Annotated in this window: 47 protein-coding genes, 1 tRNA gene and 14 pseudogenes (1 of these 62 running past the window's edge); 28 read left to right on the forward strand and 34 right to left on the reverse strand. The window is 67.1% G+C overall.

The annotated features are described in order from the left end of the window. Positions 1–121 precede the first annotated feature (121 nt). The 19 genes and pseudogenes from F1642_RS16385 (at position 122) to F1642_RS05890 (ending at position 7,982) form a co-directional block, all read left to right on the forward strand. Positions 122–352 (forward strand): IucA/IucC family protein, encoded by a 231-nt coding sequence (locus tag F1642_RS16385; RefSeq protein WP_370582819.1) that lies wholly within the window; start codon positions 122–124, stop codon positions 350–352. Beyond that, positions 270–485 (forward strand): annotated as a pseudogene (locus tag F1642_RS16390) (IucA/IucC family protein); the annotation flags it as partial. The gene F1642_RS16385 and the pseudogene F1642_RS16390, both read left to right, overlap by 83 nt. 40 nt (positions 486–525) lie before the next feature. Continuing rightward, the gene (locus F1642_RS15510) at positions 526–870 is read left to right on the forward strand and encodes a hypothetical protein (RefSeq protein ID WP_255522182.1); all 345 of its coding nucleotides are present in this window, start codon (positions 526–528) and stop codon (positions 868–870) included. 32 nt (positions 871–902) lie between these two features. Next, positions 903–1,517 carry a hypothetical protein gene (locus F1642_RS05840; RefSeq protein ID WP_370582809.1) on the forward strand — a complete coding sequence of 205 codons (615 nt, stop codon included), beginning with the start codon at positions 903–905 and terminating at the stop codon, positions 1,515–1,517. A gap of 2 nt (positions 1,518–1,519) precedes the next feature. Further along, positions 1,520–2,158 (forward strand): hypothetical protein, encoded by a 639-nt coding sequence (locus F1642_RS05845; RefSeq protein ID WP_194885759.1) that lies wholly within the window; start codon positions 1,520–1,522, stop codon positions 2,156–2,158. Next, positions 2,134–2,502 carry a hypothetical protein gene (locus F1642_RS05850; protein ID WP_194885760.1) on the forward strand — a complete coding sequence of 123 codons (369 nt, stop codon included), beginning with the start codon at positions 2,134–2,136 and terminating at the stop codon, positions 2,500–2,502. Before F1642_RS05845 ends, F1642_RS05850 begins: the two co-directional genes overlap by 25 nt. Then, positions 2,499–2,624, forward strand: a complete 126-nt coding sequence (locus F1642_RS15515) for a hypothetical protein (protein ID WP_255522183.1) — start codon at positions 2,499–2,501, stop codon at positions 2,622–2,624. The genes F1642_RS05850 and F1642_RS15515 overlap by 4 nt, the downstream gene beginning before the upstream one ends. Before the next feature lie 118 nt (positions 2,625–2,742). After that, a pseudogene (locus F1642_RS16395) lies at positions 2,743–3,039 on the forward strand (DUF6005 family protein); the annotation flags it as partial. 31 nt (positions 3,040–3,070) lie between these two features. After that, positions 3,071–3,619, forward strand: a complete 549-nt coding sequence (locus F1642_RS15520) for a DUF6005 family protein (protein WP_194885761.1) — start codon at positions 3,071–3,073, stop codon at positions 3,617–3,619. Beyond that, positions 3,603–3,734 (forward strand): hypothetical protein, encoded by a 132-nt coding sequence (locus F1642_RS15525; RefSeq protein WP_255522184.1) that lies wholly within the window; start codon positions 3,603–3,605, stop codon positions 3,732–3,734. Before F1642_RS15520 ends, F1642_RS15525 begins: the two co-directional genes overlap by 17 nt. After that, positions 3,731–3,970 (forward strand): hypothetical protein, encoded by a 240-nt coding sequence (locus F1642_RS05860; protein ID WP_194885762.1) that lies wholly within the window; start codon positions 3,731–3,733, stop codon positions 3,968–3,970. Before F1642_RS15525 ends, F1642_RS05860 begins: the two co-directional genes overlap by 4 nt. Then, positions 3,898–4,530, forward strand: coding sequence for a sugar phosphate isomerase/epimerase (locus F1642_RS05865; protein ID WP_194885763.1), 633 nt, complete (start codon positions 3,898–3,900; stop codon positions 4,528–4,530). Before F1642_RS05860 ends, F1642_RS05865 begins: the two co-directional genes overlap by 73 nt. Positions 4,531–4,615: 85 nt before the next feature. Beyond that, positions 4,616–5,105: pseudogene (locus tag F1642_RS05870) on the forward strand (SspB family protein). A 182-nt stretch (positions 5,106–5,287) separates the two neighbouring features. Further along, positions 5,288–5,446, forward strand: coding sequence for a dihydrodipicolinate synthase family protein (locus F1642_RS15530; RefSeq protein WP_370582820.1), 159 nt, complete (start codon positions 5,288–5,290; stop codon positions 5,444–5,446). A 62-nt stretch (positions 5,447–5,508) separates the two neighbouring features. Beyond that, positions 5,509–5,718: a hypothetical protein gene (locus tag F1642_RS15535; protein ID WP_370582821.1), complete on the forward strand. Its 210-nt coding sequence runs from the start codon at positions 5,509–5,511 to the stop codon at positions 5,716–5,718. 127 nt (positions 5,719–5,845) lie between these two features. Continuing rightward, a complete protein-coding gene (locus F1642_RS15540) occupies positions 5,846–6,004 on the forward strand; it encodes a hypothetical protein (RefSeq protein WP_255522186.1) in 159 nt (52 codons plus the stop codon). 95 nt (positions 6,005–6,099) lie between these two features. After that, positions 6,100–7,496, forward strand: a pseudogene (gene fumC, locus F1642_RS05880) (class II fumarate hydratase). Between the two features lie 13 nt (positions 7,497–7,509). Then, positions 7,510–7,746 carry a DUF4169 family protein gene (locus tag F1642_RS05885; RefSeq protein ID WP_255522188.1) on the forward strand — a complete coding sequence of 79 codons (237 nt, stop codon included), beginning with the start codon at positions 7,510–7,512 and terminating at the stop codon, positions 7,744–7,746. Further along, complete coding sequence (locus F1642_RS05890; protein WP_194885764.1) at positions 7,743–7,982, forward strand: ribbon-helix-helix domain-containing protein; 240 nt, start codon at positions 7,743–7,745, stop codon at positions 7,980–7,982. Before F1642_RS05885 ends, F1642_RS05890 begins: the two co-directional genes overlap by 4 nt. 12 nt (positions 7,983–7,994) lie before the next feature. Here the strand turns inward: F1642_RS05890 and F1642_RS05895 are convergent, their stop codons facing one another. The 3 genes from F1642_RS05895 to F1642_RS05905 form a co-directional block, all read right to left on the reverse strand. After that, the gene (locus F1642_RS05895; RefSeq protein WP_194885765.1) at positions 7,995–9,638 is read right to left on the reverse strand and encodes a long-chain fatty acid--CoA ligase; all 1,644 of its coding nucleotides are present in this window, start codon (positions 9,636–9,638) and stop codon (positions 7,995–7,997) included. 78 nt (positions 9,639–9,716) lie between these two features. Beyond that, entirely contained in the window at positions 9,717–10,100 is a 384-nt protein-coding gene (locus tag F1642_RS05900) for a PaaI family thioesterase (RefSeq protein WP_045998834.1), read from the reverse strand. A gap of 54 nt (positions 10,101–10,154) precedes the next feature. Further along, on the reverse strand, positions 10,155–11,021 hold the full coding sequence (locus F1642_RS05905) for an NAD(P)-dependent oxidoreductase (protein WP_045998833.1): 867 nt from the start codon (positions 11,019–11,021) through the stop codon (positions 10,155–10,157). A 137-nt stretch (positions 11,022–11,158) separates the two neighbouring features. Between F1642_RS05905 and F1642_RS05910 the strand changes: the two genes are divergently transcribed. Then, a complete protein-coding gene (locus tag F1642_RS05910) occupies positions 11,159–13,576 on the forward strand; it encodes a penicillin acylase family protein (RefSeq protein ID WP_194885766.1) in 2,418 nt (805 codons plus the stop codon). Between the two features lie 54 nt (positions 13,577–13,630). Here F1642_RS05910 and lpdA read toward each other — a convergent pair whose 3' ends face one another. From lpdA to queA, 3 genes are all read right to left on the reverse strand, one after another. After that, positions 13,631–15,022 (reverse strand): dihydrolipoyl dehydrogenase, encoded by a 1,392-nt coding sequence (gene lpdA / locus F1642_RS05915; RefSeq protein WP_194885767.1) that lies wholly within the window; start codon positions 15,020–15,022, stop codon positions 13,631–13,633. Positions 15,023–15,088: 66 nt separating this feature from the next. After that, the gene (locus F1642_RS05920) at positions 15,089–16,345 is read right to left on the reverse strand and encodes an MFS transporter (protein ID WP_045998830.1); all 1,257 of its coding nucleotides are present in this window, start codon (positions 16,343–16,345) and stop codon (positions 15,089–15,091) included. 85 nt (positions 16,346–16,430) lie between these two features. Then, on the reverse strand, positions 16,431–17,477 hold the full coding sequence (queA, locus tag F1642_RS05925; protein ID WP_194885768.1) for a tRNA preQ1(34) S-adenosylmethionine ribosyltransferase-isomerase QueA: 1,047 nt from the start codon (positions 17,475–17,477) through the stop codon (positions 16,431–16,433). Between the two features lie 118 nt (positions 17,478–17,595). Between queA and F1642_RS05930 the strand changes: the two genes are divergently transcribed. Then, entirely contained in the window at positions 17,596–17,889 is a 294-nt protein-coding gene (locus tag F1642_RS05930; RefSeq protein ID WP_045998828.1) for a bacterioferritin-associated ferredoxin, read from the forward strand. Further along, positions 17,837–18,322 carry a bacterioferritin gene (gene bfr / locus F1642_RS05935; protein ID WP_045998827.1) on the forward strand — a complete coding sequence of 162 codons (486 nt, stop codon included), beginning with the start codon at positions 17,837–17,839 and terminating at the stop codon, positions 18,320–18,322. Before F1642_RS05930 ends, bfr begins: the two co-directional genes overlap by 53 nt. A 4-nt stretch (positions 18,323–18,326) precedes the next feature. Here bfr and F1642_RS05940 read toward each other — a convergent pair whose 3' ends face one another. After that, positions 18,327–19,001: an HAD-IA family hydrolase gene (locus F1642_RS05940; protein WP_045999555.1), complete on the reverse strand. Its 675-nt coding sequence runs from the start codon at positions 18,999–19,001 to the stop codon at positions 18,327–18,329. Between the two features lie 117 nt (positions 19,002–19,118). Here F1642_RS05940 and glmU point away from each other — a divergent pair, with 117 nt between their 5' ends. Together glmU and glmS are read left to right on the forward strand one after the other, a co-directional pair. Further along, positions 19,119–20,462, forward strand: coding sequence for a bifunctional UDP-N-acetylglucosamine diphosphorylase/glucosamine-1-phosphate N-acetyltransferase GlmU (glmU, locus tag F1642_RS05945; protein WP_194885769.1), 1,344 nt, complete (start codon positions 19,119–19,121; stop codon positions 20,460–20,462). Beyond that, positions 20,462–22,279, forward strand: coding sequence for a glutamine--fructose-6-phosphate transaminase (isomerizing) (gene glmS / locus F1642_RS05950; RefSeq protein ID WP_194885770.1), 1,818 nt, complete (start codon positions 20,462–20,464; stop codon positions 22,277–22,279). Before glmU ends, glmS begins: the two co-directional genes overlap by 1 nt. Before the next feature lie 27 nt (positions 22,280–22,306). Here glmS and trmB read toward each other — a convergent pair whose 3' ends face one another. The 23 genes and pseudogenes from trmB to F1642_RS06065 all read right to left on the reverse strand — a co-directional run bounded on the left by trmB (position 22,307) and on the right by F1642_RS06065 (position 44,267). Then, positions 22,307–23,020: a tRNA (guanosine(46)-N7)-methyltransferase TrmB gene (gene trmB / locus F1642_RS05955; protein WP_194885771.1), complete on the reverse strand. Its 714-nt coding sequence runs from the start codon at positions 23,018–23,020 to the stop codon at positions 22,307–22,309. Between the two features lie 194 nt (positions 23,021–23,214). After that, positions 23,215–24,891, reverse strand: a complete 1,677-nt coding sequence (locus F1642_RS05960) for a ribonuclease J (protein ID WP_045998824.1) — start codon at positions 24,889–24,891, stop codon at positions 23,215–23,217. Beyond that, positions 24,884–25,664, reverse strand: a pseudogene (locus F1642_RS05965) (type III pantothenate kinase). Before F1642_RS05965 ends, F1642_RS05960 begins: the two are co-directional and overlap by 8 nt. A gap of 4 nt (positions 25,665–25,668) precedes the next feature. Next, entirely contained in the window at positions 25,669–26,403 is a 735-nt protein-coding gene (locus F1642_RS05970; protein ID WP_246071261.1) for a biotin--[acetyl-CoA-carboxylase] ligase, read from the reverse strand. Positions 26,404–26,428: 25 nt separating this feature from the next. Further along, the gene (nuoN, locus tag F1642_RS05975; protein WP_194885772.1) at positions 26,429–27,889 is read right to left on the reverse strand and encodes an NADH-quinone oxidoreductase subunit NuoN; all 1,461 of its coding nucleotides are present in this window, start codon (positions 27,887–27,889) and stop codon (positions 26,429–26,431) included. A gap of 10 nt (positions 27,890–27,899) precedes the next feature. Next, a pseudogene (locus tag F1642_RS05980) lies at positions 27,900–29,454 on the reverse strand (NADH-quinone oxidoreductase subunit M). 1 nt (position 29,455) lies between these two features. Beyond that, a complete protein-coding gene (nuoL, locus tag F1642_RS05985) occupies positions 29,456–31,594 on the reverse strand; it encodes an NADH-quinone oxidoreductase subunit L (protein ID WP_194885773.1) in 2,139 nt (712 codons plus the stop codon). 4 nt (positions 31,595–31,598) lie between these two features. Next, positions 31,599–31,905: pseudogene (gene nuoK, locus F1642_RS05990) on the reverse strand (NADH-quinone oxidoreductase subunit NuoK). A 58-nt stretch (positions 31,906–31,963) separates the two neighbouring features. Further along, positions 31,964–32,566 carry an NADH-quinone oxidoreductase subunit J gene (locus tag F1642_RS05995; RefSeq protein ID WP_045998819.1) on the reverse strand — a complete coding sequence of 201 codons (603 nt, stop codon included), beginning with the start codon at positions 32,564–32,566 and terminating at the stop codon, positions 31,964–31,966. Next, entirely contained in the window at positions 32,563–32,976 is a 414-nt protein-coding gene (locus F1642_RS06000) for a carboxymuconolactone decarboxylase family protein (RefSeq protein ID WP_045998818.1), read from the reverse strand. Before F1642_RS06000 ends, F1642_RS05995 begins: the two co-directional genes overlap by 4 nt. Further along, complete coding sequence (gene nuoI / locus F1642_RS06005; RefSeq protein WP_194885774.1) at positions 32,973–33,464, reverse strand: NADH-quinone oxidoreductase subunit NuoI; 492 nt, start codon at positions 33,462–33,464, stop codon at positions 32,973–32,975. Before nuoI ends, F1642_RS06000 begins: the two co-directional genes overlap by 4 nt. A 3-nt stretch (positions 33,465–33,467) precedes the next feature. Continuing rightward, positions 33,468–34,499, reverse strand: a complete 1,032-nt coding sequence (nuoH, locus tag F1642_RS06010; protein WP_045998816.1) for an NADH-quinone oxidoreductase subunit NuoH — start codon at positions 34,497–34,499, stop codon at positions 33,468–33,470. Positions 34,500–34,517: 18 nt separating this feature from the next. Next, entirely contained in the window at positions 34,518–35,234 is a 717-nt protein-coding gene (locus tag F1642_RS06015; RefSeq protein WP_240542436.1) for a hypothetical protein, read from the reverse strand. Between the two features lie 35 nt (positions 35,235–35,269). Then, a pseudogene (gene nuoG, locus F1642_RS06020) lies at positions 35,270–37,284 on the reverse strand (NADH-quinone oxidoreductase subunit NuoG). Between the two features lie 10 nt (positions 37,285–37,294). Further along, complete coding sequence (locus tag F1642_RS06025; protein ID WP_370582822.1) at positions 37,295–37,801, reverse strand: DUF5333 domain-containing protein; 507 nt, start codon at positions 37,799–37,801, stop codon at positions 37,295–37,297. A gap of 3 nt (positions 37,802–37,804) precedes the next feature. After that, positions 37,805–39,097, reverse strand: a pseudogene (nuoF, locus tag F1642_RS06030) (NADH-quinone oxidoreductase subunit NuoF); the annotation flags it as partial. A gap of 24 nt (positions 39,098–39,121) precedes the next feature. After that, positions 39,122–39,250 (reverse strand): DUF5337 family protein, encoded by a 129-nt coding sequence (locus tag F1642_RS16400; protein ID WP_370582823.1) that lies wholly within the window; start codon positions 39,248–39,250, stop codon positions 39,122–39,124. 692 nt (positions 39,251–39,942) lie between these two features. Next, positions 39,943–40,821, reverse strand: a complete 879-nt coding sequence (gene nuoE, locus F1642_RS06040; protein WP_194885775.1) for an NADH-quinone oxidoreductase subunit NuoE — start codon at positions 40,819–40,821, stop codon at positions 39,943–39,945. Further along, a pseudogene (locus F1642_RS06045) lies at positions 40,821–42,062 on the reverse strand (NADH-quinone oxidoreductase subunit D). Before F1642_RS06045 ends, nuoE begins: the two are co-directional and overlap by 1 nt. Next, a pseudogene (locus F1642_RS06050) lies at positions 42,059–42,681 on the reverse strand (NADH-quinone oxidoreductase subunit C). The pseudogenes F1642_RS06045 and F1642_RS06050 overlap by 4 nt, the downstream one beginning before the upstream one ends. Before the next feature lie 2 nt (positions 42,682–42,683). Continuing rightward, on the reverse strand, positions 42,684–43,208 hold the full coding sequence (locus tag F1642_RS06055; protein ID WP_176695081.1) for an NADH-quinone oxidoreductase subunit B family protein: 525 nt from the start codon (positions 43,206–43,208) through the stop codon (positions 42,684–42,686). Then, positions 43,208–43,525 (reverse strand): NADH-quinone oxidoreductase subunit A, encoded by a 318-nt coding sequence (gene ndhC, locus F1642_RS06060; protein ID WP_206692694.1) that lies wholly within the window; start codon positions 43,523–43,525, stop codon positions 43,208–43,210. The genes F1642_RS06055 and ndhC overlap by 1 nt, the downstream gene beginning before the upstream one ends. 190 nt (positions 43,526–43,715) lie before the next feature. After that, positions 43,716–44,267, reverse strand: a complete 552-nt coding sequence (locus tag F1642_RS06065; protein WP_148912076.1) for an SH3 domain-containing protein — start codon at positions 44,265–44,267, stop codon at positions 43,716–43,718. A 153-nt stretch (positions 44,268–44,420) separates the two neighbouring features. Here F1642_RS06065 and F1642_RS06070 point away from each other — a divergent pair, with 153 nt between their 5' ends. Together F1642_RS06070 and F1642_RS06075 are read left to right on the forward strand one after the other, a co-directional pair. Continuing rightward, positions 44,421–45,425, forward strand: a complete 1,005-nt coding sequence (locus tag F1642_RS06070) for a D-glycerate dehydrogenase (RefSeq protein ID WP_148912166.1) — start codon at positions 44,421–44,423, stop codon at positions 45,423–45,425. Further along, on the forward strand, positions 45,425–46,567 hold the full coding sequence (locus F1642_RS06075; RefSeq protein WP_194885776.1) for an MFS transporter: 1,143 nt from the start codon (positions 45,425–45,427) through the stop codon (positions 46,565–46,567). Before F1642_RS06070 ends, F1642_RS06075 begins: the two co-directional genes overlap by 1 nt. A 7-nt stretch (positions 46,568–46,574) precedes the next feature. Here F1642_RS06075 and panB read toward each other — a convergent pair. Both panB and panC read right to left on the reverse strand, forming a co-directional pair. Continuing rightward, a pseudogene (panB, locus tag F1642_RS06080) lies at positions 46,575–47,385 on the reverse strand (3-methyl-2-oxobutanoate hydroxymethyltransferase). Positions 47,386–47,423: 38 nt separating this feature from the next. After that, positions 47,424–48,269 (reverse strand): pantoate--beta-alanine ligase, encoded by an 846-nt coding sequence (panC, locus tag F1642_RS06085; RefSeq protein WP_194885777.1) that lies wholly within the window; start codon positions 48,267–48,269, stop codon positions 47,424–47,426. Positions 48,270–48,421: 152 nt separating this feature from the next. On the opposite strand from panC, the pseudogene F1642_RS06090 reads away from it, so the two are divergent. Then, positions 48,422–50,915: pseudogene (locus F1642_RS06090) on the forward strand (FAD-dependent oxidoreductase). A gap of 294 nt (positions 50,916–51,209) precedes the next feature. On the opposite strand, the gene F1642_RS06095 reads toward F1642_RS06090, so the two are convergent. Together F1642_RS06095 and uvrA are read right to left on the reverse strand one after the other, a co-directional pair. Further along, positions 51,210–51,284 (reverse strand) — tRNA-Gly (locus F1642_RS06095). A gap of 125 nt (positions 51,285–51,409) precedes the next feature. Further along, positions 51,410–54,277: an excinuclease ABC subunit UvrA gene (gene uvrA / locus F1642_RS06100; RefSeq protein ID WP_148912071.1), complete on the reverse strand. Its 2,868-nt coding sequence runs from the start codon at positions 54,275–54,277 to the stop codon at positions 51,410–51,412. A gap of 221 nt (positions 54,278–54,498) precedes the next feature. Here uvrA and F1642_RS06105 point away from each other — a divergent pair. Further along, positions 54,499–57,671, forward strand: a pseudogene (locus tag F1642_RS06105) (pyruvate carboxylase) (it continues 262 nt past the right edge of the window).

Below are 57,671 nucleotides of genomic sequence, written 5' to 3' on the forward strand. Positions count from 1 at the left end.
CGCGCTGGCCAAGGCCGCCACGATCCCGCGGCGCTGATGACCGCCCATGCGGCGCAGCGCGCATTTCCTGCGCGCGCGGGGCCGGTTCGCGACAACCGCCTGTCGCTGAAAAGGCCCGGCGCTGGAGGCGAGCCTGATCGAGGGGCATCCCTATCATCCCGGCTTCAAGACCCGCGCCGGGTTTTCGGACGCGACAATGCGCCTTCGGCCCCGAAGGCGGCAGGACCATCGTGCCGGTCTGGCTGTCGGTCGACCCGCAATCGTGACGCGTGCAGGAACGGACCCGCGCAGGGCTGGGCGCCGCCGGGGGCCATCCCGGTCCATCGTGGCAGTGGCGGTGCCTGCAACGTGACCCGGCGGTGCAGGCGCTGATGGCGCGCGGGCCTTGCATGCGCTGCCGGCGGAGGGGCCGGATGCAGGCCACGGCGTCGCTGCGCACATTGGCCGCCTGCGACGGGGGCGATCACCTGAAGCTATCGCTTGGCGTGGGGGTGACTCCTCGGTCCGCGACCTGGTGCGTGGTCGGTGGCGGTAGCGCCGGCCATCTCGGACTGGCTGGGGCGCGTGGTGGCGTCCGATCGGCACCTGGCCGGGCTGACGATCCTGCCGGAACATGGCGCGGCCATCGTCGCACGCGAGCTGCTGGGCGGCAGGCTGGCCGCGATCCGGCGCAGCCCCCCGCCCCCAGGTGCCATGCCCCTGTCCGCCCCTGTCGCTGACACAGCCGGACGGGCGCGCACTGATAGCCCCTGGCTGGCCGCGCATGGCACCCACGCCTGGACCGCGCGGCTGTTGACGATCCTGCAACCCGTCTGGCGCATGATGACCCATCACGGGATCGCGCTGAGGCGCATGGCCAGAACCTGCTGATCACTCATGACGGCGGCTGGCCGACCGGGCTGGTGGCCCGCGATTTCAGCGAAAGCCTGGAATACCTGCCGGACCGGCTGAGCCTGCCCGCCCCGGACCTTGCGGCCATCGAACCGGCGATGGCGGGGGCACCGGACGGCACCTATCACCGCATGGGCCGGGCCACCGACCTGCGCGATCTGGTGGCCGACTGTCTGGTTACCCACGTGCTGTCGGATCTGGCGGATCTGCTGCACCGCACCGGCCATCTGCCGAAGCGATCTTCTGGCGGCTGGCCCGCGCCGCCCTGCCCCATGCCCCCAGCCTGCGCACCGACGCCGCGACGGTTCCGGCGGAAAGCCTGGCCCGCGGGGCTGCTGGGCCGCACCGAAACCCACGCTGCGCCGAATCCGCTGAAGGAGCCCGCCATGACCTGCCTGTTCCACCTGAACGACACGCTGATCGATCCGTTCGGCCCGGACGCCCCCGACCTGCTGGCCGGCCGCGACCCCGACCGCACGCGCATCGCACTGTTGATGACTGACCGCGCCGCCTGCCTGACGCAGATCCTGCGCCTGCGGGATGCGGGCGCGTCCTGTCATCCGATCCACCGGAAACGCCACCCGATCAGGCGCGCGATCTGGCAAGGCGGGCGGGCTGCGACCTGATGATGACCGATGAGGGTCTGCAGGGGTTGGGACAGGACGCGCCGCATGCGCCGGGTGGGGTGCTGATCCAGACCAGTTCGGGCACCACCGGCGCACCCAAGATCATCGCCCGCAGCTGGGCCGCCATCCAGACAGAGATCGACGCCTATCTGTACGCCTTTCCGCAGGCGGCCGGGATGACGCCGGTGATCGCGGCCCCGATCACCCATTCCTATGGCCTGATCGCCGGGGTGCTGGTCGGACAGGCGCGGGGACATGCTCCGGTGGTGCTGGACCACGCCAACCCGCGCGCCATCCTGCGCCAGCTGGCCCCAGTTCCGCGATCCGCTGATCTATGCCGCACCGCCGCTGCTGCATGTGCTGGCGCGGTTGGCCGGGGCGCAGGAACTGCACGCGGTGATGTCGTCGGGACGGTGCTGCGCAGCCGTGGTTCGACGCGATCCGCGGAGCGGCGCGCCACTTGTTTCAGCAGTACGGCTGTTCCGAGGCGGGATGCCTGGCCATCGCCCAGAACCCCGACCGGCCCGAGGATATGGGCCTGCCCCTGCCGCATGTCCGCCTTCAGGCTGGGCGGGACGCACCCGGCCCCGTCTCCGTCCATGCCGCAGGCGCAACGGTGCAGACCGGCGATCTGGGCGTGATCGACGCCCGCGGCCACCTGATCTTTGCCGGGCGCCAGGCCGAGGTGATCGATGTCGCGGGCCTGAACGTCTATCCCGCCCAGATCGAGGCCGCGGCCCTGAGCCTGCCGGGCATCACCGACGCGGTGGCATTCGCCGTCCCGGACCCTGTCGCGCATCAGCGCCCGGCACTTGCCTATTCCGGCGACATCGCCGAGGCGCGGCTGGACGCCCATCTGGCGGCCCTGCTGTCGCCGCGCCAGCGGCCGGTGCGTCTGGTCCGCCTGCCCGCCCTGCCGCGTGGCGCGAACGGCAAAATCGCCCGCCGCGCCCTTGCCGAAACCCTGTCGGAGGCCCCCGCATGACCGATTCCCGCCCCATCCCCGCCCCGCAGGACATGCAGGACCGCATCCGCGCGATCCTGGCCGGTCCTATGGCCTGCCCGCGCATGGGCGGCCTTTGGTCCCGACGCGCGTCTTGGCCATGACCTGGGCCTGGATTCGGTCGCCCTGATGACGCTGATGCTGCACCTGGACGAGGCGGGCATCACCATGGCCGAGGATACGTTCGACCGCGCCCCCGGAATGACCGTGCAGGCGCTGTCGATGGCGCTGGCGGGCGTGACCCCCGCACCCGATGAACCTGTCGACATCAAGGTCCATTGCGTCGTCAGCTGCCTGTGTCAGGCGTTGAAGGACCACGGCGGGATCGACCACCGCCCGCTGTATCTGGGACTGTGGGACGGGCAGGTGATCGTCGACGACAGGATGCGCCTGTCCTATCACGCGCCGGGGATCGATCACGGCTTCTATCTGCATTGGGCGGCGCGCCTGTTCGGACTGCAGGTGACGCGCTGGCATGAGGATGCCGCGCCGGGCGCACGGAACCTGGACCGCCTGCACGCCCTGCTGGCCGATTGGCGGCCCGGCCGTTATGTCATGCCGATGGTCGACATGGCACTGCTGCCCGCAACGCGACAACAAGTTCGCCCAGGCCAGCTTTCCCCACTACGCCCTGCTGGAGCCCACGGCGGACCCCGACACCTGGCTGATGCGCGACCCGGATTTCCGGTGGGAGGGGCCGCTGCCCGCCCGCGACCTGCGGGCGGCATTCCTGGCACCCACCGTGGCCGGGGGCTTCGCCTTCGACTATGCGGGCGCGCATCCCGCGGACGACGCGACCATCGCCGCGATGCACCACGCGACCTTCGACGCGCAGGCCGTGCCGCTGATCGACGCAATCCGCCGCATCGTGCAGGCCCATGTCGCCGACCTGCCGCGCGCCGACCTGGAACCCGCGCTGCGCGAGTTGCCGGTCATCGCGATCCGCAAATACGCCTATGAGCACGCGCTGGCGATCTTCGGCGACATCGAGGGCGCCGATCACGACGCGTTCGAGGAATGCTGCGACCGGATCGCGGCGCTGCATGGCGGGCTGAACGCGGCCCATCTGCGCGCGGTGGCCTTTGCCCCGCGGCGGTGACGGCGACGATCTGCTGCAGGTGCTGGCCGATCTGGACCGGCTGACCCTGCTGGAACGGGGCATCAAGGCCACCGTGGGCCAGTGGTTCGACCGCTGGCAGGGGGCGCGCGCATGAGGATCAATGCCTGTTCCGTGGCCTTCCGCCACCTGGACGTGACCGCCCGCGACCTGGCCCGCTATGTCGCCCGCGAAGGGTTCGACGGGCTGGAGATCTGGGCCCCGCATGCCCGCACGTTGGCCGTCGAATGGCGTGAGCTGCCGCAGCGTCCTCCGGTGCGATGCTGGCGGGCTATCTGCCCCTGGGCACTGCCGGTTTCAGCCGCGCCGACGCGGCCGACCTGCTGGACCTGACCCGGACCTGGGGCGCGCCACGGCTGCGGCTGTTCGCGGGGGGCGTGGGGCGCGATCAGGCGGGGGCGGACCAGCGCCGCGCGATCCTGCGCGACCTGGGCACGATGGCCGACATGGCCCATGACCGCGGCCTGCGCATCGCGGTCGAGACGCATCCGCAGACCCTGGCCGACAGCCTGCCCGCGACCTTGGACCTGCTGGATGCGCTGGACCATCCCGCGGTCGGCGTGAACTTCGACGTGCTGCATGTGTGGGAGTCGGGCGCCGACCCCGTATCTGCATTCGCCGCACTGCGTGAACATGTCGATCACCTGCACCTGAAATCCGTGACCGCGCGCGACCGCCTGTCGGTCTTTCACCCGGACAACGTCCACGATCCGCGCGGCAGCCGTGACGGCATGTGCCCGCTGCTGACTGGTGCCGTCGATTATGCGGCGTTCCTGCGCGTGGTGCCGGCGGGGATGGGTGCGTCGCTGGAATGGTTCGGCTCAAAGCCCGCGGCGACCATGGCGGCCGATCTGCGCGCGTTGCGGCGGGACCTGCTGGACCGCGCGGCGTGAGGGGACGCGGAATCCACCTCCGCCCCCCTTTTCATCCCCCGGTCATATCCCTATGCTTGCCGCCAAGAAAAGGTAGGGTGACGTCATGGCGCGATCGGGACTGGATTACGGCGGAATGATGCATCGCGCGATGCAGGGGCTGATCGCCGAGGTGCTGCGCCAGGTCGCCCGCGACGGTCTGCCCGGAGAGCATCATTTCTTCATCACCTTTGACACGCGCGACGACGGTGTCGAGATGGCGGACTGGCTGCGCGAACGCTATCCCGAAGAGATGACCATCGTCATCCAGCACTGGTTCGACAACCTGACGATCCAGCCTGACCCATTTCAACCATCACGCTGAACTTCGGCAACCAGCCGGAGCTGCTGAAGATCCCGTTCGATGCGCTTGCGCACCTTCGTGGACCCGTCCCGTCGAATTCGGCCTGCGCTTCGAGACGCAGGACAGCGACGACGACGAGGATGAGGACGCCGAGGCCGACGCCGAATACCAACTGGACGCCGAGGATGACGGCGACGACACGCCCCCGTCGGGCGGCGCCGATGTCGTGCGCCTGGACCGCTGGCGGAAATAGCGCCATGACCATGCGCGGCCTGTCGGCCTTTCCGATCACGCCGACCGACGCCGCGGGCCGTCCCCTGCCCGCCGACCTGCGCCGCCTGATCCTGCGCCTTGCGCGGGCGGGCGTGGACAGCATCGGCGTGCTGGGATCGAACGGGCGGCTATGCCTATCTGGAGGCCGACCAGCGCCGGAAGGTGCTGGAGACCGCGCTGGACGCCGCCGGCGGCAGGGTGCCGGTGATCGCGGGCGTGGGCGCGCTGCGCAGCGACACCTCGGCCGCGCTGGCGCGTCATGCGGCAGATGCGGGGGGCGACGGGCCTGCTGTTGGCGCCGATGTCCTACACCCCCCCTGACCGAGGATGAGGTCTTTGGGCATTTCGAAACCGTCGCAGGGGCGTCGGACCTGCCGATCTGCATCTACAACAATCCATCGACCACGCATTTCACCTTTTCGCCCGCGCTGATCGCCCGGCTGGCGTCGCTGCCGACCGTCACGGCAGTCAAGATGCCGCTGCCCGCGGGCGGGGACTTCGCAGGCCAGATCGCGGCCCTGCGCGCCGATCTACCGCCCGATTTTGCCATCGGCCTACAGCGGCGACTGGGGCTGTCCCGACGCGCCTTCTGAACCATGCCGACGGCTGGTTCCAGCGTGGCGGCAGGCCTGTGGCCCGACCAGACGCTGACCCTGGCCTGCGCCCGCCCGTGCGGGCGACCGGCCCGAAACGGCCCGCTGGCAGGCCCGGTTCCAGCCGATGTGGGACCTGTTCCAGGCCCATGGCAGCTTGCGGGTCGTTCATGCCTGCGCCCGGCTGATGGACCTGACCGACGCGCAGCCGCCCCGACCGATCCTGCCCCTGCCCGACGCATTGACCCCGTGCCTGCGCGCGGCGATGCATGCGCTGGACGACTGAGCGCGCTGTTTGCGCCAGCATACCGTTGCATACGAATTGCGCCCGATGGCCCGGACCGCTACAAACCCGCCACGAAACCGTGAGGGAGCGACCCGATGACCAAGACCCGCACCGAAACCGACAGCTTCGGCCCGCTGGAGGTTGACGCCTCGAAATACTGGGGCGCGCAGACGCAGCGTTCGATCATCAACTTCCCCGATTGGCTGGGAACGCCAGCCGGTGCCGATCATCGCGCCCTGGGCGCGATCAAGCTGGCCGCCGCGCGGGTGAACCGCGCCTCGGGCGACCTGCCCGCCGATCTGGCCGATGCGATGGAGCAGGCCGCGACCGAGGTGTTCCAGGGCAAGTTCGACGACAACTTCCCGCTGGTCCGTCTGGCAGACCGGGTCCGGCACCCAGTCGAACATGAACGCCAACGAGGTGATCTCGAACCGCGCGATCGAGATTATGGGCGGAGAGATGGGGTCCAAGAAACCCGTCCACCCGAACGACCATTGCAACATGGGCCAGTCGTCGAACGACACCTTTCCGACCGCGATGCATGTGGGCATCGCCATGCTGGCGCGCGACACGCTGCTGCCGGGTCTGGAGAAGCTGGCCGCCGCGCTGGAGGCCAAGTCGGCCGAGTTCAAGGACATCATCAAGATCGGCCGTACCCACACCCAGGATGCGACGCCGCTGACCCTGGGTCAGGAATTCGGTGGCTATGCCCATCAGGTCCGCAAGGGGATCGAGCGGGTCAAGCCTGCCTGCCCGACATCTATGAGCTGGCCCAGGGCGGCACGGCCGTCGGCACCGGCCTGAACACCAAGAAGGGCTGGGACACGGCGATTGCCGCGGAAATCGCCAAGATCACCGACCTGCCCTTCGTCACCGCGCCGAACAAGTTCGAGGCGCTGGCCGCCCATGACGCGATGGTCATGTTCTCAGGCGCGCTGAAGACGGTGGCCGGATCGCTGTTCAAGATCGCCAACGACATGCGCCCTGCTGGGGTCGGGGCCGCGTTCGGGTCTGGGCGAACTGATCCTGCCCGAGAACGAGCCGGGATCGTCGATCATGCCGGGCAAGGTGAACCCGACCCAGGCCGAGGCGCTGACCATGGTCTGCGCGCATGTGATGGCAACGACGCCGCCGTGGGCTTTGCCGGGTCGCAGGGGCATTTCGAGCTGAACGTCTACAACCCGATGATGTCCTACAACGTGCTGCAATCCATGCAGCTTCTGGGCGATGCGGCCTCCAGCTTCACCGACAACATGGTCGTGGGCACACAGGCCAACGTGAAGCGCATCGACCAGCTGATGCGCGAAATCGCTGATGCTGGTGACGGCGCCTGGCGCCCACAATCGGCTATGACAACGCCACCAAGGTCGCCAAGACCGCGCACAAGAACGGCACGACGCTGCGCGAGGAGGCCATCGCCCTGGGCTTCGTCGACGGAGAGACCTTCGACCGCGTCGTCCGCCCCGAGGACATGATCAGCCCCAAGGGCTGACCCTCTTGACCCAATGCCGGAGGGCGCGCCACAGTGGCGCGCCCTTCGTCGTTTCACGGACCGCCATGACCCGCATCATCAACCTGCGCCAAGCCCGCAAGGCCCGCGACGCGACGCGAAGCGTGCCAAGGGCGACGCGAACGCCGCCCTGCACGGAGAGGCCAAGCCGCTGCGCGACGCGCGCCAGGCCGAACGCGACCGCGCGGCCCGCGTGCTGGACGCGCATCGGCGCGACACGCCCGACGAATGATCGACCTGCCCGCCATGACACCGCCGCTGAAGCGGTCGGTGACCATCGACGGGCACCGCACGTCGGTGTCGCTGGAAGATGCGTTCTGGAAGGCGCTGGCGACTCAGGCCGCAGCGCGCGACCTGACCCGCGCCGCCCTGATCGGACAGATCGACCATGCCCGCCCGCCGCAGATCGGGCCTGGCCACGGCCCTGCGCCTTATGTGCTGTCCACCCTGCAGGCGCAGGATCCCTGACCCGACCTTGGGTCAGTCAGCCGCCTGGCCCCGCAGGTCGGGCAGGACGTGGTCGCGGAACTGCTCCCGCAGGGTCAGCTTGCTGATCTTGCCGGTCGCCGTCAGGGGCATCTCGTCGACAAAGACGACGTCGTCAGGCAGCTGCCAGCTGGCCAGATGCGCGCCCAGATGGGATCGCATCTCCTCCAGCCCAGGTCGGGCGGCCCCCTTGGGCTTGATCACCAGCAGCGGGCGTTCATCCCATTTCGGATGGGGCAGCGCGATGACCGCGCATTGCGCCACGTCCGGATGGGCGACCGCCAGGTTCTCGACGTCGATCGAACTGATCCATTCGCCACCCGACTTGATCAGGTCCTTGGCCCGGTCGCGAAGCGTCAGGATGCCGTCGGCGCTGATCGAGGCGATGTCGCCTGTCCCGAACCAGCCGTCTGCGTCGATCGCGCGCGCCGTCGCACCGGCATTGTCGTGATAACCGGCGGCCACGGTGTTGCCGCGCACGAACAGCTCTCCCATGGCTTGGCCGTCATGGGGCTGGCGCGTGCCCGCGTCGTCCACGATCTTCATCTCGACACCGAACACCCGCCGCCCCTGCGCCTGCTTCAGCGCCATGCGCCGGTCGAACGGCAGATCGCGCTGCGCCGGCGTCAGCGACCCCTGGCTGCCCAGCGGAGAGGTCTCGGTCATGCCCCAGGCGTGGTTCACGTCGATGCCCAGACGTTCAAAGCCCTCGGTCAGGCTGCGGGGCATTGCGCTGCCGCCGACGACGATGTGGCGCAGGGCTGCGGGCTTGGCCCCGCGGGACTGGATCTCGGCGAACAGTCCCTGCCAGATGGTGGGCACGCCCCAGGCGCTTTCGACGCCCTCGGTCTGGCACAGGTCCCACAGGCTGGCTCCGTCCAGCGCCGGGCCGGGCATGATCAGGCTGGCCCCGATCAGCGGGGCCGTGAAGGGCAGACCCCAGGCGTTGACGTGAAACAGCGGCACCACTGGCAGGATGCGCGGCTGCGGTCCCAGGTCCGGGCCCAGCACCGCCGCCGTGGCCAGCGCGTGCAGCATGTTCGAGCGGTGCGAATACAGGACGCCCTTGGGATCGCCCGTCGTCCCGGACGTATAGCACAGGCCCGATGCGGTCGTTTCCGGAAAATCCGGCCAGACCCGGTCGGTCGGCTGCCCCGCCAGCAGGTCATCATAGCACAGCGCATCCAGCGTCGTCTGCGGCATGTGCGCCGCGTCGGTCATGACGACATAGCGCATGGGCGGCAGGCGGTCCTGCAGCTTTTCCAGCAGCGGCACGAAGCTCAGGTCGGTGAACAGCAGCCGGTCGCCCGCGTGATGCGCGATGAAGACCATCTGGTCGGCCGACAGCCGCGGGTTGATCGTGTGGCAGACCGCTCCGATGGACGGCACGGCATGATAGATCTCCAGATGGCGATAGCCGTTCCAGGCCAGCGTCGCGACCCGGTCGCCGGGCGCCACGCCCAAACCCTCCAGCGCGAAGGACAGCTGGACCGCGCGGGCACGGGTCTGGGCCCAGCTCTGTCGGTGCAGGTCTCCCTCGACCCGGCGCGACACGATCCGCGCTTCGGGAAAGCTCTCGGCGGCAAAATCCAGAAGCCCGCTTTGCAGCAGCGGGCGGTGCATCATCAGACCGTCCATGACGTCTCCTCCATCATGGCGCCATGATGACGCGATTGCCGGGCGTTTCAACCCGCCCGGCGCGATGGTGCCGCAGGGTCAGCGGGCACTGACATGGGTCGAGGTCAGGTCCAGCAGCACCGCCCCGTCCGCATCGGTGACCTGCGTGCGCACGGTCGAGATGCGCCGCCCGCGCCGCATCCAGGATGCCAGCGCGGTCAGAACCCCGTCGCGGCGGTTGGTCAGCAGCTGGGCGTTCAGCGTGATGGCCACGGGAAAGTTGTCCATGCCCTCCTGCGGCTGCTCTCCGCCCAGGACCAGGTTCGTCGCGACCACGTCCGCGAACCAGACCAGCGCGCCCGCATGGATGGTCCCGAACGGGTTCAGGATGCCCGCAGTCACGGTCATCTCCCCGGTGGCTTCCTGCTCGTTCACGCCGGTGATCTCGAACTCGATCTGTCCGGCAAGGCTGTGATCCGCCATCCCCCAAGTCCCTTCGTTAGAGGCGGGCATCCCGCCTTTTGTCGTTCCCCGGCCCTAGCGGGTCAGCCGAGCGATCAGGGACGAGGTGTCCCACCGGCCGCCGCCCATCGCCTGCACGTCCTTGTAGAACTGGTCGACCAGTGCCGTGACCGGCAGCGCCGCGCCCAGCTGGTCCCCTGCCTGCAGGCAGATCGCCAGATCCTTCCGCATCCAGTCGACGGCGAACCCGTGTTCGAATTCGCCGCGATGCATGGTCGCATGACGGTTGACCATCTGCCAACTGCCGGCCGCACCCTGACTGATCACCTCGACGACATCGGCCACGTCCAGCCCAGCCTTCTGCGCGAATGCCAGCGATTCCGACAGCGCCTGAACCAACCCCGCGATCGCGATCTGGTTGCACATCTTGGTCATCTGTCCCGCGCCCACATCGCCCATCCTGCGACAGATCTTGGCATAGGCGTCGATGACCGGCGCGGCGCGATCGAAATCCGCGACCGTGCCCCCGCACATGATCGACAGCTGGCCGTTCTCGGCCCCCGCCTGACCGCCGGATACGGGTGCATCGACATAGCCGATGCCCGCCTCTGCCGCCGCCTGCGCCAGCTCCTCCGTCACCTTGGCCGACACCGTCGTATGATCGACGAAGACCGCACCCTGCGCCATGCCCGCAAATGCCCCATCGGGCCCCAGGCATACCTGGCGCAGGTCGTCGTCATTGCCCACGCAGCACATCACCAGATCCGCGCCCTGCGCCGCCTCGCGCGGGGTCGCCGCAGAGGCGCCGCCGTGCCGGCCGACCCAGGCCTCGGCCTTGGCCGGGCTGCGGTTGAACACCGTCACCTGATGCCCCGCCGCGGCCAGATGCCCGGCCATCGGAAAGCCCATCACGCCCAGTCCCAGAAACGCCGTCTTGGCCATGCAAATCTCCCTCGGGTCGCTGCCCGTCGCGCGGGGGTGCGTTGAAATGCCCGCGCGCCTGTCCTATGCAACACACCACCATCCATGCGCGGCAGGGTCAACCCGTGCCGCGCCCCCGGCCAAGGACCTGCCCGCACATGCTGACCTTGTTTCGCTGGCTTCTGCGGCTGACCATCGCGCTGATCGTCCTGGCGGTCCTGTCCGCCGTGCTGGTCTGGTATTTCGCCGTGCGGTCCCTGCCCGACTATACCGCCAGCTATCCGGTGACGGGCATCACCGCCCCGGTCGAGATCGTGCGCTCGACCGAGAATGTGCCGCACATCTTCGGCAAGACCGACGCGGACGTATTCTTTGCCCTGGGCCTGGCCCATGCGCAGGACCGGCTGTTCCAGATGACCCTGCTGCGCCGCGCGGCGCAGGGCCGGCTGGCCGAGGTCCATGGCCCTCGCGCCCTGCCCGCCGACGACCTGATCCGCAGGCTGGGCCTGCAGCGCGCAGCCCAGGCTTCGCTGGAGGTGCAGGACGACGACACGCTTGCGGCGCTGCAGGCCTATGCCGACGGGGTGAACCAGTGGATCCGCATCGTCAACGACGGTGCGATGGGGCGCGGCGCGCCCGAATTCTTCCTGTTCCCGGATGTCATCACCTTCTGGCAGCCCGCCGATTCGCTGGCGATCCTGAAGCTGATGGCGGCGGCCGGCACCGATTCCGCGGGAGAGGAGATCCTGCGCGCCCGGCTGGCCCTGGCCTGGCCCGAACGCGGCATGCAGATCGTCGACCGGGCCGGCATACCTGCCGCCCTGCCCGACTATGCGGGGCTGTTTCCCGGTGCCCGCCTCGGTGCGCCCGAACGGCGCCTGGACCCTCAGGCGGATTACGACCCGCTTGGCTTCCTGCGCCCCGAACAGGCGCTTGGCGGCAATGCCTTCGGCGCCGAGGCGCAGCGGACGGCCGCGGGGGCCGCGCTGCTGGCCAACGACCTGCATGCGGGGCTGACGGTGCCGTCGCTGTACTATCTGGCACGGTTGGAGCTGGACGGCGGCGGGGTGATCGGGGCCACGGTGCCCGGCATGCCGCTGGTCCTGTCGGGGCGCAACCCGACGCTGTCCTGGGCGCTGACGCCGCTGGACCTGGACGTGGCCGACATCGCCATCGAGGAGGTCCAGCCCGGCAACACCGACCGCTATCGCGGCACGCAGGGCTGGACGGAGTTCCAGACCCGGACCGAGGTGATCCGCGTTCTGGACGCGCCCCCCCAGACCATCACCCTGCGGGAGACGCAGAACGGTCCCGTCGTTCCCGGCCTGGACCCGGGGCTGCGCGACGTGACGCCCATCGGGCATGTCCCGTCGCTGCGCTGGACGGGGCTGTCGCAGCGCGACCGCACGATGTCCGCGCTGATGGCGCTGATGCGGGCCGGTGACGCCGATCAGGCGACCCGCGCCCTGGCCGACGTGGTCGCCCCGGCGCTGGACGTTACCTTGGCGCAGGGAGAGACCGTCACCCGGCTGGCCGCAGGCGCGGCACCCCAGCGGGCCGACGACCATCCGACCAAGGGGGCGTTGCCCTCGCCCGGCTGGCTGACCGAAACCGCATGGCAGGGCACCGTGTCGCTGGCGACCCAGGCGCGCCGCCCGCAGGACGGGCTCGCCCTCGCGACGGAGGAGCCGGAGGCCGACGGGCTGCGCCATGACCGGCTGTCCGGGTTGCTGGGCGGGCGCGAGGTGCATTCCCGCGACAGCTTCATCGCCGCACAGCTGGACGTCGTCAGCCCTGCGGCTCGCGCCCTGCTGCCGCTGGTGGGGGCGAACCTGTGGTTCACCGGCGATCCGGCGGCGCCCGGCACCCCGGAACGCCAGCGTCAGGACGCCTTGACCCTGCTGGCCGAATGGGACGGCGCCATGAACGAGCACCTGCCTGAACCCCTGATCTATGCCGCCTGGATGGGCGCGCTGCAGGACCGCCTGGTCCGGGACGAGCTGGGGCCGCTGGCCGACGACCTGATCCGCCTTCAGCCGCATTTCATCGACGCGGTGTTCCGCGACCGCGACGGCGCCGCCGCTTGGTGCGACGTGGTCCAAAGCGCCGCGACCGAGGATTGCGCGACCATCGCCCGCCAGTCGCTGGACCGCGCCATCCTGGACCTGACCGCCGAATACGGTCCCGACGTGACCAGCTGGCGGTGGGGCGACGCGCATCAGGCGCGTCACGTGCATCCGGGCTTGGGCGCCCTGCCCGCGCTTGGCTGGATCATGAACATCACCCAGTCGATCTCGGGCGGAGAGTTCACCGTGGCCCGCTCCGGCATGATCGGCACCGGCGACGACCCCTATCAGGCGATCGGCGGGGCCGGCTATCGCAGCGTGATCGACCTGGCGGACCCGGACAGTTCGGTGTTCATCACCTCGACCGGACAGTCGGGTCATCCGCTGTCGCGCCATTACGACGACCTGGCAGGCCTGTGGCGGCGAGGCGAATACATCGGCATGTCGCTGGACCCCGACCTGGCCCGCGCCGCGGCCGCGGGCATCACCACGCTGACACCGGCCGACTGACGAAAAAAAAGGGGGGCAAAACCGCCCCCCTTCGTTCCCGTGTTCCAGCCGCGATCAGAAGTGGATGGCCCGCCCGTATGCGTCCAGCACGGATTCGTGCATCATCTCGGACAAGGTGGGATGCGGGAAGACCGTCTCCATCAGGTCCTGTTCGGTCGTCTCAAGCTGGCGCCCGATGACATAGCCCTGGATCAGTTCGGTCACCTCGGCTCCGACCATGTGCGCGCCCAGCAGCTCGCCCGTCTTGGCGTCGAAGATGGTCTTGATCATGCCTTCCGGTTCCCCAAGCGCGATGGCCTTGCCGTTGCCGACGAATGGGAAGCGGCCGACCTTGATGTCCAGCCCCTGCTCCTTGGCCTTGGCCTCGGTCAGGCCCACCGATGCGACCTGGGGGTGGCAATAGGTGCAGCCCGCGATGCTGCCTGGCTTGATCGCATGGGGGTGCTTGCCCGCGATCAGCTCGGCCACCATCACGCCCTCATGGCTGGCCTTGTGCGCCAGCCAAGGCGCGCCGGCCAGATCGCCGATGGCATAGACGCCCTCGACCCCGGTGCGGCAGTATTCGTCCGTGATGACATGGGTGCGATCGACCTTGACCCCGGCCTCTTCCAGGCCCAGCCCCTCGGTATTGCCGACGATGCCCACGGCGGAAATCACCGTGTCGAACTCCTGCGTCTCGACCTTGCCGCCGACCTCGATATGGGCGGTGACGGTCGAGCCCTTGCGGTCCAGCTTCTTGACCGCGGCCTTTTCCATGATCGTCATGCCCTGCTTGACGAACTGCTTCTTGGCAAAGGCGCTGATCTCGGCATCCTCGACGGGCAGGACGCGGTCCATGACCTCGACCACGGTGGTCCTGGCGCCCAGCGTGTTGAAGAAGCTGGCGAATTCGATGCCGATGGCGCCTGACCCGATGACCAGCAGCTTCTTGGGCATATGCGGCGGGACCAGCGCGTGCTTGTAGTTCCAGACCAGCTTGCCGTCCGGCTCCAGCCCCGGCAGCTCGCGCGCCCGCGCGCCGGTGGCCAGCACGATGGATTTCGCGGTCACCTCCTCGGTGCCCTTGTCGGTCTTGACGGTGACCTTCCCCTTGCCGGCCAGCTTGGCCTCGCCCATGATCACCGTCACCTTGTTCTTCTTGAACAGGTGGCCGATGCCGCCGGACAGCTGCTTGGCAACGCCGCGCGACCGCTTCACGACCGCGTCCAGGTCATAGCCCAGCCCCTCGGCCTTCAGCCCGAATTCCTTGGCCCGGTGCATCAGGTGATAGACCTCTGCGGAGCGCAGCATGGCCTTGGTCGGGATGCAGCCCCAGTTCAGGCAGATGCCGCCCAGATGCTCGCGTTCGATGCAGGCCACCTTCAGGCCCAGCTGCGCGCCCCGGATCGCGGCCACATAGCCGCCCGGCCCTGCGCCGATCACCACCAAGTCGAAATTCTGGGCCATCGGGTCCCCCGCTGATGAATTATAGTTCAGCGTTAAACCATTTGCCCCAAGGCGGCAAGCGGGCGGTCAGGTCGCAGGCTGGGGCGACGGGTCGTCCGACTGCGCCTCCTCCAGCACCGCATCGACCGCCAGGGGGGTCGCGTTGGGCGTGATGACCGCAAAGCTGCCCTGTTCGTCCGGGGTCAGGGCGCGACGCTGCGTGGTGCGCCATCCTGCATAGGCCGTCAGCAGCGCCAGCAGGACGCCCATGTAGACCCAGTACCCGTCGGGCCCGATGATCCCCATCATCCAGCCGGTGATGATCGGCCCGCCCATGCTGCCGATGCCATAGATGAACAGAAGGCCCGCCGATGCCGACGCCATGTCGGACTGGTCCAGATAGTCGTTGGTATAGGCCAAGAGCAGCGCATAGACCGGGTTCGCGACCCCGCCCATGATCGCCCCAGCGATGACCAGGCCAAGGGTTCCGGGCTGCGCCGCGACGGTCACCAGACCGCACAGCCCGCCGATGGCGGACATACCCAGGACCAGCTTGCGCCGGTCATAGCGGTCCGAGATCCAGCCGATCGGATATTGCAGGACCAGGCCCCCCGCATAGATCGCAGCCACAAACAGGCTGATCTGCGCCACCGACAGCCCGATCTGGGCGCCCCAGACCGACGACATGCCCGACAGGACCGAGAACACGCCCCCGATCAGGAAGATCCCCACGCAGCCCAGCGGCGATGCCTTGTACAGCTTTGCAAAGGACATTCGCTTGATCGTCTGGAACTGAGGCGCGGGTTGGGCCGACAGCAGGATCGGCGTGAAGGCCAGCGACACCAGCACCGACGGGATGATGAACAACAGATAGCCCGCCGGGCTGCTGACGTTCAGCAGGGCCTGCGCGATCACGATGCCCAGCAACTGCACGATCATGTAGAGCGACAGCGCCTGGCCGCGGTTCTCGTTCGTGGAGCCGGCGTTCAGCCAGCTTTCCGCCGTGACATAGACCCCGCAGAAGCAGAACCCGATTAGGAACCGCAGGACCGTCCAGCTGATCCAGTGCGGCTCGACCGCGAACAGGACCAGCACGGCGCTGATCAGCGACCCCAGGGCGGCAAAGACGCGGACATGGCCGACGTTCTTGATCAGGTCCGGCACGGTCAGGCTGCCCAGCAGGAACCCGCCGTAATAGCTGGCCATGACGATGGACATCTGGAAGGTCGGAATGCCCTCGATCCCGCCGCGGATGCCCAGCAGGGTGCCCTGCATGCCGTTGCCGACCATCAGCAGAAGGATGCCAAGCAGCAGCGGCCATGTGGTGCGCAACACCGAAATCATCGCGGGTCTCGTCTTGTTCAGGGGCGTGGGGGCGGAATGCCCGACCTATGCCCGACGGGGCCCCGATGCCAGCAGGAAACCGACCTCAGGGGATCAGCAGCGACGCGTCGCCATAGCTGAAGAAACGATAGCCCCGTTCGACCGCATGTCCATAGATTTCCCGGATTTTCTCGGACCCCATCAGGGCCGAAACAAGCATCAGCAGCGTGGATTTGGGCAGGTGAAAGTTCGTCATCAGCCCGTCGGTCACCCGGAATTGATAACCAGGATAGATGAAGATGTCGGTCGTGCCCCGGAACGGCGCGATCTGCCCGACCCGGGGGGCGGCCGATTCGATCAGGCGCAGGGCCGTGGTGCCCACCGGGATCACCCGGCGGCCCTCGGCCTTGGCGCGGTTGATCGCCTCGGCGGCCTCGGGGGACACCTCTCCCCATTCGGCGTGCATCCGGTGGGTGGTGACGTCGTCGACCTTGACCGGAAGGAACGTCCCCGCCCCCACGTGCAGGGTCACATGCACGAACTGAACGCCCTGCGCCGCCAGCGTCTCCAGCAGGGGGGCGTCGAAGTGCAGGCTGGCCGTGGGGGCCGCGACCGCGCCCTGCCGCGCGGCCCAGACCGTCTGATAGTCGTCGCGGTCCTGGTCGTCCGGCGCCCGCAGCGCCGCGATATAGGGCGGCAAGGGCATCGCCCCCACCTGCTGCAGCGCTGCGTCGAACGCATCACCCGTGGCGTCGAAGACCAAGCGCAGGCCGGTCGCGGTCATCTCGGCCACGGTGGCCGAGAGGGCGTCGCCGAACCGGATCACCTCGCCCACGCGAAGCTTGCGCAGCGGCTTGGCCAGCGCCTGCCAGCCCTCGGCGGCGGGTTCCAGCAGCGTGACCTCGATCCGCGCCACGGCCTCGCCCTGCGGGGTCTGGCGGGCGCGGGTGCCGGTCAGGCGGGCGGGAATGACCTTGGTGTCGTTCAGCACCAGCAGGTCGCCGGGGCGCAGGATCTGCGGCAGATCGCCCACATGGCGATCGGTGATGCCCCCCCCTTCCGCCAGCAGCAGACGTGCGGAACTGCGCGGCTTGGCGGGCCGCGTGGCGATCAGGTCGGCGGGCAGGTCGAAATCGAAATCGGACAGCTTCATGGCACGGGGTTTTGCGGCCCGCCCGCGCCCGCGTCAAGCAGCCGTGATGCCAAAGCGAAAACGTCGGACTTTACAAGCCCGACAGAATTGGTAAGTCTCCGCCCGACAGGAGCCCGCCATGATCGTCTGCCACTGCGCCATGATCTCGGATCACGACATCCGCGCCGCCATCGACTGGATGCGCGCGGCGGATGCCCAGACCATCATCACGCCGGGCAAGATCTATCACGCCCTAGGCAAGCGCGCCGATTGCGGGGGCTGCATGCCGCTGTTTCTGGACACCATGCGCGCGTGCGATAAGCTGGGCGTCGCACCGCCGATTTTGCGGGCCAGAACCGACAGCAAGAAGGATGCCACCCATGAAGGGCGACGCAAAGGTCATCGAGTATCTCAACGCCGCACTGCGCTCTGAGCTGACGGCGGTCAGTCAGTACTGGCTGCATTATCGTCTGCAGGAGGATTGGGGCTTCGGCAAGATCGCCGCCAAGTCGCGCGCCGAATCCATCGAGGAGATGAACCACGCCGACAAGCTGATCCAGCGGATCATCTTTCTGGAGGGTCATCCCAACCTGCAGCGTCTGGACCCGCTGCGAATCGGACAGAACCTGCGCGAGACGCTGGACAGCGATCTGGCCGCGGAACATGACGCGCGCACGCTGTACATCGAGGCGCGCGACCATTGCGACGCCGTCGGCGACTATCCCAGCAAGATGCTGTTCGAGGAGCTGATCCAGGACGAGGAAGGCCATATCGACTTCCTGGAGACGCAGATCCACCTTTTCGAGACGATCGGCGCCCAGAACTATGGCCAGCTGAACGCCAAGTCCGCCGACGAGGCCGAATAGGCCCTCAGCCCAGCCAGTCGCGGGCGATGGCGGGCAGCTGGTCGAAATGCGCCAGCAGAACCTCGGGCGCCAGGCGAGAGATCGCCTCGCCCTCGGGACCGAAGCTGACCAATGCGACGCGCACCCCGGCAGCCGCGGCCGTCTTGCGGTCGGTCTCGGTATCGCCCACCAGGAAGGACTGCGCGACGGTGCCGCCCGCGCCCTCGACGGCGGCCTGATAGGGGCGCGGGTCGGGCTTGCGCACCGGCAGCGTGTCCGCGCCTATCATCGCGCCGAACCGGTCCCGAATGCCCAGTTCGCGCAGCAGCGTCTCGGCCAGGGCCTCTGGCTTGTTGGTGCAGACGGCCAGGCGGTGCCCGTCGGCGGCCAGACGGTCCAGCGCCGCCTCGACCCCCGGATACAGCCGCGTGTGCACGGCGATCGCCGCACCGTAATGGGACAGCAGGCTGTCGAAATCCTCATCCTCGGCACCGGGGGGCAGCAGCGTGTCGCTCGACATCCGGCCATAGCCCGCCCGCAGCATCGCCCGCCCGCCATGAAACGCGATCAGCGCATCCGCGACCGGGTCCAGCAGGTCGCCCAGGCCCCGCGCGCGAAAGCACGCATTCGCCGCCGCGACCAGATCGCCCGACGTATCCGCCAGCGTTCCGTCCAGATCGAAGACCACCGTACCCGCCATGCGCCATCCCCCGTGGAAATGTTCGGAAAACAAAGGTGACCGCGCCGGGCCTTTCCAGCGCGTCCCGCCCCGATTAGAACGCTATGAAGAAAAAGCAAACAGGCGATGAGGGCGGTGATGTCGGAAGCTGGATTGGCGGTCGTGGTTCTGGCGGCGGGACAGGGCAGCCGGATGCAATCGGACCTGCCCAAGGTCCTGCACCGTCTTGGCGGGGTGCCGCTGGTCGGGCATGCGCTGCGCGCGGCGCGCAACCTTCAGCCGGAACAGATCGTGGTCGTGACGGGCCACGGCGCGGACGCCGTCGCCCGGGCGGTGGCCAAGCTGGATCCCGAGGCCGCGACCGTGCTGCAGGCCGAACAGCTGGGCACCGGGCACGCCGTGCGGCAGGCCCTGCCCAGCCTGGAAGGATTTGAGGGGCGGGTGATCATCCTGTATGGCGACACCCCCTTCATCGCCCAGGACACGCTGGACGAACTGGCAGCCCACCCCGCCGATCTGGTCGTCCTGGGCTTCGAGGCGGACGATCCCGGCCGCTATGGGCGGCTGGTCGTCACCGACCGCGGGCTGGAGCGTATCGTCGAGTACAAGGACGCCGACGCTGCGACCCGCGAGATCGTGCTGTGCAATTCCGGCGTCATGGCGCTGCAGGCCGATCTGTTGCGCCGCCTGATCGTGGGACTGGGCAACGACAATGCCGCGGGCGAGTACTATCTGACCGACCTGGTGGCCCTGACCCGCGCCGAGGGGCGCCGCGCCGACGTCGTGATCTGCGACGAGGCCGAGACGCTTGGCATCAACACCCGCGCCGAACTGGCCGCAGCCGAGGCCGCCTTCCAGGCCCGTGCCCGTGCGGCCCTGATGGAGGATGGGGTGACCCTGACCGATCCGGGCAGCATCTTTTTGGCGCTGGACACGGTCATCGGGCGCGACGCGGTGATCGGGCCGAACGTCGTCTTCGGCCCCGGCGTGACGGTGGAATCGGGCGCCGAGATCCTGCCCTTTTGCCATCTGGAGGGTTGCCATGTCAGTGAAGGGGCCACCGTCGGACCCTTTGCCCGTCTGCGCCCCGGCGCCGAACTGGGCACGGATGTCCATGTCGGCAACTTCGTCGAGATCAAGAACGCCGTCCTGGACGAGGGCGTAAAGGTCGGCCACCTGACCTATCTGGGCGACGCCCATGTGGGCGAGCACACGAATATCGGCGCTGGTACCATCACCTGCAATTACGACGGCGTCTCCAAGCATCGGACCACGATCGGCCCGCGCGCCTTCATCGGCAGCGACACGATGCTGGTGGCCCCCGTCCATGTCGGCGCGGATGCCATGACCGGATCGGGCAGCACCATCACCGAGGACATCCCCGACGGCGCCCTGGCCATCGGCCGGGCCCGCCAGGTCACGAAACCGGGCCTGGCGACCCGCCTGATGGCGGCGCTGCGGCTGAAGAAGGAGGCGCGCTGATGTGCGGCATCATCGGAATCCTGGGCAACCACGAGGTTTCCCCGCAGCTGGTCGATGCGCTGAAGCGGCTGGAATACCGCGGCTATGACAGCGCCGGCGTGGCGACCGTGGACGCGACCGGACAGCTGTCGCGCCGGCGCGCGGTGGGCAAGCTGGTCAACCTGTCGGACCTGCTGGTCCATCGGCCGCTGACGGGGCATGCGGGTATCGGACACACGCGATGGGCCACCCATGGCGCCGCGACCGAGGTCAACGCCCATCCCCATCAGTCCGGCCCCGTCGCCGTCGTCCATAACGGCATCATCGAGAATTTCCGCGAACTGCGCGCCGAACTGGCCGATCGGGGTATCATGCCCGAATCGCAGACGGACACCGAAACCGTCGCGCTGCTGACCGCGCACCACCTGGATCAGGGCCTGTCGCCGGTGGAGGCCGCCCGTGCCACGCTGGCCCGCCTGCAGGGAGCCTTTGCGCTGGCCTTTCTGTTCCAGGATCAGCCCGACCTGCTGATCGCGGCCCGCAAGGGCAGCCCGCTGGCCGTGGGCCATGGCGACAAGGAGATGTATCTTGGTTCGGACGCGGTGGCGTTGGCGCCCTTCACGGACCGCATCACCTATCTGGAGGATGGCGACCACGCCGTTCTGACGCGCGCGGGCGTGCAGATCTGGGACGCGGAGGGCCACCAGGTCCACCGCGCCACCGCCCGCATCGATGTCGGCGCGACCGTCATCGACCGTGCCGGGCACCGTCACTTCATGGCCAAGGAAATCGCCGAACAGCCGGTGGTGATAGGCGACGTGCTGAACCATTACGTCAAGGGCGACCGCATCGTCCTGCCGGACGGCCTGGATTTCGCGGACCTGGACCGGGTGACCCTGGTCGGCTGCGGCACCGCGCATCTGGCGGGGCATGTGGCGAAATACTGGTTCGAACAGCTGGCGGGCCTGCCCTGCGACATCGATGTCGCATCCGAATTCCGCTATCGCGAACCGCCCTTGTCGGATCGCAGCCTGTTCATCGCCGTCAGCCAGTCCGGAGAGACGGCGGATACGCTGGCCGCCCTGCATTATGCCCGCGGCAAGGTCGCGCGGACCGTGGGGCTGGTGAACGTGGGCACGTCGGCCATCGCGCGCGACGCCGACATGGCGCTGCCGACCCTGGCGGGGATCGAGGTCAGCGTGGCATCGTCCAAGGCCTTCACCTGCCAGCTGGCCGTGCTGGCCGTGCTGGCGCTGAAGGCGGCGCATGACCGTGGTCGGCTCGACGATGCCGCCCTGACGGCCCATCTGCGCGACCTGCGCGCCATCCCCGCGCTGCTGGCGCAGGCGCTGGCCCTGTCGGACGACTGCCGGATGCAGGCCGACTGGCTGGCGCAGGCCCGCGACGTCCTCTACCTGGGACGGGGTGCATTGTACCCCGTCGCGCTGGAAGGCGCGCTCAAGCTCAAGGAGCTGAGCTATATCCACGCCGAGGGCTATGCCTCCGGAGAGCTGAAGCACGGCCCCATCGCGCTGATCGACGGCGACGTGCCGGTGGTGGTGCTGGCGCCGCATGACGCGCTGTTCGACAAGACCATCTCGAACATGCAGGAGGTGATGGCCCGTCATGGTCAGGTGCTGCTGATTTCGGACGCGGCGGGGATTGCGGCGGCGGGCGACGGCATCACGGCCAGCCTGGCCCTGCCCACCGGCGGCGGTGTGTTCCAGCCGATCCTCTATGCCGTGCCGATGCAGTACCTTGCCTATCACACGGCGGTCGCCAAGGGCACCGATGTCGATCAGCCCCGCAACCTGGCAAAATCCGTCACCGTGGAATGAGAAAGGCCCGCTTCGGCGGGCCTTTCCTTACAGACGGCGAAAGGTCACGTAATGGGGCGGACGCCCCTCGCGCAGGGCCTTCTGCTCGTAACGGGTGCTGATCCAGTCGTCCCATGCGACAGCGGTGTCGTCGAGCGTCTCGAACCCGGCGAGCGGTACCTCCTCGCGGGTCTGACGGATATAGTCCGGGATGTCGCTGGCGACGCGAAAGATCCCGCCGGGGCGCATCACGCGGGCCAGGGGGCGCAGGTGTTCGGGCGTCACGAACCGCCGCCGATGGTGGCGCGCCTTGGGCCAGGGATCCGGATACATCAGGAAGGCGCGCTCGACGCTGGCATCGGGCAGCACATCCATCAGGTCGCGCGCATCGCCCGGGTGGACGCTGACATTCGTCACGCCCGCCGCCCGGATCTTGCCCAGCAGCATCGCGACGCCGTTGATAAACGGCTCGCATCCGATGATGTTGATGTCGGGATAGGTGGCGGCCATGTGGACCATGTGCTCGCCACCGCCAAAGCCCACCTCAAGCCAGACGGGACGGTCGTTGCCGAAGATCGCAGCAGGGTCGACCGGGGTGCGTTCCGGGTTGTCCTGCAGGGTGATGCCGCGGGGCCGCAGCTCGCCCAGGTCCTCGGACAGATAGCCCTTCTGGCTCTGCCGCAGGGTCTTGCCGTGCCGCCGTCCATAGAAGTTGCGGCGGGGCGGGTTCGGATCAAAGCCGGATTCGGATGTGTCGCTCATGACGCCGGGCATTGCCGCAAGCGCGGCGCGGTTTCAAGCCCCCTGTGCGCCTTTGCGTCCCGCGGTGGCCGGGGGGCTTCGCACCCCCCGGACCCCCTGCGGGATAATCGAGCCTTCGCCTCCGCTCCGTGGGACATCGGGGGGTCCGGGGGGCTGGCCCCCCGGCCCGTCGCGGGACGCAAGCCTGGTTCCGGTCAGTCGGCCATCAGGCGGCTGATGCTGACGGTGACCTCGGGCTTCTTGCCGATCTCCTCCATCGCGACCTGGCGGGTGATCTTGCGAATCGCCTCGTCCATCTTGCCGTCGTCGCGCACGGTGCGTGCATCGGCACGCTCTAGGAACTCGGACAGCTCGGCCTCGATCTGGCGCGCCAGCTCGCCGCCCGAACGGGTCCGCTCGGACAGGCCCATCAGTTCGACCCAGGCATCGGGCAGGACATTGTCGTCCTCGTCCACGATCACACTGACCATCGCGTGCCCGTTCAGCGCCATGCGGATGCGGTCGCGCACGACCCCGTCCATCGCGCCGATCAGCAGGTTACCATCCAGATAAAGGCGCCCCGTTTCGACCTGATCGCAGACCTTGGGGCGATCGCCCGTCAGGTCCAGCATCGTGCCGTTGGTCACGATCTCGGCGGTCATGCCCTTGGCACGGGCCAGCATCACATGCTCGCGCAGGTGCAGGTGCTCGCCATGCATGGGGATCACGACCTTGGGCCGCAGCAGGTCGTGCATCGCCTCGATGTCGGGCCGGTTCGCGTGACCCGAGACGTGGTAGAGCCCGTCATCGGCGTCCCAGACCTCGACTCCGGCCTCGCTCAGCGCATTCATGATGCGGCCGACCGACTTCTCGTTGCCGGGAATGGTCTTGGAGCTGAAGAGGAAGCTGTCGCCTTCCTTCAGGGACAGGCCCAGATAGCGGCCGCGCGACAGCTGCGCGCTGGCGGCGCGACGTTCTCCCTGGCTGCCGGTGACCAGCAGCAGGACCTTGTTGCGCGGCAGCTTGGCGGCCTCCTCGGGCCCGATCGTCTCGGGGAAATCCTTCAGGATGCCACTGTCGAAGCCCACGCTGACCATGCGCCGCATCGCGCGGCCCAACAGGCATACCTTGCGCCCCGAAGCGCGCGCCGCATCGGCCAGCGTCTTCAGACGGGCGATATTGCTGGCAAAGGTGGTGGCCACGACCAGGTTCGGCTGCGCCATGACCCATTCCAGGATCGGGGTCGCCAGAACCGCCTCGGACCGACCGGGATGGGTCGAAAAGATGTTCGTGCTGTCACAGGCCAGGACCTTGACGCCCTTGCCCTCGGCGGCGATCTGCGACAGGCCGACCGGGTCGAAGGCGTCGCCCACGACCGGGGTCACGTCCATCTTGAAGTCGCCCGTATGCACGACGCGACCCGCAGGCGTGTCAATGATCAGCGCGCTGCTTTCCGGGATCGAGTGGCTGATCGGCACGAACTGCACCCCGAAGGGGCCTACATTGGTCACGGCAGGGCGCGCTTCGGTGATGTTGACCACCTCGGTCGGCAGGCCGTGCTCCTCCATCTTCAGGCGCACCAGCGTCCCGGTGAAGCGGCGTGCATAGATCGGCACGTCCAGCCGCTTCCACAGATGCGCGATGGCACCGATATGGTCCTCGTGGCCGTGGGTGACGAAGATCGCCTCCAGCCGGTGGCGGTTCTTCTCCAGCCAGGTCAGGTCGGGCATGATCAGGTCGATCCCCGGGCTGCCCTCCATGTCGCCGAAGGTGACGCCCAGGTCCACCAGGATCAGCCGCTCCTTGCCGGGCAGGCCGTATCCATAGACATAGGCGTTCATGCCAATTTCGCCCGCTCCGCCGAGCGGCAGATAGATCAGGCGTTCAGCCATTTCCCATCTCCTTGTTAAAGTCGTGAATGAGCCGAAGCCCGTGCATCGTCAAATCGTCTTCAATCGCATCGAACAGGTCGAACCCCTGATCGAACAATGGCGCAAAGCCCGCCAGTGGCTATCACTTTCATGGGTCGGTCGCGCTCGGCGCGGATCTTGTCCACGATACCGTCGACCAGCCCCACATATCCCCAGAACACGCCTGACTGGATACATGCAACCGTATTCGTGCCGATCACCGTCGCGGGCATCGTCACATCGACATGCGGCAAAGACGCCGCCCCCATGTGCAGCGCCTCCAGCGACAGGTTCACACCCGGCGCGATGACGCCCCCGATATAGGCGCCGTCGATGTCGACCACGTCGAATGTGGTGGCCGTGCCGAAATCGACCACGATCAGGTCCGGGCCGTGCCGGTCATAGGCGCCGACCGTGTTCACCAGCCGGTCGGGCCCCACGGTCGTCCCCGCATCGACCCGCGGCGGCACCGGCAGCAGGCAGTCGGGCTTGCCCACCACCAGGGGCCGCGTGTCGAAATAGCGGTTGCACAGCACCCGCAGATTGAAGACCACCCGCGGCGCCGTGGCGCTGATGATGCAGGCGTCGATCTGCAGCTCGAACCGCTGCACCGCGATCAGCGTGGACAGCCAGACATAGTACTCGTCCGCCGTCCGCCGATGATCCGTGCGGATCCGCCAGTGGGACAGGAACCGCGTCCCGTCCCAGATCGAGAAGACAGTGTTCGTGTTGCCGGTATCGATGCACAGCAGCATGGATCTAGCCCCCGAAATGGATGTCTGCGGCGGAAATCGCCTGGCGTCCGCGCGGACCCGTCAGGATCAGGGCGCCGGTTTCGTCGACACCGTCGAAGCGCCCGGTGATCTCGGCGGTGCCGGTGCGGGCGGTGATCGTCTCTCCCAGCCTTGCGGCGCGGGCCAGCCAGGCCGCACGGATCGGCGCAAAGCCATAGGCCGCCATCTGCCGCATGCCTTCGTCGAAACGGACGGCCAGCGCGTCCAGCAGATCGTCGGGCGTCATGGTCAGGCCGGTCTCTCCGGCCAGGCTGACCGGACGCAGCGCGCCGGCCTCGACCTCGGACGGCTCCGGGGCCTCCGCCAGATTGACGCCGATGCCGATCGCCAGGACCGCGACCTGTCCCCCTGCCCCGCTGCTCTCCAGCAAGATGCCGGACAGCTTGCCGCCGTTCAGCAGGACGTCGTTGGGCCATTTCAGGGACAGGTTCAGCGCCGGACCGCACAGATCGCGCAGCGCGTCATGCACGGCCAGCGCCGCGACGAAGGACAACCGTGCAGCATCAGCCGCAGCCCCCTGCGGCCGCAGGACCAGCGTCGCGGCAAAGTTTCCGGGCGGATCCGTCCAGGCGCGGCCGCGGCGGCCACGGCCGGCCTGCTGTTCGCGCGCCATAATCCAAGCCGGCCCGCCGAGCGTCGGGGCCAGCCTGAAGGCTTCGGCGTTGGTGCTGTCCACACGGTCCAGGACATGGCGTGCCACGCCCTGGGGCCATGTGGCGGGCGGGTTATTCACCCGCAACCGTGGCTTCACCGACCAGCGACTGCGCGGCCAGCGCCGCGGCATCGTCGATGCCCAGCAGGGTGATCGAACCCAGCAGCAGCGCGAAGGCCGGCACCAGCAGGGCGGCGTACTGCACGCTGCCCATGCGGCTGGTCACGCCATCGGTCTCGGCGCCGAAGTACATGTAGTACACGATGCGCAGGTAATAGAACGCGCCGACGACCGATGCGATCACGCCGGCGACCGCCAGCCATGCCATGCCGCCATCGACCGCTGCCGACAGCACGCCGTACTTGGCCCAGAAACCGACCAGCGGCGGCACGCCCGCAAGGCTGAACATCAGCAGCAGGACCGCCATCGCCTTCAGCGGCTCGGCGCTGGCAAAGCGGTTCAGGCTCTCCAAGTCGGTGATCGGGCGGCCGTCGCGTTCCAGCGACAGGATGAAGGCAAAGCTGCCCACGTTCATGACCGCATAGATGGCCATGTAGATCAGCATGGCCTGCACCCCATAGGCGGTGCCCGCAGCCAGGCCGACCAGCGCAAAGCCCATATGCGCAATCGAGGAATAGGCCATCAGACGCTTGATGTTGCGCTGACCGATGCCCGCGATCGAGCCCAGGAACATCGACAGCAGCGCCAGCACCGCGATGATCTGACCCCAATCGGCCGGCACGTTCCCGAAGGCGTCGAACATCAGCCGCGCGATCAGCGCCATCGCCGCGACCTTGGGCGCAGTGGCCAAGAACGCGGTCACCGGCGAGGGCGAGCCTTCGTACACGTCGGGCGTCCACATGTGGAACGGCACGGCGGACACCTTGAAGGCCAGGCCGACCAGCAGGAACACCAGACCGAACAGCAGGCCCAAGGGCAGGCTTCCCGCCTGAACGGCCTGCATGATGCCGGCGAATTGCGTGGTGCCGGCAAAGCCGTAGACCAGCGACGCACCATAAAGCAGCAGGCCAGAGCTGAGCGCGCCCAGCACGAAATACTTCAACCCGGCCTCGGACGATTTGACGCTTTCGCGGCGCATGGCGGCAACGACGTACAGCGCCAGCGATTGCAGCTCCAGGCCCATGTACAATGACAGCAGGTCGCCGGCCGACACCATCACCATCATGCCGACGGTCGCCAGCACGATCAGGATGGGGTATTCAAACCGCATCAGGCGATGCCGTTCCATGTACTCGGCGCTCATCGCGAGGACGGCAGCACCGGACAGCAGGATCGTGACCTTGGCGAAACGGCCGAAGGCGTCGTCCATGAACATCCCGAAGAACGCGCTCTGCTGCGGGCGGTCGGCCATGCCCACCACCATCGCCGCCACCAGAAGCGCCGCCACGCTGGCCCACAGGATCTGCCGTGCGATCCGGTCCTTGCCCAGATAGGCCCCCGCCAGCAGCGCGGCCAGCGCATAGATCGCCAGCAGCAGCTCGGGCAGAATGGTGGAGATATCCAAACCGGTCATCGTGCGTTCCTCAATGGCTGGCGGTGGCCGAGGCCAGGTCGCCCGTCGCCGCATCAGCAGGCAGCGCGTCGTTGTAATTCACCAGCAGCGCCTGGACCGAGGGGCCGGTGATGTCGGTGACCAGGCGCGGATAGACGCCCAGGATCAGGGTCATGGCGATCAGCGGCGCAAAGATCCAGCGTTCGCGCGGGGTCATGTCGGTGATCGTGCGCAGGCTTTCCTTGATCAGCGCGCCCATGGTGACGCGGCGGTAAAGCCACAGCGCATAGGCCGCCGACAGGATCACGCCGGTCGCCGCGACGAAGGCCACCCAGGTGTTGGCATGGAACGTCCCCATCAGGGTCAGGAACTCGCCCACGAAGCCCGATGTGCCGGGCAGGCCCCACGTTGGCCATGGTGAAGAACATGAAGACCAGCGCATAGACCGGCATCCGGTTCACCAGACCGCCATAGGCGTCGATCTCGCGCGTGTGCATGCGGTCGTAGATGACACCCACGCAGAGGAACAGCGCCCCCGAGATGAAGCCGTGCGACAGCATCTGGAAGATCGCCCCGTCCAGACCCTGCTGGTTGGCGGCAAAGATGCCCATGGTCACATAGCCCATGTGGGCGACCGACGAATAGGCGATCAGCTTCTTCATGTCCGACTGCGCCAGCGCCACAAGCGAGGTGTAGACGATCGCGATGGCGGACATCCACAGGACGACGCCCTGCAGCAGGTCGGACGCCACCGGGAACATCGGCAGGCTGAAGCGCAGGAAGCCGTAGCCACCCATCTTCAGCAGAACCGCCGCAAGGACCACGGACCCCGCAGTCGGCGCCTGCACGTGCGCGTCGGGCAGCCAGGTGTGGACCGGCCACATCGGCATCTTGACCGCGAAGCTGGCGAAGAAGGCCAAGAACAGCAGCGTCTGCATGCCGCCGACGATGCTGAAGCCCATGATCGCCATCGTCTCGGACGGGAAGTCGAAGGCCAGCAGCTGGGCGATGTCGGTGGTGCCCGCAGTGCGTGCCATCGCGATCATCGCGACCAGCATCAGCACGGAGCCGATGAACGTATAGAGGAAGAACTTGAACGAGGCATAGATGCGGTTCTTGCCGCCCCAGATGCCGATGATCAGGAACATCGGGATCAGCCCCGCCTCGAAGAACAGGTAGAACAGGATCAGGTCCAGCGCCGCGAAGACGCCGATCATCAGCCCTTCCAACACCAGGAAGGCGATCATGTACTCCTTGACCCGCATCTTGACGTCCCAGCAGGACAGGATGGTCCAGCGGCATCAGGAAGGTGGTCAGCATGATGAACAGGACGGAGATCCCGTCGACGCCCATCTTGTAGCGCAGGCCCATGATCCAGGCGTGATCCTCGACGAACTGGAAGCCCGTGTTCGCAGGCTCGAAGCCCGACAGCAGGAACAGCGACACAAGGAAGGTTGCGCTGGTCGCGATCAGGGCCAGCCACTTGGCGTTCTTCTGCGATGCGGCGTCGTCGCCGCGCAGGAACAGGGCCAGGATGCCCGCCGCCACGATCGCAGGAAGGTGATGATGGAAAGAAGGTTCGTCATGTCAGTGCGCGCCCCGCATCATCACCCAGATCAGCAAGCCCACGATGCCCAGAACCATCGCGAAGGCGTAGTGGAACAGATAGCCCGACTGCACCCGTCCGGCGAACCGGGTCAGGCGCGGGATGATTCCCAAGGCCAGCCCGTTGATGGCGCCGTCGATAACGGCTCCGTCACCGGCCGTCCACAGCTTGCGGCCGATCCAGCGCGCCGGACGCACGAAGATCGCGTCATAGGCCTGGTCGAAATACCACTTGTTCAGCAGGAACTGGTACAGGCCCCGCTGTTGCGCCGCCACCTGGCCGGGCAGTTCGGGACGGCGGATGTACATCAGCCAGGCCAGACCGAACCCGATCAGCATCGCGATGAACGGCGACACCTTGACCCAGGCGGGGACATAGTGGGCGTCATGCATCACGTGGTTGTCCGGCCGCATGTAGATCGCACCGGGCGTCACGGTATAGCTGGCGATGTCGGCTGGATCCTCGGCCGCGCCTGCGGCGGCGTGGGTTGCGGCACCCTCGGGCTCCGCTGCGGGGGCCTCGGCCACGCTGCCTTCAAGGGCCGTGCCGGTGCCCGCGACGGCGGCGGCTTCGGCATGGCCGGCCTCCTCGTGGTGGACGGCGGCCTCGATCCCGAAGAAGCCGGCAACGCCCTCCTCCTCGAAGAAGCTGTTGTACCAGATCATGCCTGCCAAGATCGAGCCGAAGGCCAGCACGACCAGCGGCGCGGTCATCACGCGCGGGCTCTCATGCGCGTGGTCATGCGCATGATGATCGCCGCGCGGCGTGCCGAAGAACGTCATGAACATCAGCCGCCAGGAATAGAAGCTTGTCATCAGCGCCGCGATCACCAGCATCCAGAAGGCATAGGTGCTGCCGACGAAGGCGCTCTCGATCACGGCATCCTTGGACAGGAAGCCCGCGAAGCCGATATGGGTCAGCGGGATGCCCACGCCCGTGATGGCCAGCGTGCCGATCATCATCGCCGCAAAGGTCAGCGGGATCTTCTTGCGCAGCCCGCCATAGTTCCGCATGTCCTGTTCGTGATGCATCGCGTGGATCACGGACCCCGCGCCCAGGAACAGCATCGCCTTGAAGAAGGCATGCGTGAACAGGTGGAACATGGCGACCGAATAGACGCCGACGCCCGCCGCCACGAACATGTAGCCCAGCTGCGAACAGGTCGAATAGGCGATGACGCGCTTGATGTCGTTCTGGACCAGACCGACAGTCGCCGCAAAGAAAGCCGTGGTCGCGCCGATATAGACGATGAACATCTTGGCTTCGGGCGCGAATTCGTAAAGCGGCGACATCCGGCAGACCAGGAACACGCCCGCGGTCACCATGGTCGCCGCGTGGATCAGGGCTGACACCGGGGTCGGACCCTCCATCGCGTCGGGCAGCCAGGTGTGCAGGAACAGCTGCGCCGACTTGCCCATAGCGCCGATGAACAGAAGGATCGCCAGCACGTTGGCCGCGTTCCAGTCACGCCATAGGAAGGTCATCTCGGTCTGGGCCAGCATCGGGACCTGGGCGAAGATCTCGTCGAACTGGATCGACCCGGTCATCCACCACAGGCCGAAGATGCCCAGCAGGAAGCCGAAGTCACCCACGCGGTTGACGATGAACGCCTTCATCGCGGCGGCGCCAGCCGACTGCTTCTTGAAATAGAAGCCGATCAGCAGATAGGAGGCGACGCCCACGCCTTCCCAGCCGAAGAACATCTGAAGCAGGTTGTCGGAGGTCACCAGCATCAGCATCGAGAAGGTGAAGAACGACAGATAGGCGAAGAAACGCGCGCGATAGGGCTCGTCATCGCCGAAATTCTCGTCATGCGCCATGTAGCCGAAGCTGTAGAGGTGCACGAGCGCCGAGACCGAATTGATCACGATCAGCATGATCGCGGTCAGGCGGTCCAGGCGGATCGCCCATTCGGAGGTGAAGTCGCCCGAGACGATCCAGTCCATGACGGGGATGCTCTGCGGCTCGCCCAGGGTCAGGAAGACAACCCAGGACAGGGCCGCGGCGGCGAACAGGATGGCTGTCGTCAGGATCTGCGCGCCGCGCTCTCCGATCAGGCGCCATCCGAAGCCTGCAATCAGCGCACCCAGCAGGGGCGCGAAAAGAATGAACTGAGCCATGACCCTAACCCTTCATCACGTTGACATCTTCCACCGCGATCGTGCCGCGGTTGCGGAAGAAGACGACCAGGATGGCCAGGCCGATGGCCGCTTCGGCCGCGGCGACGGTCAGGATGAAACATGGTGAAGATCTGCCCGCCCAGATCGCCCAGATGGGCCGAAAATGCGACGAAGTTGATGTTGACCGCCAGCAGCATCAGCTCGATCGACATCAGGATGACGATGACGTTCTTGCGGTTCACGAAGATGCCGAAGATCCCGGCGACGAACAATATCGCGCCCACGACCAGGTAATGTGTCAATCCGATCATCAGTTCAGTCCCTCCGGGCTCTCTCACCCGTTGATATTCCGTTGGCTGGGGCGGAGGCTTACAGCCCCTGCCCCGGCTTGACGTCGCGCAGCTGCATGGCCTTGGCCGGATCGCGGTGCATCTGGGCGATCACGTCCTGGCGCTTGACGTTGGTGCGGTGCCGCATCGTCAGCGTGATCGCCCCGATCATCGCGACCAGCAGGATCAGGCCCGAAATCTGGAACGGCAGGATGTAGCGGTCATAGAGCAGCAGACCGATCGCGTTGGTGTTCAGAACCTCGGTCGCCATCGGCACGGACCGCAGGGTCGCCGACTGGTCGCTGCTTTCCCACGCGCCATAGGCGATGGCCAGCTGCGCCAGCAGGACGATGGCGATCAGGCCGGCCAGCGGCAGATAGCGGGCGAACTCGCCCTTCAGCTTGGTGAAGTCCACGTCCAGCATCATGACCACGAACAGGAACAGCACCGCGACCGCGCCGACATAGACGATGATCAGCAGCATGGCCACGAACTCGGCGCCCAGCAGGACGAACAGCCCCGCGGCCGACAGGAAGGCCAGGATCAGCCAAAGCACCGAATGGACCGGGTTGCGCGCCAGCACCACCATGAAGCCGGCCGTGCAGACAGAGATGGCGAACAGGTAGAATGCGAATGTCATCATGACTGGGGGCTCCCCTCGGATTCGGTAAAGACGCCCTGGGCGATCTCCAGCGCCTTCTGCATCGCCGGCAGGCCGCCGAACATTCCCATCTGATAGATCACCTCGGCGATCTCGCGCGGGGTGGCGCCTGCCTCGATGGCGTGGCGGATCGTCATGCGCATCTGCGGTTCGGCCAGCGCGCCCTGCACGGTCATCGCCGCGATGGTCACCAGCAGGCGGGTGCGCGCATCCAGGCCGTCGCGGTTGAAGGTCTTGCCGAACCACATCTCCAGCATGTCCGCGGGCATGGTCGGGAACATCTTCTCGAACGCCTTGACGTCGAAATGCTCCAGCGCCGGATTGAAGGTCCGCGCCATCTCCTGTCCCTGGCTCAGCATCTGCTGGAACATCTTGGTGAAGGGATCGGTCATCTGTAGGGCGCGTCCATCGCCAGGTTGCGCGCGATCTCGGACTCCCAACGGGCGCCATTGTTCAGCAGCTTGTCCTTGTTGTAGAACAGCTCCTCGCGGGTCTCTGTGGCGAATTCGAAGTTCGGTCCTTCGACGATCGCGTCGACCGGGCAGGCCTCCTGGCAGAAGCCGCAATAGATGCACTTGGTCATGTCGATGTCATAGCGTGTCGTGCGGCGCGAGCCGTCGTCGCGCGGTTCGGCATCGATGGTGATCGCCTGCGCAGGGCAGATCGCCTCGCACAGCTTGCAGGCGATGCAGCGTTCCTCGCCGTTGGGATAGCGGCGCAGGGCGTGCTCGCCGCGGAAGCGCGGCGAGAGCGGACCCTTTTCGTGGGGATAGTTGATGGTCGCCTTGGGCGCGAAGAAATAGCGCATGCCCAAGCCGAACCCTTTGATGAAATCCACCATCAGGAAGTACTTGGTGGCGCGGACGACGTCGAAAGCCATCTTTTACACTCCTGCCCAACGGGCCCAGAAGGTCCCGAAGACTTCGAATTTCGCAAGGAACGCCACGATCACGACCCAGCCCAGTGACAGCGGCAGGAACACCTTCCAGCCGATCCGCATCAACTGGTCATAGCGGTACCGCGGCACGATGGCCTTCACCATGGCGAACATGAAGAACCAGATGACCATCTTGAGGAACATCCAGATCGCGCCGTCCGGCAGGCCGGGGATGGGCGACAGCCAGCCGCCGAAGAACAGCAGGCTGATCAGCGCGCACATCAGCCACATGGCGATGTATTCGCCGGCCATGAACAGCAGATAGGGGGTCGAGGAATATTCGGTCATAAAGCCCGCGACCAGTTCGGATTCCGCTTCCGGCAGGTCGAAGGGCGGGCGGTTGGTCTCGGCCAAGGCCGAGACGAAGAACAGCACGACCATCGGCAGGTGCGGCAGCCAGAACCACGACAGCAGTCCCGCCCCGCGCTGCGCCTCGACGATGGCGGTCAGGTTCATCGAGCCCGCCGAGATGATCACGCCGATGATGATCAGGCCCAGGCTGACCTCATAGCTGATCATCTGCGCCGCCGACCGCAGCGAGCCCAGGAACGGGAACTTGGAGTTGGACGCCCAGCCCCCCATGATCACCCCATAGACCTCCAGCGATGAGACCGCGAAGATGAACAGGATGCCCACGTTGATGTCTGCCATGACCCAGCCCGGCGCGAAGGGAATCGCCACGAAGGCCAGCAGCGCCAACATCATCGACAGGAACGGCGCCAGGAAGAACACGAACTTGTCCGCGCCCGCGGGCACGACGATTTCCTTGACCACGAATTTCAGCGCGTCGGCGAATGTCTGAAGGACGCCCCAGGGCCCGACCACGTTGGGTCCACGGCGCATCTGCACCGCCGCCCAGATCTTGCGGTCGCCATAGACCATGTAGACCAGCGACAGCATCACGAAGACGATCAGCGCCAGGCCCTGCGCCAGCAGGATCAGCGCGATGCCCCAGGAGGATGCCCAAAATTCAGCCATGATGCCAGTCCCTTTGCCTTACGCCGTTGGAATGCCGCGTGCGTCGCATTCGCGCAAGGTCTCTTCCGTTTCCATCACCCGCAATCCCATCGGCTTGCTGTCCGACAGCAGGAACGCCGATCCGATCAGCAGCTTGCCGTTCCGTTCGGCCTGAAGCGTGCGGACATGCCGACCATAGGGGTTGCCGTTGTCGCGGGCCCAACCGGCCAATGCGCAGGTGGCATACGAGAACGCGATATCCGCGTCCACCCCCTGCTGCAGATTGGCCGTCACCTCGACCAGATCGGCGCCCGCGCCGCGGTTCAGCGGCACCACCTGCACGGCGATGAAGGATTCGGGCGCGATCTCGGTCCCCTCGGCCAGCACCGGCAGCGCGGGCTGGGTCCGGGCGGCGAACGCCTCCAACGCCTTTTGCTGCGCGGTCTTCTCCCGCGGGCGGTTGGGCGCGACCAAGCCTGCGAAATCCAGGTCCAGGTTCTGGTTCAGCGCCTCGAGGTCGGCCTCAGTCACAGCAAAGGCGTCGCGGCCGCCGGGGCTGTCCAGATCCATCGTCGTGACGCTGCCGTCCTCCTCCAGGATCAGGATCTCTCCCGACTGGCTGGACACGCGGGCGCGGCCAAGCCTGTCGCCCCCCGCCACCGAGGCCGCCACCGGAGGACGCGCCTCCGCCCCCCCACCGGTCGAGGTCTGCATGCAGCCCGACAGGGCCAAGACGGCCCCGATCAGGGCCGTCACCGAAGCGCTTGTCCGAACAGTGGGGGTCATCCTTGTTACTCCGCAGCCAACGCGGGCATATGGCGCGCCGCAGCCATGCGCGACAACTCTCCCATCAGCGGAGAGCTGCGTGCGATCGGGTTCGTCAGGTAGAAATCACGGATCGGGTTCACGAAGGCCGCCTGGCCCAAGTCCCGCATCGGCAGGGGCTGCCAGTCGCTCTCGACGACCTGATCGACCTGGCCCAGATGCGGCACCGCCTCGACCAGCGCACGACGCAACTGCGCCAGGCTGTCCCACGGCAGGGTCTGGCCCAGCTCGGCCGACAGGGCGCGCAGGATGGCCCAGTTCTCCTTGGCCTCGCCAGGCGCGAAATTGGCGCGCATGGCCAGCTGGGGACGGCCCTCGGTGTTCACGAACAGGCCCATCTCCTCGGTATAGCAGGCGGCGGGCAGGATGATGTCGGCGCGATGCGCGCCCCGGTCGCCATGGCTGCCCTGATAGATGACCACAGGACCCGCGGCGATCTCGACCTCATCGGCGCCCAGGTTGAAGATCACCTGCGCCCCGTCGATCACGGCGGACATCCCGCCCTCGGTCACGGCACCCACGTCCATCGCACCCACGCGGCCCGCGGCGGTGTGCAGGACCAGCAGGCGCGCACCGGTGGTCTGGGCCAGGGCCTGGGCGGCAGCCAGCACGGCCTCGCCGTCGGCCTCGCGCAGGGCGCCCTGCCCGATGATGATGATGCCCGCGTCCTCGGACTGTTCGGCCTTCTCCAGCAAGGCAAACAGCGCCGCGCGGTCGGTGCCCGCATGGTCATAATCGAAGGTCAGATCGACTGCCGGACCGACGACCGTGACCTGCGCGCCGCGTGCCCAGGCTCGGCGCAGGCGGGCGTTCAGCACGGCCGCCTCGTCGCGCGGGTTGGTCCCGATCAGCAGGATGGACGCGGCGGTGTCGATATCCTCGATCACCGCATTGCCAACATAGCCCGACCGGTTGCCCGCGGGCAGGCGCGCGCCGTCGTGCGGCATTCCACCGAACCGCCCAGCCCCTCGACCAGCGTCTTGAGGCTGAAGGCCGCCTCGACCGAGGCCAGATCACCGACCAGGCCCGCGACCTTGCCGCCCTGCATCGCGCGGGCGGCAGCCGTCAGCGCCTCGGGCCAGGTGGCCGGGCGCAGGCGACCGTTCTCGCGCAGATAGGGGGTATCCAGACGCTGGCGGCGCAGACCGTCCCAAACGAAGCGGGTCTTGTCGCTGATCCACTCCTCGTTCACCGCGTCATGGTTGCGCGGCAGGATCCGCATCACTTCACGGCCCTTGGTGTCCACGCGGATCGCGCTGCCAAGCGCGTCCATGACGTCGATCGTCTCGGTCTTGGTCAGCTCCCACGGGCGGGCGGTGAAGGCATAGGGCTTCGACACCAGCGCGCCAACCGGGCACAGGTCGATGATGTTGCCCTGCAGGTTCGATTCCAGCGTCTGGTTCAGATAGCTGGTGATCTCGCTGTCCTCGCCGCGGGCCGGTCTGGCCCATCTGGGTGATGCCCGCGACCTCGGTCGTGAAGCGCACGCAGCGGGTGCAGCTGATGCAGCGCGTCATGTGGGTCTCGACCAGCGGCCCCCAGGTTCAGCTCCTCGGAGGCACGCTTCGGCTCGCGATAGCGGCTGAAATCGACGCCGTACGCCATCGCTTGGTCCTGCAGGTCGCATTCGCCGCCCTGGTCGCAGATCGGACAATCCAGCGGATGGTTGATCAGCAGGAACTCCATCACGCCTTCGCGGGCCTTCTTGACCATCGGGCTGTTGGTGCGGATCTCGGACGGGGCGCCGTCGGCACCGGGGCGCATGTCCTTGACCTGCATCGCGCAGGAGGGCGGCGGGCTTGGGCGGGCGCCCACGACCTCGACCAAGCACATCCGGCAGTTGCCCGCGATGGACAGCCGCTCGTGATAGCAGAAACGCGGGATCTCGATCCCCGGCCTGCTCGCAGGCTTGGATCAAGGTCAAGTTCGGATCGACCTGGATCTCGATGCCGTCGATCTTGATTGTCCGCAATTCGGCCATGATGACTTCCTTATCTGGCACTCAGCAGCGATCCTGCGACCGTCTGCCGTGCGATTTCGTCCCGCCCGAGGCGGCAAAAGGTTTCCGGCTGTCCGTTCACGACACCGTTCTGGACCATATAGCGGTCTGCCTCGGCATAGATGCGTCGGCGATCCTCGCGGCTGTCCAGAAAGGTCTCGATCTCGGTCTCGGAATAGCCCTGATCCAGGGCATAGCGTTTCAGCGCGCGCGCCTCGCTGAAGGCACGGATCATCCGCGCGCTGATGTCGGGGCATCCCCGGCGCAGCATGTCGGCCACACGGGCCTGGACCAGCCGGTCGTTGATATAGGCCTCCTGGCTCAGCGGCACTTGCGCGGCGGCAGGAAGGGCCAGGAACGCCAGGGCGATGGCGGCAAGCATGGGTCGTTTCATCACGGCATCCTTTCGGTGATCACGTGCCTCCACGTAATCACCGGCCGGGCGCATTGCCCGACACGACCCCGTGCGGGGATCGTGATATGCCGCCGTCATGCTCATTCCCGCGGCCAGCGCGCCCGTGCGCCCGGTTTTCTTGGCGATCAGGCGGTCCTCGATCTCTCCGCGGAAATTGCGGATCAGGCCCTGGATCGGCCACGCCGCCGCATCGCCCAAGGCACAGATGGTGTGGCCTTCGACCTGCTTGGTCACATCCAGCAGCATGTCGATCTCCTCGACCTCGGCCTCGCCAGACACCAGGCGCGCCCATGACGCGCATCATCCAGCCGGTGCCCTCGCGGCAGGGCGTGCACTGGCCGCAGCTTTCGTGCTTGAAGAAGGCGGACAGGCGCCAGATCGCCTTGATGATGTCGGTCGACTGATCCATCACGATCATGCAGCCGGTGCCAAAGCTGGATTTCAGCTCGCGCATGCCGTCGTAATCCATGATGGCGTTCTCGCACTGCTCGCCGTCAGGACCGGGCAGGAGGCGCCGCCGGGAATCACCGCCTTGAGGTTCTTCCAGCCGCCACGCACGCCACCGCCATGCTTCTCGATCAGCTCTTTCATGCTGATCGACATGGCCTCCTCGACCACGCAGGGAGCGTTCAGGTGTCCGGTCAGGCCGAAACAGCTTGACGCCCGCGTTGTTCGGACGGCCAAAGCCCGCGAACCACTCCGCCCCGCGGCGCAGGATCGTCGGCACGACGGCGATGGATTCGACGTTGTTCACCGTAGTCGGGCAGCCATAGAGACCCGCACCCGCCGGAAACGGCGGCTTCATGCGCGGCATGCCCTTCTTGCCTTCCAGGCTTTCCAGCAGTGCGGTTTCCTCGCCACAGATATAGGCGCCGGCGCCGTGGTGCAGATAGAGGTCGAAATCCCATCCCGACCCGGCCGCATTTCGCGCCCAGAAGCCCTGCGTCATAGCATTCGTCGATGGCGGCCTGCAGAGCCTCCTTTTCGCGGATGTATTCGCCGCGCAGATAGATGTAGCAGGACATGCGCGTTCATCGCGAAGCTTGCGATCAGCGCACCCTCGATCAGGGTGTGCGGATCATGGCGCATGATCTCGCGGTCCTTGCAGGTCGCAGGCTCGGATTCGTCGGCGTTGATCACCAGATAGCTGGGCCGGCCGTCCGATTCCTTCGGCATGAAGGACCATTTCAGACCGGTCGGAAAGCCTGCGCCGCCACGTCCACGCAACCCCGAAGCCTTGACCTGCTCGATTATCTTGTCGCGCCCGCGGCCGATGATGTCGCCGGTCCCGTCCCAATGGCCGCGCTTCTGCGCGCCGGCCAAGCTGCGGTCGCCCATGCCATACAGGTTGGTGAAAATGCGATCCTGGTCTTTCAGCATCCGATACGTCCTTTATTCCCGGCGTCACGCATTCCTGCGCCGCCAGATACGCCAGGTCACGATCAGCGACCAGACAAAAGCGCCGATGGCGGCAAGGTCGGCCAGAAAGGCCCACCGCGCCGCCCAGTCATAGTGCTGCCCGATCGCCTGGATGGCGAGCCAGGATCAGCATGGTCGTCGCGATCACGATCGCGACCAGCCGCATCTGGCGGGCGTCCTGCGCAGGGTCCGCCATCACCCCGCCTCCTGCCTGCGTGCGGCCAGCGCGCGCGCCTGCCCCACCCAGTCGTCATGCGAATGCGCGACGCGGCGCGGCCGATCCCGGCCGCCATGCGATCCACATCGGCATCGTCCCAGGCCGCGATCTGCGCGAACCGCGTCACGCCCGCCTGTTCCAGCGCCTGCTGGACCTTCGGGCCGATGCCCTTGATGGCCCGCAGGTCGTCCGGCCCGCCGGCATAGATGCTGCGCGCGGCGTCCGGCGTCTCGCGCGGGGCGGCCGGCGGAATGGCATCCCCCGACGGCGCAATCTCGGGCGCAGCCGCAGGCGCCGGTGCCTGCCGGACGGGCGCGGCCGCGACAGGCTGAGACGGCAGCGGCATCGCGTCCCAATCCGGCGCGTCCATTCCGACCCCGCGGGGATCGCCAAGCCAAGCTACCATCAGGGCCAGCAGGCCACCCGCGATCAGCGCCAGCACCAAGGCCGCCAGCCAGCCCATCTGCCCGAACAGGCCGATGCCCAGAAAGACCAGCAGCGCCGCGACGGCTCCGGTGGTTCTGCTGGCGGGTGTCATGGCTGGCGTCCTTTCTGCGAGTCGTCGGGCTGCGGTCAGTCGCGGTCCTTGTCATCCTTGCGCCACATCGGCCGGTTCGCGCGCCGAAACCGGGCGCGCTGCCGAACTGGCCTGCGCCTCCTGCTCGGTCACGCCGGTCGAATCGACCGGTGCCCCGTCCGACGGGCGCGGTTCGCGTTCCGGCGCGGTGTCCACGCCGGTCTGGTCGTCCGCCGCGGCATCGGGCTTGCGGCGCCATTTCGTCAGGATCGGAACCTCGGTCCCGTCGATCCGCTTCAGCGTCTCGCCCAGGTCAGAGGCCAGTTGCACGCTGGCGTTGTGACCCTCCTGCCCCTTCAGATCAGCCAGGCTGGTCAGTCCGCTGACGGGTTCGGACGCAAAGCGGCCGGTCTGCGATCCGGGCACCGGAACCTCTCCGGCCGACATGCGGTCGATCAGCGCCTCAAGGCTCTCGGGCGTCAGATCCTCATAGTAATCCTTGCCAATCTGGGCCATCGGGGCGTTGGCGCAGGCGCCAAGGCACTCGACCTCCTCCCAGCTGAACTTGCCGTCGGCCGACAGGGTATGCGGCGTGGGCGCGATCTTGCGCTTGCAGACCGCGACCAGGTCCTCGGCCCCGCAGATCATGCAGGTCGTGGTGCCGCAGATCTGGATGTTCGCAACAGTCCCAACGGGTTGCAGCTGGAACATGAAGTAGAACGTCGCCACTTCCAGCGCCCGGATATAGGCCATGCCCAACAGTTCGGCGCAATATTCGATGGCAGGACGCGACAGCCAGCCTTCCTGTTCCTGGGCACGCCACAAGACAGGAATGATCGCCGATTGCTGACGACCCTCGGGGTATTTGGTGATCTGTGCCTGCGCCCATTCCAGGTTCGCAGGCGTGAATTCGAAACTGTCCGGCTGGACGGGGTGCAGGCGGCGCAGCATCAGCGGTCAACCTCTCCGAAGACGATATCCTGGGTGGCGATCAGGGCCGGGACGTCGGCCAGCAGATGGCCCTTGGACATCCAGTCCATGGATTGAAGGTGCAGGAACCCCGGCGCACGAAGTTTCGCACGATAGGGACGGTTGGTGCCGTCGCTGGACCAGATAGACGCCGAACTCGCCCTTGGGGGCCTCGACGGCGGCATAGACCTCTCCGGCGGGAACGCGGAAGCCCTCGGTGTACAGCTTGAAGTGATGGATCAGGCTTTCCATGTCCCGCTTCATGTCGCCCCGCTTGGGCGGGGTCAGCTTGCCGCGGGCCAGAACCTCGCCCGGCCCTTCGGCCCGCAGCTTGGCGATGGCCTGCTTCATAATCAGCGTCGATTCACGCATTTCCTGCATCCGGCACAGGAAACGGTCATAGCAGTCGCCGTTCGTCCCAACCGGGATCTTGAAGTCGAATTCGTCATAGCATTCATAGGGCTGGCTGCGACGCAGGTCCCAGGCCATGCCCGATCCGCGCACCATCACGCCCGAGAAACCCCAATCCAACGCATCCTGTTCGGACACGATGCCGATGTCGACCAGCCGCTGCTTGAAGATGCGGTTTTCGGTCAGCAGCGTGTCCAGATCGTCCAGAACCTTGGGGAAACGTTCGCACCACGCCTCCATGTCGTCCAGCAGGTCGGGGGTCAGGTCCTGATGGACGCCGCCCGGCCGAAATAGGCCGCATGCAGACGCGCGCCCGATGCGCGTTCATAGAAGATCATCAGATCCTCGCGCGCCTCGAAACCCCACAGCGGCGGGGTCAGGGCGCCGACGTCCAGCGCGCCGGTGGTCAGGCCCAGAAGATGGTTCAGGATACGCCCCACCTCGCAGAACAGCACCCGGATCAGGCTGGCGCGGCGCGGCACGACCGTGCCGGTCAGACGTTCGATCGCCAGGCACCAGGCGTGTTCCTGGTTCATCGGCGACACGTAATCCAGCCGGTCGAAATACGGCAGGTTCTGAAGATAGGTCCGGCTTTCCATCAGCTTCTCGGTGCCGCGGTGCAGCAGGCCGATATGCGGGTCGGCGCGTTCCACGACCTCGCCGTCCAGCTCCAGCACCATGCGCAGAACGCCATGCGCGGCAGGGTGTTGCGGACCGAAGTTGATGTTGAAGTTGCGAATGCGCTGTTCGCCGGTCACCAGGTCGTGGCTGCCGTCGTCATAGCTGTTCGCGCGGATGTCGCCGTCCATCATTTCGCGGCCCCCTTTTCGTCGCCGGGCAGGGCGTATTGCACGCCTTCCCAGGGCGACAGGAAATCGAACTGCCGGTATTCCTGCACCAGCGACACGGGTTCATAGATCACGCGCTTTTCGGCGTCGTCATATCGAACCTCGACATAGCCGGTGGTCGGAAAGTCCTTTGCGCAGCGGATGGCCGGAAAAACCATAGTCGGTCAGGATGCGGCGCAGGTCCGGATGACCGGTGAACAGGATCCCGAACATGTCGAAGATCTCGCGCTCGAACCAGTTGGCGGCCGGATAGATCGCGGTCAGCGTCGGCAGCATCTCATCCTCGCGGATGGCGACCTTCACGCGGATGCGGTGGTTCTGGTACATCGACAGGAAGTGCCAGACGACGTCGAACCGCTGCTGGGCGCGACGGGTAATCGACGGCGGTGATGTCGACCAGCGTAGAGAACCGGCAGCTGCTGTCGCTGCGCAGGAAATTCAGCAGATCCAGGATGCCGCTGGCCGTGGCCGTCACGGTCAGTTCGCCAAAGGCCACGTCGGTGCCGATGACCTCGTTCGGGCGGCGCAGCTTGATGTGCTCGGCCAGCTGGTCCAGCGCGTCGGGATCGGTATAGGTCGCCATGATCACCTCACCAGCGTGCCGGTGCGCCGGATGCGGCGCTGAAGTTGCAGGATGCCGTAAAGCAGCGCCTCGGCGGTCGGCGGGCAGCCGGGGACATAGATGTCCACGGGCACGATCCGGTCGCATCCGCGCACCACGGAATAGCTGTAATGGTAATAGCCGCCGCCATTGGCGCAGCTGCCCATGCTGATGACGTAACGCGGTTCCGGCATCTGGTCATAGACCTTGCGCAGCGCCGGGGCCATCTTGTTGGTCAGCGTGCCCGCCACGATCATCAGGTCCGACTGGCGCGGGGAGGCGCGCGGCGCGGTCCCGAAGCGTTCCAGGTCATAGCGCGGCATCGAGGTCTGCATCATCTCGACCGCGCAGCAGGCCAGGCCGAACGTCATCCAATGCAGCGAGCCGTTGCGCGCCCAGTTGATGATGTCCTCGGTTGTGGTCAGCAGGAAACCCTTGTCCTGCAGCTCCGCGTTCAGGGCCTTGGTCGCGTATTCGCGATCGGGTCCGGCGGTATTCGCCCCTGCCATCACGCCCATTCCAAGGCTCCTTTCTTCCACTCGTAGGCAAAGCCCACGGTCAGCACGCCCAGGAACGCCATCATCGACCAGAACGCGGTCTCGCTGATCGCCTGGAAGCTGACCGCCCAGGGGAACAGGAACGCGACCTCGAGGTCGAAGATGATGAACAGGATCGACACCAGATAGAATCGCACGTCGAACTTCATCCGCGCGTCGTCGAACGGGTTAAAGCCCGATTCATAGGCACTGACCTTTTCGGGGTCGGGATTGCGCACGGCGATGACGAACGCGGACAGCAGCAAGATCAGCGCAAGCGCCGAGGCCATCGCCGCGAAGACGAGGATGGGCAGATAGTCCTGCGTAATGTTTTGCACGGGTGACGATCCCCTTGTCGGTCGCGGGGATCACGGCTGACCCCGCGACGGGTTGGCTGAGTGCGGTTTAGACCCGTGACCGTCCGGGGTCAACGGGCGCAGGGGATCGAAAGCGCGGCGAATTGTTGCAATGCGGCGCGGATCAGTCGCGGATTTCGCCCGCGTCCACGCCCCAGATCGCCGTCTTGGGCACCCAGCCCCGCTGGCCGCCGCCCGACACGCGGCACCATTCGGGTTCGCATTCGTTCAGCCGCAGGATGGCACCGGCCTCGGCCCGCGCCACGATGTCGGAATCGCGATGCGGCCGGGCGCGCAGTTCCAGCATGTCTTGGGTGACCAGCGCGGTCCGGACCCCCGACAGCAGCGCATAATGGATCCAGCCCCCGGCCCCATCCTTGTCCTCGACCCGGCGCCAATGACCGAATTCGGCCACCACCCGCAGCGGCATCCCCGCATGGCGGAACACCCAGTCGATGCGATGAGACAGGCTGGGCCCGCGCCGGGCGTTGCCTTCGTTGCCCTTCAGGCTGACATAGCGGGGCAGCGGCAGGTTGGTCACCGGACCCCGCTGTTCGGTTGCACCCTGGCTTTGTTGCGGTTCGCTTTGGGCCATCGCCTGCGGGGCGGCAGCCCCCATCATCGCCACAAGCGCAAGTGCCACCCTTGCGCCCGTCCTGCCTGGCCGTGCCGTCATGCGTTGTCCGTTCCTGTCCTGTGCGGGGCGCGGACGCCCCTTCTGGGGTCTTGTTGCCTGCCCCTCAACGCGGGCAGTTTGCCAAAAGCGTCCGCCGATGGGAAGGGCGTGCCTGCAGGCGACCGATCAAGGCTCTGACACAGTGAGGTGACCATGCCCGCCACCCCCGCAGCCCCCCGCAGTAGACTGCGCGTCGCCGTGACGCGCCGCCTGCCCGAGGCGGTCGAGACCCGCATGTCCGAGCTGTTCGACGTGGCCCTGCGCGACGACGACCGCAAGATGTCGTCCGATCAGCTGGTATCGCTGATGCAGGACGCGGACGTCCTGGTGCCGACCGTGACCGACCAGATCACCGCCGCCATGCTGGCCCGCGCGGGCGAGCGGCTGAAGCTGATCGCGAATTTCGGCGCGGGCATCGACCATATCGACGTGATGTCCGCCCGCCAGCGCGGCGTCTTGGTCAGCAACACCCCCGGCGTCGTGACCGAGGACACCGCCGACATGACGCTGGCGCTGATCCTGGCCGTGACCCGCAAGATCCCCGAGGGCCTGGCCGAGATGCAGGCCGGACGCTGGCAGGGCTGGTCGCCCACCGCCCATCTGGGCGGGCGCGTCGGCGGGCGGCGTCTTGGCATTCTGGGCATGGGCCGCATCGGCCAGGCCGTCGCGCGCCGAGCCGCCGCCTTCGGCATGCAGGTCCACTATCACAACCGCCGCCGCCTGCGCCCCGAGATCGAGGAGGCCCTGGGCGCGACCTGGTGGGAGAGCCTGGACCAGATGCTGGCGCGCATGGACATCGTCAGCGTGAACGCGCCGCACACGCCCTCGACCTTCCACCTGCTGAACGCGCGTCGGCTGAAGCTGATGAAGCCGACCGCCGTGATCGTGAACACCTCGCGCGGCGAGGTCATCGACGAGAACGCCCTGACCCGCATGCTGCGGGCCGGAGAGATCGCGGGCGCGGGCCTGGACGTCTTCGAGCATGGCCACGAGATCAACCCCCGCCTGCGCGAGCTGCCCAACGTTGTCCTGCTGCCGCATATGGGCAGCGCGACCGTCGAGGGCCGCGCCGAGATGGGCGAGAAGGTGATCATCAACATCAAGACCTTTGCCGACGGGCACCGCCCGCCCGACCTGGTCGTGCCGTCGATGCTGTGATGACGATGCGTTGGGCCGTGTCGGCCCTGTTTTTCGTGAACGGCCTGCTGGTGGGCAGCTGGGCGCCGAAAATCCCCGTCCTGATGGAACGGCTTGGCATCACCGAGGCCAGCGCCGGGGTGATCGTGCTGGGGCTGGGCCTGGGCTCGATCTGCGTGATGCCGCTGTTCGGGGCGATGGTCGCGCGGGCCGGATCGGCCAGCGCCGTGAGGCTGGCCGCATGGCTGGCCGCGCCGTCGATGATCTGGATCTCTCTGGCGCCGACCTATTGGACCGTGGCGGCGACCGTGGTGCTGTTCGGCGGCATGGTCGGCGGCATGGACGTGGCGATGAATGCCAACGCGGTCGCCGTGGAACGCGCGCGCGGCCGGGCGATCATGTCGTCCTGCCACGGGTTCTGGAGCCTGGGGGCCTTTGCCGGCGCGGCCGCGGGCGGCTGGCTGATCCAGCGATTCGGGGAGCTGGCCCATGCCGCCGTCATCACCGCGGTCTTTGCGCTGGTGCTGCTGTGGGCGCTGTCCCGCCTGCTGGAGGACGCCCCCGAGGCGGGCGCGCCCAAGGCGCCGCTGCGCCTGCCGCGCAGCCCCCTGCCTTGGCTGATCGGGCTGATGGCCCTGGCCGCGATGATTCCCGAAGGCGCGATCCTGGATTGGGCCGCCGTCTATCTGCAGCGCGAGATGGGCGCGTCGCTGTCTGTCGCGGGCCTGGGCTTTGCCGCCTGCGCGGGCACGATGGCGGCGATGCGCTTTGCGGGCGACGGGCTGCGCCGACGCTTTGGCGCGGTCACCACCCTGCGCGCCAGTTCGGCCGTGGCGATGGCGGGCCTGGTCCTGGCCGGGCTGTCGAGCAGCCCCGCCCCGGCGATCGCGGGATTTGCGTTGGCGGGCATCGGCATCGCGAACATGGTGCCCATCGCCTTTTCCGCGGCCGGGAACGTGCCCGGGCTTGCCGCGGGCATGGGCCTGTCGGTGGTCACGATGATGGGCTATTCCGGCATCCTGCTGGCGCCGGGCAGCATCGGTTTTCTGGCCGAACGCCTCAGCCTTGGCACCATCTATCTGGGGCTGGCCGCCCTGCTGCTGATCCCGCTGCTGCTGTCCCGCCTGGCCGCCACCGCCGATTTCGAACCGCGCGACGACTGAGCGCGTCTTAACGGTACAGTTCGGCCGCGGCCGGAAAGCTGCGGTCACGGACCGCGGCCGCATATGCGGCGATGGCCTGGTCGGCCTCTTGGCCCAGTTCCCCGAAACGGCGGACAAAGCGCGGCACGCGACCCGACAGGCCCAGCATGTCGTCCAGCACCAGGATCTGCCCGTCGCAGCGCGCGCTGGCGCCGATACCGATGGTCGGCACGGCGATGGCATCGGTGATCTGATCGGCCAGGGCCTCCATCACCCCCTCGACCACGACGCTGAACGCGCCCGCATCGGCGACGGCGCGGGCATCCGCGACGAAGGCGGGCCAGGTGGCCGGATCGCGGCCCTGCGTCTTGAACCCCCCCATCGTGTTCGTGGCCTGCGGCGTGAGGCCGACATGGGCCATGACCGGGATGCCGCGGTCGACCAGAAAGCGGATGGTGGGGGCCATGCGGGCGCCCCCCTCCAGCTTGACGGCGGCCGGCGCCGGTCTGGGCCATCACGCTGGCGGCGTTGCGGAACGCCTGTTCCGGCGATTCCTCATAACTTCCGAAGGGCATGTCGATGACGACCATGGCGCGGTCGGACCCGCGCATGACGGCCTGGCCGTGCAGGATCATCATCTCCAGCGTGACCCCGATGGTCGAAGGCAGGCCGTGGACCACCATGCCCAAGCTGTCGCCCACCAAAATCACGTCCGCATGGGCATCAACCATTGCCGCCATCGGCGCGGTATAGGCGGTCAGCGCGACGATGGGGGTCGAACCCTTGCGGTCGGCGATCTGGGGCGCGGTGACGCGGCGGACGGGGGCTTGCGCGGACATGGGTCGGCCTTTCAAGGGGATGCGCGGGGCCGCGCGGGTCAGGGATGGGCGGTGCGCTGATCGATCAGCAGCACGTCGCCGAAACGGACGGCCAGCAGGATCGCCACCGGACCGCCTACGACGGCGATGCGTGACAGATCGCGCGCGTCGCGGATGTCGATCGAGCGGATGTCGGCCCGCGGTTCCGTGGACAGGATCGCGCGGATCTGGCGGCGCAGCAGGCTGACGGGCGTGCCCATCGCGACCGATTCCGCCGCATGGTCCAGCGCACGGGCCAGCACCGGGGCGGCGGCGCGATCCTTGGCCGTCAGGCGCTGGTTGCGCGAGGACATGGCCAGCCCGTCGGGTTCGCGCACGGTCGGCACGGGCAGGATGGTGACGGGAATGTCCAGGTCCTCGACCATGCGGGTGATCAGGGTCAGCTGCTGATAGTCCTTTTCGCCAAAGGCCGCGGCCTGGGGCTGGACGATGTTGAACAGCTTGGTGACCACGGTCGCCACGCCGCGGAAATGGCCGGGGCGCAGGCGGCCCATCAGGATGCCGCCCAACTGCGTCACCTGCACATGGGTCTGCGCACCGGGGCGCCAGATGTCGGACACCTGCGGCAGGAACACCGCGTCGCAACCGGCCTCGCGCAGCAGGTCCAGGTCCTGCGCCTCCTGCCGGGGATACTTGTCCAGATCCTCGTTCGGGCCGAACTGCGCGGGGTTCACGAAGATCGAGGTCACCACCCGGCCGCCGCCCTGCCCGTCCAGCCAGTCGCGGGCCCGCGCGACCAGGGTCAGGTGGCCCTGATGCAGCGCGCCCATCGTCGGCACCAGGGCTGTGCGGCCCGCGTCCCGGCGCCAGGCGCGCATGGCGTCGGTGCTGCGGCAGATGTCCATGGTGCCCCCTTGTTGGCGTGGGCCGCAACCTAGCGACGGGGGCGGGTCTGGGCAAGGCCATGTCGTTTTTCGCCCGCAGATGTCGGGCGCCTTTGACGCGGCGTTTCACCGATGGGGCATCACAGGCGAAACGGTTCCAACAGGAGAGCGCGATGACGTCGCATGTGAAGGTTCTGGTCGTGGGCGGAGGCGCGGTCGGATGCGGCATCGCGCTGCATCTGGCGCGCGCGGGCTGGGACACGCTGCTGGTCGAACGCGACGAGCTGACCGCCGGATCGACGTGGCACGCGGCAGGTCTGCTGCCCCTGTTCAACATGGGCTATGCGACCAGCCATATCCACGACTACTCGGTCAAGCTCTATGCCGGGCTGGAGGCCGAGACGGGGCTGAACGCGGGCTTCACCCGCTGCGGCAACCTGCGCATGGCGCAGACGGATGCGCGGATGGACGAATACATGCTGTATTCCGCCACCGCCGAGACGATCGGGATCGAGCATCAGTTCCTGACCCCCGCCCAGATCAAGGAGCGCTGGCCGCTGGTCCGCACCGAAGACCTGAAGGGCGCGCTGTTCCACCCGACCGACGGCTATATCAACCCCGCCGACGTGACCCAGGCCATGGCCAAGGGCGCGCGGATGGCGGGCTGCCGGATCGAGCGCAAGATCCAGGTGAACGCCTATCGCTGGACCGGCAGCGAATGGGTCGTGACGGTCGAGAAGATGGTGGACCGCGGCGGCAACCTGATCCCCTCCGGAGAGGTCTATGACATCCATGCCGAGCATGTCGTGACCGCGACCGGCAACCATGCGCAGCGCACGGCCAAGCTGCTGGGCATCAAGATCCCCGCCATCCCGGTCGAACACCAGTTCATCGTGACTGAGCCGGACCCCGCGCTAATGCGCTGGCGCGCCGAAGGCAACCCCGAGCATCCGGTCCTGCGCGATGCCGATGCCAAGTGGTATGTCCGCGAGGAGCGCGGCGGCTGGATCCTGGGCCCCTATGAGAAGGGCGCGCCTGCGCGCTTCGAATACGGCGTGCCGGACAGCTTCCGCGCCGATCTGTTCCCCCTGGACCTGGAGCGGATCGAGGAGGAGTACATGGCGATGATCCATCGCATTCCGACCTCGGAGACGGTGGGTCTGAAGGACGACTTCAACGGCCCGATCTGCTATACGCCCGACGGCAACCCGCTGGTCGGCCCCGCCGCCGGGCCTGCGCAACATGTGGCTGGCCGAAGGGTTCAGCTTTGGCATCACCGCAGCCGGGGGCGTGGGCCATTACCTGGCGCAGATGATGACCGAGGGCGAGGCCGAGATCGACATGGCCTCGCTGGACCCTCGCCGGTTCGGGTCCTGGATGACCACGGAATACGCCGCCCGCAAGAACGAGGAGGCCTATGACCACGTCTTCATCCTGCACCATCCCGACGAAGAGCGGCCCGCCTGCCGCCCCCTGCGTACATCCCCGGCCTATGACCGGCAGGCGGCGCATGGCGCGCAGTTCGGGCATGTGAACGGTTGGGAACGCCCGAACTACTACGCGCCCGAGGGCTTTGACGACCACGACAGCCGCAGCTTCCGTCGCGGCGGATGGTGGCAATACGCTAAGGCCGAGGCCGAGGCCGTGCGCCAGACGGCGGGGCTGGTCGATGCGACGGCGTTTGCCAAGCACACCGTCACCGGGCCGGGGGCGACCGCCTTCCTGGACTGGTTGACCACCAACAAGCTGCCCAAGGTGGGACGGATCAACCTGACCTATGCGCTGACCGATGCAGGCACGGTCCGGACCGAATACACCATCGTGCGGCGTGGAGAGCAGGACTATTACCTGGTCAGCGCCGGCGCATGGACCGACTACGACCGCGACAACCTTGTGAAGTCGGCGCAGGATTTCATGGCCGCCGGGGGCGAGTACGTCCATGTGCAGGACGTGACCACGCAATGGGGCGTCTTTGCCCTGGCAGGGCCTGAGAGCCGGACCATCCTGGCCCGGATGATCCGTGACGCGGAACCCGCGACCGCCCTGTCGAACAAGCGCTTTCCCTGGCTGTCGATGCGCAACATCGAGCTGGGCATGGTCCCGGTCATGGCCATCCGCGTCGCCTATACCGGCGAGCTGGGATGGGAGCTGCACCACCCAATCGAGATGCAGAACCACCTGTTCGACAAGCTGATCGCCGCCGGAGAGCCGTCTGGCATGAAGCTGGTCGGCGCGCGTGCGCAGAACTGGCTGCGCCAGGAGAAGTCGTACCGCGCCTTCGGCACCGAACTGGGCCGGGATGCGACGCCGCTGGAGGCGGGGCTTGACCGGTTCGTGGACCTGGGCAAGGAGTTCCGCGGCAAGTCCGCGATGCAGGCCAAGGGGATCCGGTCAACCTGCGTCACGCTGCTGATCGACGGGCCGGCGGATGCGGACCCCTGGGGCCGCGAGGCGCTGTTCCTGGACGGGGAAAAGATCGGGCGCCTGACCTCGGGTGGCTATTCGGCGGCCTTCGGCAAGCAGATCGGCATGGGCTATGTCCGCCCAGACCTGGCGACGCCCGGCACCAAGCTTCAGGTGCGGATGTTCCGCGAGCTGTATGACGCGGTGGTGACCGAGGACAGCCCGCACGACCCGCAGAACGCCCGCATCCGCGTCGACGGCTGACAAGGTTGCGCAGGCGGTCCCCCGCGATCGCCTGCGCACGGACGCCAAGGGTGCCGATGGTTGGATCGGCCTATGTCGTAACCGATTGAACGGCGTACGGGGCAGCGGGACTGACCATGGTCGCCGCATCCGGCGGATCATCCTCCGCGTGCCAACAAAAGCTGTTTGTGCACCCGGAATCACCCAGACCATTGTCGCAGGCAATCATGATGGAATTCGGGCTGTTGCCGCCTGACGCCAAGCCGCAGGCGACAAATGACAAAGGCCAGACCCGAAGGTCTGGCCTTTTGTTTTTGGAGCGGGCGAGGCGATTCGAACGCCCGACCCTAACCTTGGCAAGGTTATGCTCTACCCCTGAGCTACGCCCGCACTCCAGTTCCTCTTGCGATCCGTTTCACCGTCTCGCGTTCGGTGAGCGGGTATTTACGAAAGCCCGCCGGGGGGTGCAAGAGGAAAAAACGCACCATCGGCGATTTTCTTTTGCACCCCCTGCCCTACTCCGCGGCGCGGCTGCGGGCCGGGTTCAGCATGGGTCCAAGATAGCGCCCGGTATGGCTGGCCTCGACCTGCGCGACGTCCTCCGGCGTGCCTGCCGCCACGATCACCCCGCCACCATCGCCGCCCTCGGGGCCGATGTCGATGATCCAGTCCGCCGTCTTGATGACGTCCAGATTATGCTCGATCACGATGACCGAATTGCCCTGGTCGACCAGTTCGTGCAGCACCTCCAGCAGCTTGCGCACATCCTCGAAATGCAGGCCCGTCGTCGGCTCGTCCAGGATATACAGCGTGCGACCGGTGGACCGGCGCGACAGCTCCTTGGACAGCTTGACGCGCTGCGCCTCGCCACCCGACAGGGTCGTCGCCTGCTGGCCCACCTTGATGTAGCCGAGGCCCACCTGCATCAGCGCGTCCATCTTCTCGCGGATCGAGGGGACGGCGCTGAAGAATTCCTGCGCGTCCTCCACGGTCATGTCCAGCACATCGGCGATGGACTTGCCCTTGAACTGCACCTCCAGCGTCTCGCGGTTATAGCGCTTGCCCTTGCAGGTCTCGCACTCGACATAGACGTCGGGCAGGAAATGCATCTCGATCTTGATGACACCGTCGCCCTGGCAGGCCTCGCAACGGCCCCCCTTGACGTTGAAGCTGAACCGGCCCGGCTTGTATCCGCGTGCCTTGGCCTCGGGCAGGCCCGCGAACCAGTCGCGGATGGGCGTGAAGGCGCCGGTATAGGTCGCCGGGTTCGACCGCGGCGTGCGCCCGATGGGGCGCTGGTCGATGTCGATGACCTTGTCCAGATGCTCCAGCCCGCGGATCGTCTCGCAGGGCGCGGGGGTCTGGCGGGCGCCGTTCAGGCGCAGGGATGCGGTCTTGAACAGCGTCTCGATGGTCAGGGTGGACTTGCCGCCCCCCGACACGCCCGACACGCAGACGAAGCGGCCCAGCGGGAATTCGGCGGTGACGTTTTTCAGGTTGTTGCCGGTGGCCTTGACCACGGTGACCTTCTTGCCGTTGCCCTTACGGCGGGTCTCGGGGACCTCGATCGCGCGCTTGCCGGACAGATACTGTCCGGTCAGGCTGTCGGGATCGGCGGCAATCTCGGCGGGCGTGCCCTTGCTGACTACGGTGCCGCCATGCACCCCCGCCCCCGGCCCCATGTCAAAGACATAGTCGGCATGGCGGATCGCATCCTCATCATGCTCGACCACCAGGACCGAGTTGCCCTGGTCGCGCAGGTTCATCAGCGTGGTCAGCAGCCGGTCGTTGTCGCGCTGGTGCAGGCCGATGGACGGCTCGTCCAGAACGTACAGCACGCCCGTCAGGCCCGACCCGATCTGGCTGGCCAGGCGAATGCGCTGGCTTTCGCCGCCCGACAGCGTGCCCGCCGCGCGCGACAGGGTCAGATAGTTCAGGCCCACATTGACCAGGAATCCCAGCCGCTCGCGGATCTCCTTGAGGATTGCGGCGGCGATCTCGGCCTTCTGCTTGGACAGGTGGTTCGGCGCATCGGTGATCCAGTCCAGCGCCTCCTGGATCGACAGCTGCACGACCTCGCCCACGTGGTTGCCAGCGATCTTGACCGCCAGCGCCTCGGGCTTCAGGCGATAGCCCCCGCAGGCGCCGCAGGGCCGGTTGTTCTGGTAACGCTCGAACTCCTCGCGCACCCAGGCGCTGTCGGTCTCGCGCAGGCGGCGCTCCATGTTGGGAATCACGCCCTCGAAGACGCGGCTGATCTCATAGACACGGCCCGCGTCGTCAAAGCGGAACTTGATCTCGTCCTTGCCCGACCCGCGCAGAAACATCTGCTGAACGCTGTCGGGCAGGTCCTTCCACGGTGTCTTCTTGTCAAAGCCGTAATGCTTGGCCAGCGCGTTGATGGTCTGGGTCAGGTAGGCCGACTTGGTCTTGGCCCAAGGCACGATGGCACCCTTGTCCACCGACAGGGCCGCATCGGGCACGACCAGGCGGTCGTCGAAGAACAGCTCGACCCCCAGACCGTCACAGACCGGGCAGGCGCCGAACGGCGCGTTGAACGAAAACAGCCGCGGTTCGATCTCGGGGATGGTGAAGCCGCTGACGGGGCATGCGAACTTCTCGGAGAAGGTCAGGCGCTCGGGTTCGCCCTCGGCCCCCTCCTCCTGCGCCAGCTCCAGATGGGCGATGCCGTCGGCCAGGTTCAGCGCGGTGCGCAGACTGTCTGCCAGCCGCGTCTCCAGCCCCTCGCGCACGACGATGCGGTCGACCACGATGTCGATGTTGTGGCGGAACTTCTTGTCCAGGGTCGGCGCGTCGTCCAGGTCGTGGAAGGTGCCGTTGATCTTGACCCGCTGAAAGCCCTGGCGGCGCAGCTCGGCCAGCTCCTTCTTGTACTCGCCCTTGCGGTCGCGGACGATGGGGGCCAGCAGATAGGCGCGCGTGCCTTCGGGCAGGGCCATGGTGCGGTCGACCATGTCCTGCACCTGCTGCGCCTCGATCGGCAGGCCGGTCACGGGGGAATAGGGCGTCCCGGCGCGCGCGAACAGCAGACGCAGATAGTCGTAGATCTCGGTGACCGTGCCCACGGTGGAACGCGGGTTCTTGGAGGTGGTCTTCTGCTCGATGCTGATCGCGGGGGACAGGCCGCTGATATGGTCGACATCGGGCTTGCCCATCATGTCCAGAAACTGGCGCGCATAGGCCGACAGGCTTTCGACATAGCGGCGCTGCCCCTCGGCATAGACCGTATCGAAGGCCAGGGACGACTTGCCAGACCCCGACAGACCGGTGATCACCACCAGCTGATCGCGGGGGATATCCATGTCGACGTTTTTCAGATTGTGTTCGCGCGCGCCGCGAACCTCGATGAACTTCTGTTCCATACGTGCCCCTCTGACCAGTCGCATCAGATAGGGACGCTTGGGCGAAAAGCAAGTTCCATCTGCGAACGAAGGCGGAACATCGCTGCGGCACCGTGACATCTGCTGCGTCGGCTATCAGCTTTTGGTCGCAGATCACGGGGCGGAGGCTTCTGGTTATCGCTAACACTTGCGCTGCATCGCAGCACGGATAGGATGCTTGGCAACGAGGAAGGGGGCTTGGCATGTTCAAGAAGATTTTGGTGGCAAACCGGGGCGAGATTGCCATTCGCGTGATGCGGGCGGCCAACGAGCTGGGCAAGAAGACGGTCGCCGTCTATGCCGAGGAGGACAAGCTGGGCCTGCACCGCTTCAAGGCGGACGAGGCCTATCGCATCGGCGAGGGGCTGGGACCGGTCGCGGCCTATCTGTCCATCCCCGAGATCATCCGCGTGGCCAAGCTGTCGGGCGCCGACGCGATCCATCCGGGATACGGCCTGCTGTCCGAGAACCCCGACTTCGTCGATGCCTGCACGGCGGCCGGCATCACCTTCATCGGTCCGCGCGCCGACACGATGCGCGCGCTTGGCGACAAGGCCAGCGCGCGGCGCGTGGCGATCGAGGCGGGCGTGCCGGTGATCCCCGCGACCGAGGTGCTGGGCGAGGATTTCGACGCCATCAAGCGTGAGGCGGCGGATGTGGGCTATCCGCTGATGCTGAAGGCGTCCTGGGGCGGTGGCGGGCGCGGCATGCGCCCGATCAACAGCGAGGCCGAGCTGGTCGAGAAGGTCCGCGAGGGTCGCCGCGAGGCCGAGGCCGCCTTCGGCAATGGCGAGGGTTATCTGGAGAAGATGATCCTGCGCGCCCGCCATGTCGAGGTGCAGCTGTTGGGCGACACGCATGGCGGCCTGTATCACCTCTATGAACGCGATTGCACCGTGCAGCGCCGCAACCAGAAGGTCGTCGAACGCGCCCCCGCCCCCTACCTGACCGAGGCGCAGCGCGCCGAGGTCTGCGGCCTGGCGCTGAAGATCGGGCAGGCGGTCGGCTATCAGAACGCCGGCACGGTCGAGTTCCTGATGGATATGGACAGCCAGCAGTTCTACTTCATCGAGGTGAACCCCCGCGTCCAGGTCGAGCATACCGTGACCGAGGAGGTCACCGGCATCGACATCGTGCAAAGCCAGATCCGCATCGCGGAGGGCGAGACGCTGGCCAGCGCCACGGGCCATGCCAGCCAGGCCGACATCACCCTGTCGGGCCATGCCCTGCAATGCCGGGTGACGACGGAAGATCCGCAGAACAACTTCATCCCCGATTACGGCCGCATCACCGCCTATCGGTCGGCCACCGGCATGGGCATCCGCTTGGACGGCGGCACGGCCTATTCGGGGGGCGTCATCACGCGCTATTACGATTCGCTGCTGGTCAAGGTAACGGCCTGGGCGCAGACCCCCGACCAGGCAATCCGCCGCATGGACCGCGCGCTGCGCGAGTTCCGGGTGCGTGGCGTTTCCACCAACATCGACTTCGTCATCAACCTGCTGAAACATCCGACCTTTCTGGATGACACCTACACGACCAAGTTCATCGACACGACCGATGACCTGTTCGACTTCAAGAAGCGTCAGGACCGCGCGACCAAGATCCTGACCTATCTGGCCGACATCAGCGTGAACGGGCATCCCGAAACGGCGGGCCGCGCCCTGCCCCCGGCCCAGGCCCGCGCGCCGGTCCCGCCCGCCCCCAAGGCCGCTCCTGCGCCCCGGCACCCGCCAGCTGCTGGAGACCAAGGGCGCCCAGGCCGTGGCCGACTGGATGGCCGCCCAGACCCAGCTGCTGATCACCGACACCACGATGCGCGACGGGCACCAGTCGCTGCTGGCGACACGGATGCGGTCGATCGACATGATCCGCGTGGCGCCCAGCTATGCTGCGAACCTGCCGCAGCTGTTCAGCGTGGAATGCTGGGGGGGCGCGACCTTCGACGTGGCCTATCGCTTCCTGCAGGAATGCCCCTGGCAGCGCCTGCGCGACATCCGTGCGCAGATGCCCAACCTGATGACGCAGATGCTGCTACGCGCGTCGAACGGCGTGGGTTACACCAACTATCCCGACAACGTGGTGCAGTTCTTCGTGAAGCAGGCCGCCGAGACCGGGGTCGATGTGTTCCGTGTCTTCGACAGCCTGAACTGGGTCGAGAACATGCGCGTCGCGATGGACGCGGTGATCGACAGCGGCAAGGTCTGCGAAGGCACGGTCTGCTATACCGGCAACATGCTGGACCCCGACCGGTCCAAATACGACCTGCAGTATTACGTGAAAACCGCGCAGGAGCTGAAGGCCGCGGGCGCGCATGTGCTGGGCCTGAAGGACATGGCGGGCCTGCTGAAGCCGCCCGCCGCCCGCATCCTGATCAAGGCCCTGAAGGAGGAGGTCGGCCTGCCGATCCACTTCCACACACACGACACCAGCGGCATGGGCGGTGCCACCATCCTGGCCGCCGCCGATGCGGGCGTCGATGCCGTCGATTGCGCGATGGACGCGCTGTCGGGCAACACCAGCCAGCCGACCCTGGGGTCCGTGGTCGAGGCATTGGCCCAGACCGATCGCGACACCGGCCTGGACATCGGCGCCGTCCGCGCGATCAGCAACTATTGGGAACGCGTGCGCGAAAGCTATGCCGCGTTCGAATCAGGCCTGCAGTCCCCGGCCTCCGAGGTCTATCTGCATGAGATGCCCGGCGGGCAGTTCACCAACCTGAAATCGCAGGCGCGGTCGATGGGCCTGGAGGATCGTTGGCACGAGGTGGCGCAGGCCTATGCCGACGTGAACCGGATGTTCGGCGACATCGTCAAGGTCACGCCGTCGTCCAAGGTCGTGGGCGACATGGCGCTGATGATGGTGTCCCAGAACCTGACCCCGAGGACGTCATGAACCCCGACCGCGACATGTCCTTCCCCGATTCGGTGGTGGACATGATGCGCGGCAACCTGGGCCAGCCCCCCGGTGGCTGGCCACGGGCGATCCAGGCCAAGGTGCTGAAGGGAGAGACCCCGATCACCGACCGCCCCGGCGCCCATCTGGAACCCGTCGACCTGGAGGCCGAGCGCGCCAAACTGTCAGAGATGCTGGACGGCAAGACCATCGACGACGAAGATCTGAACGGATACCTGATGTATCCCAAGGTCTTCACCGACTACATGCAGCGCCATGAGACCTATGGCCCGGTGCGCACCCTGCCGACCCGCACCTTCTTCTACGGCATGGAGCCGGGCGATGAGATCAGCGTCGAGATCGACCCGGGCAAGACGCTGGAGGTCCGCCTGCTGACCCTGGGAGAGACCGACGAGACCGGCCAGATGAAGGTCTTCTTCGAACTGAACGGCCAGCCGCGTCAGGTCCGCGTTCCGAACCG

This window comes from Paracoccus sp. NBH48 (assembly GCF_015390265.1).
GTDB lineage: Bacteria > Pseudomonadota > Alphaproteobacteria > Rhodobacterales > Rhodobacteraceae > Paracoccus > Paracoccus marcusii.

What these genes read in the sequence shown, in the direction of transcription:
- uvrA (WP_148912071.1), bottom strand. Translation starts at nt 54,277, where the DNA reads ATGGAACAGAAGTTCATCGAGGTTCGCGGCGCGCGCGAACACAATCTG.
- F1642_RS05860 (WP_194885762.1), top strand. Translation starts at nt 3,731, where the DNA reads ATGAGGATCAATGCCTGTTCCGTGGCCTTCCGCCACCTGGACGTGACC.
- F1642_RS06075 (WP_194885776.1), top strand. Translation starts at nt 45,425, where the DNA reads ATGACGATGCGTTGGGCCGTGTCGGCCCTGTTTTTCGTGAACGGCCTG.
- panC (WP_194885777.1), bottom strand. Translation starts at nt 48,269, where the DNA reads ATGGACATCTGCCGCAGCACCGACGCCATGCGCGCCTGGCGCCGGGAC.
- nuoI (WP_194885774.1), bottom strand. Translation starts at nt 33,464, where the DNA reads ATGGCTTTCGACGTCGTCCGCGCCACCAAGTACTTCCTGATGGTGGAT.
- F1642_RS05885 (WP_255522188.1), top strand. Translation starts at nt 7,510, where the DNA reads ATGCCGGAGGGCGCGCCACAGTGGCGCGCCCTTCGTCGTTTCACGGAC.
- F1642_RS05905 (WP_045998833.1), bottom strand. Translation starts at nt 11,021, where the DNA reads ATGGCCAAGACGGCGTTTCTGGGACTGGGCGTGATGGGCTTTCCGATG.
- F1642_RS06065 (WP_148912076.1), bottom strand. Translation starts at nt 44,267, where the DNA reads ATGACGGCACGGCCAGGCAGGACGGGCGCAAGGGTGGCACTTGCGCTT.
- F1642_RS06070 (WP_148912166.1), top strand. Translation starts at nt 44,421, where the DNA reads ATGCCCGCCACCCCCGCAGCCCCCCGCAGTAGACTGCGCGTCGCCGTG.
- F1642_RS05900 (WP_045998834.1), bottom strand. Translation starts at nt 10,100, where the DNA reads ATGGCGGATCACAGCCTTGCCGGACAGATCGAGTTCGAGATCACCGGC.
- F1642_RS05940 (WP_045999555.1), bottom strand. Translation starts at nt 19,001, where the DNA reads ATGGCGGGTACGGTGGTCTTCGATCTGGACGGAACGCTGGCGGATACG.
- lpdA (WP_194885767.1), bottom strand. Translation starts at nt 15,022, where the DNA reads ATGGCCCAGAATTTCGACTTGGTGGTGATCGGCGCAGGGCCGGGCGGC.
- ndhC (WP_206692694.1), bottom strand. Translation starts at nt 43,525, where the DNA reads ATGGCCTCGGCGCTTGCGCTGATCTTGCTGCTGTCCGCGTTCGTCATC.
- F1642_RS05865 (WP_194885763.1), top strand. Translation starts at nt 3,898, where the DNA reads ATGCTGGCGGGCTATCTGCCCCTGGGCACTGCCGGTTTCAGCCGCGCC.
- F1642_RS05920 (WP_045998830.1), bottom strand. Translation starts at nt 16,345, where the DNA reads ATGATTTCGGTGTTGCGCACCACATGGCCGCTGCTGCTTGGCATCCTT.
- nuoH (WP_045998816.1), bottom strand. Translation starts at nt 34,499, where the DNA reads ATGGCTGAATTTTGGGCATCCTCCTGGGGCATCGCGCTGATCCTGCTG.
- nuoN (WP_194885772.1), bottom strand. Translation starts at nt 27,889, where the DNA reads ATGACCGGTTTGGATATCTCCACCATTCTGCCCGAGCTGCTGCTGGCG.
- trmB (WP_194885771.1), bottom strand. Translation starts at nt 23,020, where the DNA reads ATGAGCGACACATCCGAATCCGGCTTTGATCCGAACCCGCCCCGCCGC.
- glmS (WP_194885770.1), top strand. Translation starts at nt 20,462, where the DNA reads ATGTGCGGCATCATCGGAATCCTGGGCAACCACGAGGTTTCCCCGCAG.
- F1642_RS15515 (WP_255522183.1), top strand. Translation starts at nt 2,499, where the DNA reads ATGACCGATTCCCGCCCCATCCCCGCCCCGCAGGACATGCAGGACCGC.
- F1642_RS05910 (WP_194885766.1), top strand. Translation starts at nt 11,159, where the DNA reads ATGCTGACCTTGTTTCGCTGGCTTCTGCGGCTGACCATCGCGCTGATC.
- F1642_RS15540 (WP_255522186.1), top strand. Translation starts at nt 5,846, where the DNA reads ATGTGGGACCTGTTCCAGGCCCATGGCAGCTTGCGGGTCGTTCATGCC.
- F1642_RS06025 (WP_370582822.1), bottom strand. Translation starts at nt 37,801, where the DNA reads ATGAGCATGACGGCGGCATATCACGATCCCCGCACGGGGTCGTGTCGG.
- F1642_RS05895 (WP_194885765.1), bottom strand. Translation starts at nt 9,638, where the DNA reads ATGGACGGTCTGATGATGCACCGCCCGCTGCTGCAAAGCGGGCTTCTG.
- nuoL (WP_194885773.1), bottom strand. Translation starts at nt 31,594, where the DNA reads ATGGCTCAGTTCATTCTTTTCGCGCCCCTGCTGGGTGCGCTGATTGCA.
- F1642_RS06055 (WP_176695081.1), bottom strand. Translation starts at nt 43,208, where the DNA reads ATGGCAGGGGCGAATACCGCCGGACCCGATCGCGAATACGCGACCAAG.
- glmU (WP_194885769.1), top strand. Translation starts at nt 19,119, where the DNA reads ATGTCGGAAGCTGGATTGGCGGTCGTGGTTCTGGCGGCGGGACAGGGC.
- F1642_RS05930 (WP_045998828.1), top strand. Translation starts at nt 17,596, where the DNA reads ATGATCGTCTGCCACTGCGCCATGATCTCGGATCACGACATCCGCGCC.
- F1642_RS05960 (WP_045998824.1), bottom strand. Translation starts at nt 24,891, where the DNA reads ATGGCTGAACGCCTGATCTATCTGCCGCTCGGCGGAGCGGGCGAAATT.
- queA (WP_194885768.1), bottom strand. Translation starts at nt 17,477, where the DNA reads ATGAAGCTGTCCGATTTCGATTTCGACCTGCCCGCCGACCTGATCGCC.
- F1642_RS05890 (WP_194885764.1), top strand. Translation starts at nt 7,743, where the DNA reads ATGATCGACCTGCCCGCCATGACACCGCCGCTGAAGCGGTCGGTGACC.
- nuoE (WP_194885775.1), bottom strand. Translation starts at nt 40,821, where the DNA reads ATGCTGCGCCGCCTGCACCCCGTCCAGCCGGACAGTTTCGAATTCACG.
- bfr (WP_045998827.1), top strand. Translation starts at nt 17,837, where the DNA reads ATGAAGGGCGACGCAAAGGTCATCGAGTATCTCAACGCCGCACTGCGC.
- F1642_RS05995 (WP_045998819.1), bottom strand. Translation starts at nt 32,566, where the DNA reads ATGATGACATTCGCATTCTACCTGTTCGCCATCTCTGTCTGCACGGCC.
- F1642_RS05845 (WP_194885759.1), top strand. Translation starts at nt 1,520, where the DNA reads ATGACCGATGAGGGTCTGCAGGGGTTGGGACAGGACGCGCCGCATGCG.
- F1642_RS06000 (WP_045998818.1), bottom strand. Translation starts at nt 32,976, where the DNA reads ATGACCGATCCCTTCACCAAGATGTTCCAGCAGATGCTGAGCCAGGGA.
- F1642_RS15520 (WP_194885761.1), top strand. Translation starts at nt 3,071, where the DNA reads ATGTCATGCCGATGGTCGACATGGCACTGCTGCCCGCAACGCGACAAC.